Genomic DNA, 56,537 nt, shown 5'->3' with positions numbered 1-56,537 from the left:
GTACTTCCGTGTGTCCTTCTTCTGGGGCGAATGCCAGTCTGCCGGGGGCGTAGTGCCGGACGACCTGGTGGTACAGATCAACCCCACGCGCGTTGCCATGATCGGCACCGATGCCAAGCCCTGCCGCTGTGTCAGCCTTCAGGGCGAGATCGGTAAAGAGGTGGCGTGTACGATTTACGCCAACCGTTCCAGCCCGTGCCGCGAGTTTGATGCGTCGTGGGAGGGTGGGGTGCATAACCCGAGCTGTGATGATGCGCGGGCGGCGTATGGTTTGCCGCCGCTGACCCCGCCAGAGGCCAACGAGCCGCATTGGCCGGATGATGGGGCTGAGGTGGCCTGAGCGTTTTTCGTTAGCCTGTATTTCAGGCCAGTCATTCCTGTGAAGGACGCGCGCGCCCCTTGGTGCATGGCGTGCTATCGCGTTGTACAAACAAGGCGGTCGCTCGCGGCTGTCACAGGCATAACTGGCCCGAAACGAATGGCACGCGTTGATGCAGGCTGCACTGGCCCGAAACCAATGTAGGAGCGAGCTTGCTCGCGATGCGCCGCGCGGGCGGCGCTCGATTTGCGCACCACCACAAAAACCAAGGCATGCACACGGTGGCCCTGTCGCAATCTGCAATTGCAGGGGTTGAGTAATGGCCTGATGTACCTGTCGGGTGGGCCGGTAGCGGCTGGCAGGTGCATGCCTTGAGTTGTTCGTCGCCTATGAGATCGAGCGCCGCCCGCGCGGCGCATCGCGAGCAAGCTCGCTCCTACATTTGTTTCGGGCCAATTATTCCTGTGGGATTTGCGCGCGACCCCTTGGCGCATGGCGTGATATTGCGTTTTTCAAACAAGGCGGTCGCGCGCGGCTGTCACAGGCATAACTGGCCCGAAACGAATGGCGCGCGTGGGTGCAGGCTGCACTGGCCCGAAACGAATGGCGCGCGTGGGTGCAGGCTGCACTGGCCCGAAACGAATGGCGCGCGTGGGTGCAGGCTACACTGGCCCAAACCAATGTAGGAGCGAGCTTGCTCGCGATGCGCCGCGCGGGCGGCGCTCGATTTGCGTACCACCACAAAAACCAAATCATGCGCACCATGCACACGATGGCCTTGTCGCAATCCCCGGTCATGTCTGCCCACTCACACTCTGTAACCGTAAACCTCATTGGGCCCGCCAGACATCGCTATCCTGCCCTGGACATGTCTTTCAAGGATGACCACATGCCCAAACCCCATGGCTGTCTACTACGTCGCGGAAGGTGTTCGGAGCCTGGCCGGCTGTACATGCTGACTTCGGTTACCTATCACCGCCGTCCATTGTTCCTGAACTTCCAATTTGCGCGCTTGGTAATTCAATTTCTTCGTAGAGCAGATCAGGAGCACCATTGCCGGTCATTGGCCTGGGTCGTGATGCCCGACCATGTACATTGGCTGCTTGAATTGAAAGACTTGACACTCGGGACATTGATGCAGCGTTTCAAATCCCGAACCAGCCATGCTTTGCGCAGAGCTGGAGCAAGGATGGTGCCGGTCTGGCAGGCGGGTTATCACGACCGGGCTCTGCGTCATGATGATGATGTGGTGAAGGTCGCCAGATACATCATTGCCAATCCGCTAAGGGCAGGATTGGTCTCCAGGATTGGGGATTATCCACACTGGGATGCGGTCTGGCTCTGAGGGCATGCCTTAAGGGACAGGTATGACTGGCCCGAAACAAATGTAGGAGCGAGCTTCGCTCGCGATGCGCCGCGTGGGCGGCGCTCGATCTACGCGCCCCTGAAGATCCCAAGGCAAGTCTCCTCAAATACACTCCATAACCCAAGACCTGCCCCACCCCACCCACATGACGTTAAACTGTCATCTCCCCAGCAATGGACAGGAGATCCGGCGTGACCCCTCCCCGCAGTTTCCCCAGTGACCTCTGCCTCGACAGCCCACGGCTGCAACTGCGCCCCATGCGCCATGCCGATGCCGCGCAGTGGCTGGCGATCATGGCCGACCCCGAGGTCATGCGCTATTGGCACCATGCACCCTGGCAAGACCTGGCCGAGGCCGAAAGCGCCCTGGCCGCCGACCGCGAAGCCTATGCCAATGGCGACCAGCTCAAGCTTGGCATGTACCGCCGCGACAACGGCGAACTGATCGGTATGGTCCAGCTGTTCAACATCGACGACATTTCCCGCCGTGGCGAGATCGGCTACTGCCTGGCTAGCGCCGTGCAGGGCAGGGGCTACATGGACGAGGCTCTGACCTGCTTCATCGACTACCTCGCCCACACCCTGCACATGCGCCGCCTGGAAGGCGAAATCGACCCGCGCAACCAGGGCTCGGCACGCACCCTGGAGCGGCAAGGTTTTGTGCTGGAAGGCACCTTGCGGGCGCGCTGGTGCGTGGCGGGTGAGCTGTCCGACTCGGGTATTTACGGCCTGCTGCTTGAGCCGCCAGTAGCCTGATCTCATAACACCCGAGCGTGAATTTGGAAGCGGGGCAGGGCCTGGGTTAAGGTCGTAGGCTGTCCCGTTTCTCTCAGGAATCCCCTTTGCCCGCTTTCTACCTGAGTATCAGCCTGCTGCTGTATTTGCTCGCCCTGTTCTTCGATGGCGCGCTGATGAGCGGCGAGCGTCATATGCCGGCCCTGCAGATGCTGCTGTACGGGCCATGGGGCATGCCGTTCGGCTTGTACCAATGGTTTGCCAATCCGCTGCTGGCCCTGGCCATCCTGGCTCATCGGCGGTTTCGCCGGCTGGCCTTGCTGGCCGGGCTTGGGGCGGCGTATCTGGCTGCCAGCAGTTTTGGCATCGACCGCTTGCCGGATAACAGCAGCTATGAGTTTCATGACCTTACCGGCTTAGGTGCTGGCTTCTACCTGTGGCTGGTAGCGATGGTGGTGTTTTGCCTGGGGCAAGCCTGGTTTTGCTGGAAGGCGCGAAGGGCTGACGACGTGCCAGGCTGGAACTGGCTTGATGTCGCCTTGATTGCCGCCCTGGGGGTAACGTTGTATGCAGCGACGCAAATGCCCTCGCTGCGCTTCGAGCCAGGCAAGGTGCTGATGCCTCCGGAGCAGCCGCAGACGCTTTGATACCCACAAGGAGGGTTAGCATGATCAAGCATTACCTGGCAGGCCTGGCACTGGCCTGCGTGCTACCGGTAGCAATGGCGGACGATTACACGGCGGCCTACGGGCAGTGCATGGACAAGGCCTCCAGCACCGTGGCCATGAGCGCGTGCATCGGGGCCGAAACACAAGTGCAGGACCAGCGCTTGAACCGGGTGTACAAGCAGCTGATGGGCAAGCTGGATGCCGGGCACCAGAAGAGCCTGCGGGAGGTGCAGCGCAAGTGGCTGGCCTACCGTGATGGCAATTGCCAGTTCCATGTACAGGCCAGTGGCGGGACCCTGGCGCAGCTGGAAGGTGGCAGCTGCATCATGGACATGACCCGCGACCGCGCTGCGGAACTGGAGCGGGTGCTTAGCCCTGGGCAGTAGCGCCTGTTCAGGCATGATTGGCCCACATTTGCAGGCGCGGGTTCAGCCGCGAACACCGGCTTTGCCGGTGTCATGCTCCGCGTGGCCTTCTTCGCGGGTGAACCCGCTCCTACAGGGTACTGGTTCTATTTGCGCGGTTGGCGCAGCGCCCGGGCCTTGAGGTACTCGCGTACTTCCACGGCATCCCCGGCAAACTCGATGCGCTCGGCCTTGGCTGCGCGCTGGTAGGCATACATCGGGTCGTAGTACTCGTTCAGCAAACCTTCGATCCAGCCCCGGTGCAGGTCTACTGCGCCGCTGCGCTGCTGCTCTTGCAAGGCTTCGCGCAGCATCTCGGACAAGCGCTGATGGCGCTCTCCACCCAAACGCTTGTAGATATTGGCCATGCTCTGCAGCATGCGCTCGGCAAACAGCCGGGGACCGTCTTCTTCGCCATGCACGGCCTTGAACTCGGCGCTCAGGTTGACCACGTAGTCGCGCAGGATGCGCTCCACGCGGTTGGTGAAGCTGTCTTCAAGCCACACCAGCGGGTAATGCTGCATGCCTTGGTACAACTCCAGCGGCACCGTGCAGCTGCCGACAATGCGGCCTTCATCTTCCAGAACGAACTGCCCGATACCGCGGGCGCGCTTTTTCAGCACGTCGATTGCCAGCTGGTTTTCAAAGTCGATCTGCGCCGGTTGCGCCGTGGCGCGCTTGCCGAAACTGGAGCCGCGATGGTTGGCGTGGCCTTCAAGGTCCAGCACGTTGTCCAGCTGGTGCAGCACATCGGTCTTGCCGGTACCGGTCAGTCCACCGACCAGTACGAAATCGCATTGCTCCACCGCTTGCTGGGTAGTCTCCAGCAGGAAGGTACGCATGGCCTTGTAGCCGCCTTTGACACGCGGGTACTGAATACCCGCCTCATCGCGCAGCCAGCCCTGCACGATCTGCGATCGCAGGCCGCCACGGAAGCAGTACAGGTAACCGTCAGGGTGCGCCTTGGCAAACGCTGCCCAGGCCTCCAGACGGGCTTGCTTGGTGGCGCCACTGACCAGTTGGTGGCCCAGGGCGATGGCGGCAGCCTGGCCCTGCTGTTTGTAGCAGGTGCCGACCTTCTGCCGCTCCTGGTCGTTCATCAGCGGCAGGTTTACCACGCCAGGGAAGGCGCCTTTGGCGAATTCGACGGGGGCGCGCATGTCCATCATCGGCACGTCGTCGAGGAACAGCTGACGGAAGTCGGTGCAGTCGGGGCGCATCAGATCACCTCGACCGCATGGCTCTGTCGCTCGACCAGCTTGCCGATCGGAGACAGTTTCAGGCCCAGTTCGGCAGCCACGGCGAGGAACTCGGTTTCACCCTCCGGGGCAACAGCAACCAGCAAGCCACCGCTGGTCTGCGGATCGCACAGCAGGTGCTTCTGGTCGTCGCTGAGGGCGCCGATCTTGTGCCCGTAGCTGTCGTAGTTGCGCAGGGTTCCACCGGGGATGCAGCCTTCGGCCAGGTAGTGGTCGACGCTAGGCAGGCGTGGCACGGCGGCGTAGTTCAGGTGAGCGGTGAGGCCGCTGCCTTCGGCCAGCTCGACCAGGTGGCCGAGCAGGCCGAAGCCGGTGACGTCGGTCATGGCCTTGACCCCGTCCAGCTTGCCGAAGCGGCTGCCGGGCGTGTTGAGGGTGCACATCCAGTCACGGGCCAGGCCTTGGTCTTGCACGCGCAGCTTGGCCTTCTTTTCGGCGGTGGTGAGGATGCCGATGCCCAGGGGCTTGGTCAGGTACAGCTGGCAGCCCGCGCTGGCAGTGTCGTTGCGTTTGAGGTGGCGTTTATTGACCACGCCGGTGACGGCCAGGCCAAAGATCGGCTCGGGCGCGTCGATCGAGTGGCCGCCGGCCAGCGGGATACCCGCTTCGGCGCACACCGCACGGCCGCCGCGGATGACTTCGCGGGCGACTTCCGGCGGCAGCACGTTGACCGGCCAACCGAGGATGGCGATGGCCATCAGCGGGTCGCCGCCCATGGCATAGATGTCGCTGATGGCGTTGGTGGCGGCAATGCGGCCGAAGTCGTAAGGGTCATCGACGATCGGCATGAAGAAGTCGGTGGTCGAGACCACGCCGCGCTCGTCGTCCAGCGCGTACACTGCTGCATCGTCGCGCGATGCGTTGCCGACCCACAGTTTCGGGTCCAGGGCCTGGGTGCCGCTTTCGGCAAGGATCACGTCCAGCACCTTGGGGGAGATCTTGCAACCACAGCCGGCGCCATGGCTGTACTGGGTCAGGCGAATCGGCTCGCTCATACGCACCTCTGCAGGTCAAATTGTTGCGCGATTGTAGCAAAGCTGGCCTTTAGGCCCTTGCCTCTTATAATTCCCGGTGTCGGCAAATGTGTCGGCACTTCCCCGCTATTGAACCGGAGAACACCCATGCTCAACCGCCCCCTGGCGCTCGCCGCCGGCCTCGTGCTGTCTTGCTGTGCCGCTGTCGTTCAGGCCGCAGAAACCCTGCGGGTCAGCGCCATCCCCGACGAAGCGCCGACCGAACTGCAGCGCAAGTTCAAGCCTTTGGGTGAGTACCTGGCCAAGCAACTGGGCATGGAGGTGAAGTTCGTACCCGTGGCGGACTACCCGGCGGTGGTCGAGTCGCTGGCCGCAGACCGCCTCGATCTGGCCTGGCTGGGGGGCTTCACGTTCGTTCAGGTGCACCTGAAGGACCCGACCGCCACGCCACTGGTACAGCGTGAGCAGGACGCACAGTTCACCTCCAAGTTCATCACCGCCAACCCCGACGTGAAGAGCCTGAGCGATCTGAAGGGCAAGTCGTTTGCCTTCGGTTCCATTTCGTCTACTTCGGGCAGCCTGATGCCGCGTTACTTCATGCTCAAGCAGGACAATATCAAGCCTGAAGAGTACTTCAGCCGCGTGGCCTATTCTGGCGCCCATGATGCCACCGTGGCCTGGGTGCAGGCTGGCAAGGTCGATGGTGGCGTGCTCAACGCCAGCGTGTGGCAAAAGCTGGTGGATGCCGGCAAGGTCGACACCACCAAGGTGAAGGTGTTCGCCACAACCCCAACCTACTTCGACTACAACTGGACCGTGCGCGGCAACATGGACCCGGCGTTGAAACAGAAAATCAAGAAAGCCTTCCTGGACCTCGACCCGAGCAACCCGGAGCATAAGGCGATCCTTGACCTGCAGGCCGCCAGCCGCTTCATCGAGACCAAGCCTGAGAACTACAAGGGCACCGAACAAGCTGCACGCGAGGCCGGCCTGCTCAAGTGACAGCTTCGAATGCGGCAATTCATCTGTACGGTGCCAGCCTGCGCCATGGCCAGGTACGCGCGCTTGATGCGGTGAGCCTGCGTATCGCGCAGGGCGAGCGTGTCGCCATCATCGGGCCGTCGGGGGCGGGCAAGTCCAGCTTGCTGCACCTGATGGCCACGGCCATCCAGCCCAGCAGTGGGCGCCTGGAGTTGCTTGGCGAGCAGCCTTGGGCACTGTCGGCAAGGGCACGCCAGCGACTGCGTGCGCGGGTTGGCCTGGTGCATCAGTCGCCGCCTTTGCCACCGCGTCAGCGGGTGGTGACTGCCGTACTGGCGGGTCGCCTGGGGCAGTGGGGGACGCTGCGCGGCTTGCTCAACCTGCTGTATCCCAGCGATGTGCCGGGGGCGCGCCAGGTGTTGGCCGAACTGGGCCTGGCCGACAAGCTGTTCGTGCAGTGTGGGCAGTTGTCCGGTGGCCAGTTGCAGCGGGTGGGCATTGCTCGGGCGTTGTACCAGCGTCCGCAGGTGCTGCTGACCGACGAACCGGTGTCGGCCATGGACCCGGTGTTGGCCGACCATAGCCTGGCCTTGCTCAATCGCCATGCGCAGGCCACTGGCGTGACGTTGGTGGCGAGCCTGCACGCCGTAGAGTTGGCGCTGGCGCATTTTCCGCGGGTGATTGGCATTCGGGAAGGGCAGGTTGTGTTTGACTGCCCGGCCGAAGCGGTCACCGAGCAACTGCTGGACGCGCTATACGCCAACGAACAACTGGCTCCGCCGCCAACCCAGGGGCCGACCCTGACCGTGCAGATTCCGCGATGCTGAAGGCCGACGCCCGCGACCCCGCGCTGCTGCCACGGTTGCTGCTGGCCCTGTTGGCGGTAGCAGTACTGTGGCCGGCTATCCAGACAAGCGAACTGAACCCCGGGGTGCTGTTGCAGGCGGATAACCGTCAGCAGATTGCCAGCTTCACCAGCGCCTTCTGGCCGCCGGCACATGATGCCGATTTTCTTGCACTGCTGTATGAAGCTACCTTGCAGACCCTGGCCGTGGCGACTGCCGGCATGGCGCTGGCGTTGTTGTTGGCGATCCCGGCTGGCTTGCTGGCCAGCCGTGCCTTGTCCTTGCGTGCTGCTTCACGCGGCGGGCGGGCCGGGCTCTGGTCGCGACTGTTGCGCCTGCCGGTGCGTGGGCTACTGATTTTCCTGCGTAGCGTGCCGGAAATCGTCTGGGCGTTGCTGTTCGTGCGCGCTGTGGGGCTGGGGCCGACGGCGGGCGTACTGGCTATCGCCATCACCTACAGTGGCATGCTCGGCAAGGTTTATGCCGAAATCTTCGAGTCGGTCGACCAGCGCCCGGCGCATGCCTTGTTGCAGGCGGGCAGTGGCCGGCTGGCGGCGTTTTTCTACGGCATCCTGCCCAATGCTGCCTCCGAAGTGGTGTCGTACACCGTGTACCGCTGGGAGTGCGCGGTGCGGGCTTCGGTGGTGATGGGCTTTGTCGGTGCTGGCGGGCTGGGTCAGCAGATCGACCTGTCGATGCGCATGTTTGCGGGTGCGCAAGTGGCGAGCATGCTGTTGACGTTCTTGTTGCTGGTGATCCTGGCCGACCTGCTCAGCCGCCTGCTGCGCTGGAGGCTGGCATGAACCGGGTGATCAACTGGGTGTTGCTGGGCGCCATCGTGGCAGCGGCGGTGGCCTCGTTCGCGTATCTGCAGCTGGACCTGCACGCACTGGTCGGCAATGGCGGGCTGGGGCAGATGGGCGAGTACGCCGGGCGCTTCCTGCAGCCGGATCTGTCTGCGGGGCACCTCAAGGCGGTGTGGCGCGGGGCGCTGGAAACCCTGGCCATGTCTGGCATGGGCACCTTGTTGGCAATGGTATTGGGGATGTTGCTGGCACTGCCGGCGGCGGGGCGCTTCGGTTGGCCGTTGCAAGGGGCCGCGCGTTTGCTGCTCAATGCCTTGCGTGCCATTCCTGAACTGGTGTGGGCAGCGCTGACTGTGCTGGCGGCTGGGCTGGGGCCGAATGCCGGTACCCTGGCTTTGGCGTTGCACACCGCTGGCGTGCTGGGGCGTTTGTTTGCCGAGGCGCTTGAGAACGCCCCGCCCGAGCCGGCGGCGGCGATCCGTTTGCAGGGGGGCAGCCAGGTGGCGGCGTTCTGCTTTGGTACCCTGCCCAACCTGTGGCCGCAGTTGCTGGCCTACAGCTTGTACCGCTGGGAGAACAACATCCGCATGGCCAGCGTGCTCGGCTTCGTCGGGGCGGGCGGGTTGGGGCAGATGCTGTACACCACCTTGAGCCTGTTCCAGGAGGCCCAGGCCAGCACGGTGATCATCGGTATGCTGGTGTTGGTGTTGCTGGTGGATGTGTCGAGTGATGTGTTGCGTCAGCGCTACGTGCGGGCCTGACGGAAAGCCCGGGCTGCAAAGCAGCCCCGACATCTCTCAGGCGTCTACAGCCTCGGCACACTGCGCCTCCCGCTGCATCGACTCCAGGTTGCGCTCGATCGTCTCGCATATGGTATCCATCTGGATCTGATGCTCGCTGAACCTGAACGGGCTCTGCAAGTCCGTGCCGATCCGCTCGATGGCCAGCAACATGAACCCTACCACCGTCGACGCCAGCGGCGTGAACCAGCCCAACGACTCCACAAGCCCCACCGGCACGATCAGGCAGAACAGGGTGATGAACAGCCGTGGGAAATACACATAGGGGTAGGGCAATGGCGTATTGGCAATCCGCTCCATGCCGCCCTGGGCGTTAGACAGGTCTACCAGCGTCGACTCCAGCCGCGCCAGACGAATGCTGTCCAGCCGCCCGGCCTGGTATTCCCGCGCCAGCAAGGCTGCCGAGCCGCCGAGAATGTCATTGGCGAAATTGTTCGAGCGGTTGCGCCGTTCGAACTCCGCCGGGGGGATGAAGGCCATCAGCTCCTCCGGGCAGCTTTCGCCTTTCAAGTGCGCCGCCAGGCAGTTCACATAGGCGATATGCCGGCGCAGCAGGGTGGCCTTGACCGGGTTCAGGCCGTCATCCGGGTCATCGATCAGCGTCAGCGTCTGCCGGGCGAAGCTGCGCGAACTGTTCACCAGCGCGCCCCACAGGGTGCGAGCCTCCCACCAGCGGCTGTAGGCGCTGCTGTTGCGAAAACTCACCAGCACCACCAGCGCTGAGCCCAGCAGGGTCAGCGGGATCAGTGGCAGGGTGAACTTGCTGTTCAAGAACAGCATGAAATCGATGGTGACCAGCACATCCCAGATCAGCAGCCAGAACAGCGACCAGCCGATATAGCCGATGGTCTTCACCACCAGGCGGTACTTGCGGGCGATGACGTCTTTCACGCGAGGGTACCTCGAAACGCGGGGGATGCAGGATGGGACGTCGAGGCTCGTCGAAGGTTCGAGGGTTGAATGTTGCAAGGGATTTTGTAGCTGAAACGAAGGGAAAAATCCGACCGGCCTATCAGGTGTGCCTGTATTCCTGATTCAGCTCGAAAACGACAGAGTGGTTCGCTTCAATCCTTGAATGGGTGTATCCATAAGGATACGATTGGGTGACCACTTGATGTTTCTCGTTGAACAGACGGAAAGCTTTGCCGCTTGGCTACTGCCACCCAAGCCGCCGACATCCAAAGCCAGAAAGCTGCTGAAGGAGATGAAATGAGCGAAAAATTGATCCCGTTTGATATGGCAGCCTTGTTGAGCAGCGATGAGGCAATCAGTGAATACCTTAGCCAAGTGCTATCAGATGGCGATACCGAGGAAATCATTCGAGCACTTGGCCATATCGCTCGTGCACGGGGCATGACACATATTGCTACGGAGAGTGGGCTGGGTAGAGAAAGCCTGTACAAGGCGCTGAGCCCTGGCGCGAAGCCTCGTTTTGACACTGTATTGAGGGTCATTCGTGCTCTGGGGGTGGACCTTCTCGTTCAGCCACATGCAATGACCCGCTGATCCAGTTCGGTTAAGTCAGTATTTGCTTCATCTGCACCAACGCTACCCGCGTGCCATCCCACGCCTGCCGCTCCTCGATGCCGAACGGCATGAAACCCAGTTGTGGATAAAGCAGCAGGCCGGCGGTGTTGTGATTGAAGCATGACACCCAGACCTCCCGGGCGCTGTACTGCTGGCGGGCGAGGTCGATCATGGCCGTTACCAGATAACGCGCTACACCAAGGCCGCGGGCGCCGGGGGCCACCACTACGTTGCCCAGGGCACATAGGCCGCCATTTTCGGCTTTGTAGAAATTGGCGAAGGCCAGGACAGCGCCGTCACCTTCCACTATCGTGGAGCCGCTGCGTTGGGCTATGGCGTCGCTCAGCTGGTTGGGGGTGAGGGGGTAGGTGGCTTTGGGGAACATGTAGAACAGTTCGTCCGGGCTCTGCGGGAAGCTGCAGATAACGGGGATGTCTTCTGGCCGGATGGGGCGGTGGGTCAGGTGCATGGCAGGTCCTTCTCGCGTTGGCTGGCAGGGCCTCTTCGCGGGTGAACCCGCCCCCACAGGTACTGCACAAGGCTCAAATCCTGTGCAGGCCCTGTAGCGGGTTTACCCGCGAAGAGGCCATCAGCCTCACATCATAGGCCGCTTTCCATCCAACACCGCGCCCCGATTCACGGTTTGGCGGCCACCGCCACGTAGCCTTTGACCGCAGCCGGTGCCTTGGGCTTGGCCTTGTGCGCCAGCAGGTACTGATAGCGTCGCCATTCCTTGTCGATTTCGCTGAACGACATGAACACGCTGATACGGTCCTTGCCGACCAGGTCCGGGCGCTTGCCCGCATTGATCTCGTCGGTAGGAATGATGGCCACGTTGATGCCCACCACCTTGCCGTCATCGGCAAACACAGGCCCACCCGACATGCCTTTGGTGATCGGGCCGTCATGCACCGAGTAGAAAACACTGCCAGGCGTACCTTCAAGCCGTACCAGCGACGACAGGGCATGGCCCTTGCCCTGCATCGGCATCATGAAACTGTTGAAGCCCACCGCCGTCACGGCTTCCCCAGGCACGTACTGGCGCCAGTGCGGCACGCTGCTGGCTTTGTGCTTGAAGAACACTACGTCACCGAGGCCCTCGTGGACCACGTTGCGCAGGAAGGGGGTGTGTTTGGCGGTTACAGCGTAATCCTCGTTCCACTGGATGGCGCTGGCCATCAGCAACATCGGCAGAGGGGCACCAGAAGTGACCACGAAAGCCTGACTGTAGACGGGATCTGAAACGTACGACGTTGGCACTCCATTGCACCCACTGAGCAGCATCATTGCCGCCATGCAGGGCGCGATTGTTTTCATGGGACACACATTGCGTGGAGAAAGGGGAGCGCCACTATGGCGAAGTGCCATTACGCTAACAATACTTTCGGAATATATCTGACGAATGACAGCTTAAGTGCTAGCGCAAGGGGCGGCCAATAGAATGCAGGTATGGGGGGAGGCGCGGGAGTCAGGGGGGCGGCGTCAACGACGTGCGTGAATCGCAGGCACAAAAAAACCGACCGTAAGGTCGGTTTTTTCCGGATTTGGTGCCCCGAGGGAGACTCGAACTCCCACTCCTTTCGAAAACGGATTTTGAATCCGCCGCGTCTACCAATTCCGCCATCAGGGCGTGGCGCGCAGTATAAAGAGGTGCCGCTGGTCGGTCAATCGGCTTTCATGGTCAATTTTCACACATTGGGCTAAACTTCCCGGCCCTGCCGAACCGAACATCATCATGCGCGTCGCCGATTTTTCCTTCGAACTCCCTGATTCCCTGATCGCCCGCCACCCGTTGGCCGAGCGCCATGGCAGCCGTCTGCTGGTGCTCGATGGGCCTACCGGCGCGCTGGCGCACCGGCAATTCCCCGACTTGCTCGACTATCTGCGCCCCGGCGACTTGATGGTGTTCAACAACACCCGAGTGATCCCGGCGCGGTTGTTCGGCCAGAAAGCCTCCGGCGGCAAGCTGGAGGTACTGGTCGAACGCGTGCTCGACAGCCACCGGGTGCTGGCCCATGTGCGCGCCAGCAAGGCGCCCAAGGTAGGCGCGGTCATCCTCATCGATGGCGGTGGCGAGGCCGAAATGGTCGCGCGCCATGACACGCTGTTCGAACTTCGCTTCACCGAAGAGGTGCTGCCGTTGCTCGACCGTGTCGGCCACATGCCGCTGCCGCCCTATATCGACCGCCCGGACGAGGGCGCCGACCGTGAGCGCTACCAGACTGTGTACGCCCAGCGCGCCGGCGCGGTTGCCGCGCCTACCGCAGGCCTGCACTTCGACGAGGCGCTGCTGGAAAAGATCGCCGCCAAGGGCGTCGAGCGCGCCTTCGTCACCCTGCATGTGGGCGCCGGCACCTTCCAGCCGGTGCGGGTCGACAAGATCGAAGACCACCACATGCATAAAGAGTGGCTCGAAGTGGGCCAGGATGTGGTCGATGCCATCGAGGCCTGCCGGGCCCGTGGTGGTCGGGTGATCGCGGTTGGCACCACCAGTGTGCGTTCGCTGGAAAGCGCCGCGCGTGATGGCGTGCTCAAGGCCTTCAGTGGCGACACCGACATCTTCATCTACCCGGGCCGGCCGTTCCATGTGGTCGACGCCCTGGTCACCAACTTCCATCTGCCGGAGTCCACGCTGCTGATGCTGGTCTCGGCTTTCGCCGGCTACCCCGAGACCATGGCTGCCTACGCAGCGGCGGTCGAGCACGGGTACCGCTTCTTCAGTTACGGTGATGCCATGTTCATCACCCGCAATCCGGCGCCACGCGGGCCCGAGGATCAAGCATGAGTCGCACCTGTCGAATGTCCTTCGAACTGCTGGCCACCGACGGCAAGGCCCGTCGGGGTCGCATCACCTTCCCACGCGGCACCGTGGAAACTCCGGCATTCATGCCGGTGGGGACCTATGGCACGGTCAAGGGCATGCTGCCACGCGACATCGAGGCCATCGGCGCCGAGATGATCCTCGGCAACACCTTCCACCTGTGGCTGCGTCCGGGCACCGAGGTGATCAAGAAGCACAACGGCCTGCACGATTTCATGCAGTGGAAAGGCCCGATCCTCACCGACTCCGGTGGTTTCCAGGTATTCAGCCTGGGCGCCATGCGCAAGATCAAGGAAGAGGGCGTGACCTTCGCTTCGCCGGTCGATGGTTCCAAGGTGTTCATGGGCCCGGAAGAGTCGATGCAGGTTCAGCGTGACCTGGGCTCGGACGTGGTAATGATCTTCGACGAGTGCACCCCGTACCCGGCCGAGCACGATGTGGCACGCACTTCCATGGAGTTGTCGCTGCGCTGGGCCCAGCGCTCGAAGAACGCCCATGCCGACAACACCGCAGCGCTGTTCGGCATTGTTCAGGGTGGCATGTACCAGGACCTGCGCATGCGCTCGCTGGAAGGCCTGGAAAACATCGGTTTCGACGGCCTGGCCATTGGCGGCCTGTCGGTGGGCGAGCCCAAGCACGAAATGATCAAGGTGCTGGATTACCTGCCGGACCAGATGCCTGCTGACAAACCTCGTTACCTTATGGGGGTAGGCAAACCGGAAGATCTCGTTGAGGGTGTGCGCCGCGGCGTCGACATGTTCGACTGCGTGATGCCGACGCGTAACGCGCGCAACGGTCATCTGTTCGTTGATACAGGGGTGATCAAGATCCGCAATGCGTTCCATCGTCACGATGAATCGCCGCTGGATCCGACCTGTGACTGCTATACCTGCACCAACTTCTCGCGCGCCTATCTCCATCATCTGGACAAATGCGGCGAAATGCTGAGCAGCATGCTGAATACCATCCACAACTTGCGCCATTATCAGCGCTTGATGGCCGGTTTACGCGAGGCTATTCAACAGGGTAAATTGGCCGCCTTTGTCGACGCCTTCTACGCCAAGCGCGGGCTTCCTGTACCGCCCTTGGACTGACTGTCCGCATCCATTATTAGAAAATTACATTAGGAGTGCCCAATGAGCTTCTTCATCCCCGCCGCATACGCGGACGCTGCAGCACCTGCCGCTGGCCCAGCCGGTACCGGCTTCGAGTGGATTTTCCTGGTCGGTTTCCTGGTCATCTTCTACCTGATGATCTGGCGCCCGCAGGCCAAGCGCGCGAAAGAGCAGAAGAACCTGCTGAGCAACCTGCAGAAAGGTGACGAAGTTGTCACCAACGGCGGCATCGCCGGCAAGATCGTCAAGGTTTCCGATGACTTCGTGGTGCTGGAAGTGTCCGACACCGTCGAACTGAAGTTCCAGAAGGGTGCCATTGCTGCGACCCTGCCAAAAGGTACGCTCAAGGCTATCTGAGTTACCGGTTTTATTTTCCAGTCGGGGCGCGCAAAGCGCCCCGCGTCTTGAACGGGCGGCGTGATGCTGAACAAATATCCTCTGTGGAAATATGCACTGATCGTGCTGGTACTGGTGGTCGGTTTCATTTATTCCGCTCCCAACCTCTACCCGGATGACCCGGCGGTACAGATCAGCGGTGCCAGCTCGGCGCTGCAGGTGAATCAGGCCGACCTCGATCGCGTCAGTAAGGCGCTGGTCGATGCCAAGATCGCTGTCAAGGGCGCAAGCCTGGGTGAAAAGGGCAGCGGGCTGATCCGCCTGACCAATCAGGAAGACCAGCTGCCAGCCAAGGATGTCGTGCGCAAGGCACTGGGCGATGATTACGTCGTGGCCCTGAACCTGGCCCAGACTACCCCGCAATGGCTGCGCAACCTGGGCGCAAGCCCGATGAAACTGGGCCTGGACCTGTCTGGTGGTGTGCACTTCCTGCTGGAAGTGGACATGGACAAGGCCATGACTGCCCGCATGAAAGTCTACGAAGGCGAGGTCAAGACCTTGCTGCGCAAAGAGCGCGTCCGCTACCGCAGCCTGCCTCAGCAGGATGGCGGCATCATGCTGGGCTTCGCTGACGATGCCACCCGCGAACAGGCACGTGCCCTGATCCGCAAGAATTTCAATGATTTCGACCTGACCACCACCGAGCGCAACGAGCTTGCGGTGCTGCGTCTGGCGCTGACCCAGGCGAAAGTCGCCGAGATCCGCGAATACTCGATCAAGCAGAACCTCACCACCGTACGCAACCGCGTGAACGAGCTGGGTGTGGCAGAGCCTCTGGTACAGCGCCAGGGCGCCAACCGTATCGTGGTCGAGCTGCCTGGCGTGCAGGACACTGCCGAAGCCAAGCGTATCCTCGGTAAAACGGCCAACCTGGAGTTCCGCTTCGGTGCCGAACCGGGTGCATCCAAGGCCACTACCGAGGTGTTCGAGTTCCGTGAGGGCGGCCGCTCCGCCGCAGTCGAGCGGGGCCTGATCATCACGGGTGACCAGGTTACCGACGCCCAGGCCAGCTTCGACGAGCATGGCCGCCCGCAGGTGAACATTCGCCTGGATGGCCACGGTGGCGAGCTGATGAGCCGTGCTACCCGTAGCAACGTCGGCCGTAGCATGGCGGTGATCTTCATCGAGCAGAAGCCGGTTACCCGCTACGTCAAGCAAACCGTCGGCGGCGTCGAGAAGGACGTTGCCGTGCAAAGCTTCGTCGAAGAGAAAAAAATCATCAGCCTGGCGACCATCCAGTCGCCGCTTGGTAGCCAGTTCCGCATCACCGGCTTGAATGGCCAGGGCGAATCGTCCGAGCTGGCCCTGCTGCTGCGTGCCGGTGGCCTGGCCGCGCCGATGTACTTCGCTGAAGAACGTACCATTGGCCCAAGCCTGGGTGCTGACAACATCACCAAGGGTATCGATGCGTCGCTGTGGGGCATGCTGTTCGTCTCGCTGTTCATCATCGCCATCTACCGCGCCTTCGGTGTGCTGGCCACCATCGCCCTGGCGGGCAACATGGTGCTGCTGCTGGCGTTGATGTCGCTGCTGGGGGCGACCCTGACCCTGCCGGGTATTGCCGGCATCGTGTTGACCATGGGTATGGCGGTGGACGCCAACGTGCTGATCTTCTCGCGTATTCGCGAAGAGATCGCGGCTGGCATGTCGGTGCAGCGCGCCATCCACGAAGGCTTCAATCGCGCCTACTCGGCAATCGTCGACGCCAACCTGACCACCCTGTTGGTCGGCGGCATCCTGTTTGCCATGGGTACCGGCCCGGTCAAAGGCTTTGCGGTCACCATGTCCCTCGGGATTTTCACCTCGATGTTCACCGCCGTCATGGTGACCCGTGCATTGGTCAACCTGACCTGTGGCGGGCGTGACATCAAGAAGCTGTGGGTTTGAGGGAGCTGCGATGAAAACCATCAATTTCATGGGCGTGCGCAATGTCGCGTTCGCCGTCACCGTGCTCCTCACCGTGTTGGCGCTGTTCAGCTGGTGGCAAAAGGGCCTGAACTTCGGGCTGGACTTCACCGGGGGTACGCTGATCGAGCTGACCTACGAGCGCCCGGCCGACGTCAAGGCTGTGCGTGCCGAGTTGGTCGAATCCGGCTTCAACGAGGCCGTGGTGCAGAGCTTCGGTGCTACCACTGACCTGCTTGTGCGCATGCCTGGCGACGATCCCATGCTGGGTAACAAGGTAGCTGAAGCCCTGCAGAAGGCTGGAGGTGACAACCCGGCGAAGGTCAAGCGTGTCGAGTTCGTCGGTCCTCAGGTGGGTGAAGAGCTGCGTGACCAGGGTGGCATAGGCATGTTGCTGGCCTTGGGCGGCATCCTCATCTACCTGGCGTTCCGTTTCCAGTGGAAGTTCGCCGTGGGGGCGATCGTTTCGCTGATCCACGACGTGGTGGTAACGCTGGGTATCCTGTCGTTCTTCCAGATCACCTTCGACCTGACGGTGCTGGCGGCGGTGCTGGCGATCATCGGTTACTCGCTGAACGACACCATCGTTGTGTTCGACCGGGTACGTGAAAACTTCCGCGTCATGCGCAAGGCCTCGTTGATCGAGAACATCAACGTTTCCACCACCCAGACCCTGCTGCGTACCGTCGCCACTTCGGTTTCGACCTTGCTGGCCATTGCCGCGCTGCTGTTCTTCGGGGGTGACAACCTGTTCGGTTTCTCGTTGGCCCTGTTCATTGGTGTCATGGCTGGTACCTACTCGTCGATCTATATCGCCAACGTGGTACTGATCTGGCTGAACCTGAGCAGCGAGGATCTCATTCCGCCGGTCAAGGCCGAAGGTGTGGACGAACGTCCGTAGGTTTTTCCTGCGCCGTTTGGCGATGAAAAGGCGCGAGTGTTGAACTCGCGCCTTTTTTTTTGCTCCAAGGCTGGGAGAAGCGCGGGTTCACACCCGCTGGTACGATCAGGAGGTTCACGTGAATAAATCAATGCTGGTGGGTGCGGTGCTGGGTGCTGTCGGTGTAACTGCCGGAGGTGCTGTGGCGACCTACAGCTTGGTGAACAAAGGCCCCGAAGTCGCCCAGGTGACTGACGTGCAGCCGATCAAGCAGCAGGTGAAAACCCCGCGTGAAGTTTGCAAGGACGTGACTGTGACGCGCCAGGCGCCGGTCAAGGATCAACACCAGATTGCCGGTACCGTGGTCGGTGCGTTGGCAGGTGGTCTGTTGGGTAACCAGATTGGTGGCGGTACCGGCAAGAAGATTGCCACGGTGGCCGGTGCGGTCGGTGGTGGTTATGCGGGTAACAAGGTGCAGGAAGGCATGCAGGAGCGTGATACCTACACAACCACGCAAACCCGCTGCAACACGGTCAACGACATCAGTGAGAAGGTGGTGGGCTACAACGTGACCTATTCCATCGGTGATCAGGTAGGCAAGGTGAAGATGGATCGCGAGCCGGGATCGACCATTCCGCTGGACAAGAATGGCAAGCTGATTCTGAGCGAAGCGGGTCAGTGATTTGCGGTGTCTGTGCCGGCCTCTTCGCGGGTAAACCCGATCCTACAGGGGCAATGCGATCCATGTAGGAGCGGGTTTACCCGCGAAGAGGTCGGTACAGGCCACGCAAAACCACCAGGCACAAAAAAGCACCTCAAGAGGTGCTTTTTGTTTGCCGGCAATCTGCGCTTAGCGCTTCATGCTTTCTGGCAGGTGCGGCTGGATGGCAGTCAGTACCGCCTTGAAGCACTTGATGTTGCCTGCAACGATGTGGCCTTTGTCGAGGAAGTCGTGGCCACCGTTGAAGTCGCTCACCAAGCCACCGGCTTCCTGGATCAGCAGTACGCCCGCTGCCATGTCCCATTCGGATAGGCCCGACTCCCAGAAGGCGTCGAAGCGGCCAGCAGCCACGTAGGCCAGGTCCAGGCTGGCGGAGCCGGCGCGGCGGATGCCGGCGGTCTGGCCGGTCAAGGCGCGGAACATGCCCAGGTAGTTGTCCATGTCCGCCATCTGGCCGTCACGGAACGGGAAGCCGGTGCCCAGCAGGGCGCCTTCCAGGCTTGTGCGCGAGCTGACGCGCAGGCGGCGGCCATTGAGTTGGGCGCCACGGCCACGGCTGGCGGTGAATTCTTCCTGGCGAACCGGGTCGACGATCACGGCGTGCTCAAGGCGGCCGCGGTATTTGCAGGCGATGCTGACGGCGAAGTGCGGGATACCGCGCAGGAAGTTGGTGGTGCCGTCCAGCGGATCGATGATCCACAGGTAATCTTTGCCTTCTTCGCCGCTACCCGCGTGCAGGCCGGTTTCCTCGCCCTGGATGGAGTGGTTCGGGTAGGCCTTGCGCAGTGCGTTGACGATGCTCTGCTCGGCGGCGCGATCGACTTCGGAAACGTAGTCCTTGGCCTCTTTCTCATCGACCTTGATGCTATCCAGGCGTTCGATGGAGCGGAAAATCAGTTCACTGGCGCTGCGAGCGGCGCGCAGGGCGATATTCAGCATAGGCTGCATGGGCGGGTCACCTGGAGATGTTAAAGAAGAAAGCCGATCATTCTAGCAGAAAACTTTGGCGGCAGAAGTGTCACATTTGCTTTCATGGCGTTACGTCTGTCGGTTCTGTAAGATCGAAGGCCCTGATTCCTGCATCTGTGAGCACAACACCTTGCTGCAAAATATTCGTGTTGTTCTGGTCAATACCAGCCACCCCGGCAACATCGGCGGCGCTGCACGTGCCATGAAAAACATGGGCTTGTCGCGTCTGGTGCTGGTGCAGCCGAAAGAATTCCCCGCCGTGGATGCCAGTGCCCGTGCTTCGGGCGCCGACGATGTGCTGGATAACGCCCAGGTGGTCGACAGTCTCGAACAGGCGCTGGTCGGCTGTAACCTGGTGATGGGCACCAGCGCCCGCGAGCGCAGCATTCCCTGGCCGTTGATCGGCCCGCGTGAATGCGGTGCCAAGGCGGTGGAGCATGCCAATGGCGGCGAGGAAATCGCCCTGGTGTTCGGGCGCGAGCACGCCGGCCTGACCAACGAAGAACTGCAGCGATGTCATTTCCACGTGCACATTCCCTCCAACCCCGACTTCAGCTCGCTGAACCTGGCGGCTGCCGTGCAGGTGCTCTCCTACGAGGTGCGCATGGCCTGGCTGGCTGCCGGTGAAGCACCGGGCAAAGTCGAGAAGGTTGACGCCGCTGAGCTGGCGACCATGGATGAAATGGAGCAGTTCTACGACCACCTGGAGAAAACCCTGGTGGGCATCGGCTTCCTCGACCCCGAAAAGCCCAAGCACCTGATGCCGCGCCTGCGCCGGCTGTATGGGCGGGTGGCGGTCGAGCGTTCGGAAATGAGCATTTTGCGCGGCATCCTCACCGAGACCCAGAAGGTGGTCCGGGGCGAGCCGCATAAACGGAAGGACTGACAGATGTTCGAACGCCTGCGTGAAGATATTCAAAGCGTATTCCACCGTGACCCGGCTGCACGCAATGCCTTCGAGGTGCTCACCTGCTACCCCGGCATGCATGCCATCTGGCTGCACCGCCTGGGCAATGCGCTGTGGAGGCGTGATTTCAAATGGCTGGCCCGGCTGGTGTCGAACTTCGGTCGCTGGCTGACCGGTATCGAAATCCACCCTGGCGCCACCATTGGCCGGCGCTTTTTCATCGACCACGGTATGGGTATCGTCATTGGCGAAACCGCCGAGATCGGCGATGACGTCACCCTGTACCAGGGGGTGACGCTCGGTGGCACCAGCTGGAACAAGGGCAAGCGCCACCCCACCTTGGAAAACGGCGTGGTGGTAGGGGCGGGTGCCAAGGTGCTGGGGCCTTTCACCGTCGGCGCCGGGGCCAAGATCGGTTCCAATGCGGTGGTCACCAAGGCGGTGCCGGCCGGGGCTACGGCGGTAGGCATTCCGGGGCGGATCATCGTCAAGAGCGAGGACACCGAAGTCGAAGCCAAGCGTAAGGCAATGGCCGAGAAGATCGGCTTCGACGCCTATGGTGTCAGTGGCGACATGCCCGACCCGGTGGCGCGGGCCATCGGCCAGATGCTCGATCACCTGCAGGCCGTCGACGAACGGTTGGAGGGTATGTGTGGCGCGCTGACCAAGATGGGCAGTGACTATTGTGCCAAGGAACTGCCGGCCTTGCCGGAGGACGACTTCAGCGAGGCTGCCCAAGTGGCCCAGCGCGACACTCAGCCGCATTGATCGCGCCGCACTGAAGTCATGGTGGCATGCGGGGCGTGTGCTCACGCCCCTCGTCTGCTACAATCGCGCCCGCCTCCCTGATGCAATCCCGACTAAAGCAGTAGGTCTAATAGTTGACTTAAATGCTCGGGAATCGCATACTCGCACACATCCTGAAACTCCCGTGGTACCCAATAGCCATGCGACTGACTACCAAAGGCCGATACGCCGTGACCGCCATGCTCGACCTGGCGTTGCACGCGAAGCATGGGCCGGTGTCTTTGGCCGATATTTCCGAGCGCCAGGGCATTTCCCTCTCTTATCTGGAGCAGCTGTTCGCCAAGCTGCGCCGCAGCAGCCTGGTTTCCAGTGTGCGCGGTCCAGGCGGTGGCTACCAGCTGTCGCGGGGCATGGAAACCATCCAGGTGGCCCAGGTTATCGACGCGGTCAACGAATCGGTCGACGCCACCCGCTGCCAGGGGCTCGGTGACTGCCATGCCGGTGATACCTGCCTGACCCACCACCTGTGGTGCGACCTCAGCCAGCAGATCCATGAATTCCTCAGCGGCATAAGCCTGGCCGACCTCGTCAAGCGCCGTGATGTGCAGGAAGTCGCCCAGCGCCAGGACCTGCGCCGTGTCGCAGGACGAACCGCCCAGCTGGACAAGATTGAGACGTCTGCCGTCGATTGACCCCCTGGGACGACGAGCGACGCCACCGCCTGATAGGAGAGACAAATGAAGTTGCCGATCTACCTTGATTATTCTGCGACCACTCCGGTCGACCCACGCGTGGCCCAGAAGATGGCCGACTGCCTGCTGGTCGACGGGAACTTCGGTAACCCGGCCTCGCGCTCCCACGTCTTTGGCTGGAAGGCCGAGGAAGCGGTGGAGAACGGTCGTCGTCAGGTTGCCGAGCTGATCAACGCCGATCCGCGCGAAATCGTCTGGACCAGCGGTGCCACCGAGTCCGACAACCTCGCGCTCAAAGGTGTCGCGCACTTCTATCAGACCAAGGGCAAGCACATCATTACCTCCAAGATCGAGCACAAGGCGGTCCTGGATACCGCTCGCCAGCTGGAACGCGAAGGTTTTGAAGTCACTTACCTGGAGCCAGGCGAAGACGGCATCGTCACCCCGGCCATGGTAGAAGCGGTGCTGCGCGACGACACCATCCTGGTCTCGCTGATGCATGTGAACAACGAAGTCGGCTCGATCAACGACATCGCCGCCATCGGTGAACTGACCCGTTCGCGCGGTGTACTGTTCCATGTCGACGCGGCCCAGTCGGCCGGCAAGGTCGAAATCGACCTGCAAAAGCTGAAAGTCGACCTGATGTCGTTCTCGGCGCACAAGGTCTATGGCCCGAAAGGCATCGGCGCGCTGTACGTCAGCCGCAAGCCGCGTGTACGTCTTGAAGCCATCATTCACGGCGGCGGTCATGAGCGCGGCATGCGTTCGGGCACCCTGCCGACTCACCAGATCGTCGGCATGGGCGAAGCCTTCGCCATTGCCAAGCAGGAAATGGTTGCAGAAAACGCACGCATCAAGGCCCTGAGCGACCGCTTCTTCAAGCAGGTCTCAAACCTTGAAGAGCTGTACGTCAATGGCAGCCAGACTGCGCGTGTACCGCACAACCTGAACCTGAGCTTCAACTACGTCGAAGGCGAATCGCTGCTGATGTCGCTGAAAGACATCGCCGTATCGTCCGGTTCGGCCTGTACCTCCGCGTCGCTCGAGCCGTCCTACGTACTGCGTGCTCTGGGCCGCAACGACGAGCTGGCGCACAGCTCGATCCGCTTCTCCTTCGGCCGTTTCACCACCGAAGAAGAAGTCGACTACGCCGCGCAGAAAGTCTGCGAGGCCGTCAATAAACTGCGTGAGCTGTCGCCGCTGTGGGATATGTACAAAGACGGCGTTGACATCTCCAAGATCGAGTGGGCCGCCCACTAAGCAGTCGCCGGCAAGAGCGGCTCCCTGATGAGGAAGGAATTGCACCATGGCATACAGTGAAAAGGTCATCGACCACTACGAAAACCCGCGCAACGTCGGCAAGATGAATGCCGAGGACCCGGATGTCGGCACCGGCATGGTCGGCGCCCCGGCCTGCGGTGACGTGATGCGTCTGCAGATCAAGGTCAACGAGCAGGGCGTTATCGAAGACGCCAAGTTCAAGACCTACGGCTGCGGTTCGGCCATCGCGTCCAGCTCCCTCGCCACCGAGTGGATGAAGGGCAAGACCCTGGACGAGGCCGAAACCATCAAGAATACCCAACTGGCCGAAGAGCTGGCGTTGCCGCCGGTCAAGATTCACTGCTCGGTACTCGCCGAAGATGCCATCAAGGCAGCCGTACGCGACTACAAGCAGAAGAAAGGCTTGATCTAAGTCGCCTGTTGCAAGGTAAGGAGTTCTGATGGCTATCAGCATGACAGAAGCCGCCGCCAACCACATTCGCCGCTCCCTCGACGGGCGCGGCAAAGGTGAGGGCATTCGCCTGGGCGTGCGCACCACCGGTTGCTCGGGTCTGGCCTACGTGCTGGAATTCGTCGACGAACTGGCGGACGAAGACCAGGTGTTCGAAAACCATGGCGTCAAGGTGATCATCGATCCCAAGAGCCTGGTCTACCTCGATGGCACCGAACTGGATTTCGTCAAGGAAGGGTTGAACGAAGGCTTCAAGTTCAACAACCCCAACGTGCGCGGTGAGTGTGGCTGCGGCGAAAGCTTCAACGTTTGAGGCTGGCTGTGGGTACTCCTTGTCATTACGCATTGTTTGACCTCCAGCCAAGCTTCCGTCTGGATCTCGACAAGCTGGCCACTCGCTATCGCGAGCTGGCCCGCGAAGTCCATCCTGATCGCTTTGCCGACGCCTCCGAGCGTGAGCAGCGTATTGCGCTGGAAAAATCCGCGGCCCTCAACGACGCTTACCAGACGCTGCGCAGTGCGCCGCGTCGCGCGCGCTACCTGCTGGCCATCAGCGGCCACGAAGTGCCCCAGGAGGTCACGGTCCACGACCCTGACTTCCTGCTGCAGCAGATGCAGTGGCGTGAAGAGCTCGAAGAACTGCAGGATGAAGCCGACCTTGACGGTGTCGGCGTGTTCAAGAAGCGCCTGAAGGCCGCCCAGGACACGCTGAATGAGGACTTTGCCGGCTGCTGGGATGCCCCGGGCGAGCGCGACAAGGCTGAACGCCTGATGCGCCGCATGCAGTTCCTCGACAAGCTCGCCCAAGAAGTGCGCCAACTGGAAGAGCGCCTCGACGATTAACCCCGGTGCTGCCCGTGATGGCACCTAAGGTATTCAGATAAGCATGGCCCTACTGCAGATTGCCGAACCCGGTCAAAGCCCTCAGCCGCACCAGCGCCGCCTGGCGGTTGGAATCGACCTGGGTACCACCAACTCAATGGTCGCTGCACTGCGCAGCGGCCGTAGCGAGCCCCTGCCCGACGCGCAGGGTAACGTCATTCTGCCGTCCGCGGTGCGCTACCTCGAAGGGCGCAACGAAGTGGGGCAGGCCGCGCGTGATGCTGCCTCCAGCGACCCGTTGAACACCGTGCTGTCGGTCAAGCGCCTGATGGGGCGCGGCCTGGCCGACGTCAAGCAGCTGGGCGAGCAACTGCCATACCGCTTTGTGGGTGGTGAATCGCACATGCCGTTCATCGACACCGTGCAGGGGCCGAAAAGCCCTGTGGAAGTGTCTGCCGACATCCTGAAGGTGTTGCGCGAACGGGCCGAAGCCACCTTGGGTGGCGAGCTGGTAGGCGCGGTGATCACCGTGCCTGCCTATTTCGATGACGCCCAACGTCAGGCTACCAAAGACGCAGCGCGTCTGGCCGGCCTGAACGTGCTGCGCCTGCTCAACGAACCGACTGCGGCCGCCGTAGCCTACGGCCTGGACCAGAACGCCGAAGGCGTGGTGGCCATCTATGATCTGGGCGGCGGTACTTTCGATATTTCCATCCTGCGCCTGACCGCTGGCGTATTCGAAGTGCTGGCCACCGGCGGTGATACCGCCTTGGGTGGTGACGACTTCGACCATGCTATTGCCGGCTGGATCATCGAGCAGGCTGGCCTGTCGTCCGATCTGGACCCGGCTACCCAGCGCGCGCTGCTGCAAACCGCCTGCGCCGCCAAGGAAGCCCTGACCGACGCTGACGTGGTCAGTGTCAGCCACGGTGCCTGGCACGGCGAGCTGACCCGTAATGCCTTCGAAGCCATGATCGAGCCACTGGTTGCCCGCAGCCTGAAGGCCTGCCGCCGCGCCGTGCGCGACAGTGGCGTTGAACTGGAAGAAGTCAGCGCCGTGGTCATGGTCGGTGGTTCGACCCGCGTGCCGCGTGTGCGTGAGGCCGTGGGCGCGCTGTTCGGGCGCACCCCGCTGACCTCGATCGACCCAGACCAGGTGGTGGCGATTGGTGCCGCCATCCAGGCCGACACCCTGGCCGGCAACCGCCGCGAAGGTGGCGAGCTGCTGCTGCTCGATGTCATCCCGCTGTCGCTTGGTCTTGAGACCATGGGCGGGCTGATGGAGAAGGTGATCCCGCGTAACACCACCATTCCGGTGGCCCGCGCTCAGGAGTTCACCACGTACAAAGATGGCCAGTCGGCCATGATGATCCACGTACTGCAGGGCGAGCGCGAGCTGATCAGTGACTGCCGTTCGCTGGCCCGCTTCGAGCTGCGCGGCATCCCGGCCATGGTTGCCGGTGCTGCAAAAATCCGCGTCACCTTCCAGGTGGATGCCGATGGCCTGCTCAGCGTCGCTGCCCGCGAGCTGGGTTCGGGCGTGGAAGCCAGCATTCAGGTCAAGCCGTCCTACGGCCTGACCGACGGCGAAATCGCCCGCATGCTCAAGGACTCCTTCGAACACGCCGGTTCCGACAAGCATGCCCGCCAGCTGCGAGAGCATCAGGTAGATGGCGAGCGGCTGCTCGAGGCGGTACAGGGCGCCCTGGACGCCGACGGCGATCGCCTGCTCAGCAGTGACGAGCGCGACGCCATCGAATTCCAGATGCAAGAACTACGTGATTTGCTGGCCGGCACCGATGGCGCAGCCATCGAGCAACAGACCAAGCGTCTGTCGCAGGTGACCGATGCATTTGCCGCCCGTCGCCTTGATTCGACGGTCAAAGCCGCACTGGCCGGGCGCAACCTGAATGAGATCGAGGAGTAATCGATGCCGCTGGTGACATTCCTGCCGCATGAGAAGTTCTGCCCCGAGGGGCTGACCGTGGAGGTCAAGCCCGGGACCAACATCCTGGAGCTGGCCCACGACCATCACATCGAGATGGAAAGCGCCTGCGGCGGCGTCAAGGCCTGTACCACTTGCCACTGCATCGTGCGCAAGGGCTTCGATTCGCTCGAAGAGGCTGACGAGCTGGAAGAGGACATGCTGGACAAAGCCTGGGGCCTGGAAGCGCAATCGCGCCTGGGTTGCCAGGTTTTCGTCGCTGACGAAGACCTGACCATCGAGATCCCCAAGTATTCGCTCAACCATGCTGCCGAAGCACCGCACTGAGGGCCTGTACATGAGTCTGAAATGGGTTGATGTACTTGAGATCGCAATCCAGCTTGCAGAAAGCAAGCCTGAGGTCGATCCTCGTTATGTGAATTTCGTGGACCTGCACCGCTGGGTGCTGGCATTGCCAGAGTTCAGCGACGATCCGTCACGCGGCGGTGAGAAAGTGCTCGAGGCAATCCAGGCCGCCTGGATCGACGAAGCCGACTAAGCGTCACTTGCAGGTTAGGCAATCCCCCGGAACCCGCGTATAATTCGCGGGTTTAATTTTTCGTAACACTCATATTCTGGAGTTTTCCATGGCTGTTCAACGTACTTTCTCCATCATCAAGCCTGACGCTGTTGCCAAAAACGTCATCGGCAAGATCACCACTCGCTTCGAAGAAGCCGGCCTGAAAATCGTTGCCTCGAAAATGAAGCAACTGTCCAAAGCCGAAGCCGAAGGCTTCTACGCTGAGCACAGCGAGCGCGGCTTCTTCGGTGACCTGGTTGCCTTCATGACTTCCGGTCCGGTCGTTGTCCAGGTTCTGGAAGGCGAGAACGCCATTGCCAAGAACCGTGAGCTGATGGGTGCTACCAACCCTAAAGAAGCTGCTGCCGGCACCATCCGCGCTGACTTCGCCGAGTCGATCGACGCCAACGCCGTTCACGGTTCGGACTCCGAAGCTGCTGCTGCTCGCGAAATCGCTTACTTCTTCGCTGCTACCGAGGTAACCACTCGCTAAGCGAAAGCTTACGGGTGAGGGTGAATCCATGACGACATCTACTGGCAAAATCAACCTGTTGGGTCTGACCCAGCCGGAAATGGAACAATTCTTCGACTCTATTGGGGAGAAGCGCTTCCGTGCCGGCCAGGTGATGAAATGGATTCACCATTTTGGCGTGTCCGACTTTGCGGCCATGACCAACGTAGGCAAGGTCTTGCGCGAAAAGCTCGAGGCCGTTGCCGAAATTCGCCCACCGGAAGTGGTCAGTGAAGACATTTCCGCCGACGGCACCCGTAAATGGGTGATCCGCGTTGCCTCCGGCAGCTGCGTCGAGACCGTCTATATTCCAACCGACGACCGCGGCACCCTGTGCGTATCGTCGCAAGCCGGCTGTGCCTTGGACTGCAGCTTCTGCTCCACCGGCAAGCAAGGCTTCAACAGCAACCTCACTGCCGCCGAAGTGATCGGCCAGGTGTGGCTTGCCAACAAATCCTTCGGGACCGTTCCTGCCAAAGTCGACCGCGCGATTACCAACGTGGTCATGATGGGCATGGGCGAGCCCTTGCTGAACTTCGACAACGTCATTGCCGCCATGAAAATCATGATGGATGACCTTGGCTATGGCATTTCCAAGCGCCGTGTCACCTTGTCCACCTCGGGCGTGGTGCCGATGATCGACGAGCTGGCCAAGCACATCGACGTGTCGCTGGCCCTGTCGCTGCATGCGCCGAACGACGAACTGCGCAACAAGCTGGTACCGATCAACAAGAAGTACCCGCTGAAAGTGCTGCTGGAATCGTGCATGGGCTACATGTCCACCCTGGGTGGCAAGCGCGTGCTCACCGTCGAGTACACCCTGCTCAAGGACGTCAACGACCAGCCCGAGCATGCTGCGCAGATGATCGAACTGTTGCGCGATGTACCCTGCAAGATCAACCTGATCCCGTTCAACCCGTTCCCGCATTCGGGCTACGAGCGACCGAGCAACAACGCCATTCGTCGCTTCCAGGACCTGCTGCACCACGGTGGCTTCAACGTCACCACCCGTACCACGCGCGGCGACGACATCGACGCTGCCTGTGGCCAGCTGGTCGGCCAGGTCAATGACCGTACTCGCCGCAGTGAGCGCTACATCGCAGTTCGCCAGCTTTCTGCGGACGTCGAACTGCCAGACAGCGCCGCCAGCCACTGACAGGTACCTTGCCCATGAGCCTGCGTGCCGCGCTGTCGATCCTTGCGCTTTCGCTGCTGGCCGGCTGCGTGTCGGGCGGCGCGAGCGACCCCTTGGCCAGCCGCCAGGGCAGGGTGGAGGCAGGGCGGGCTTATGTGCAGCTTGGCTTGGGTTATTTGCAACAAGGTTTGACCGAACAGGCCAAGGCGCCGTTGGGAAAGGCCCTGGCGCTGGATGACCAGGATGTCGACGCGCACGCCGCCCTGGCGGTAGTGTTTCAAGCCCAAGGCGAGCCGGCGTTGGCCGAAGCACATTTTCGCAAGGCCTTGCTGATAAGCCGCGGCGACACGCGAATTCGCAACAATTACGGCAGTTTCCTTTATGCTCAGGGGCGATTTGCCGAGGCCAAGCAGATGTTTCGCCTGGCCAGTGCCGATACCCTGTATCCTGAGCGCTCACGCGTGTACGAGAATCTGGGCCTGACCGCCCTGAAGCTCGAACGCCGCGATCAGGCGCACGCGTATCTGTTGAAAGCGTTACAACTCAACCAGCGGCAACCAAAAGCGTTGCTGGAAATGGCTGAGTTGTCCTACGAAAACAGGCATTATGTGCCGGCCCGGGACTACTACGATCGTTTCAGCCAGTTGAGCGACCACGACGCCCGTAGCCTGCTGCTGGGCAGCCGCCTTGCCAGGGTGTTCGACGAGCAGGGCACACTGGCCGAATTGGGCCAGCAATTACAACGACTTTATCCCGGTACGCCGGAATATCAGCAATACCTGTCGGAGCAACGATGAACGCCGCGCATCCCGAAGTAGCAGTAGCGCCTGGCCAGAACCCCGGTGAGCTTTTGCGCCTGGCCCGTGAGAAACGGGGCTGGTCTCAAGCCGAGGTGGCCCGTAAGCTCAACCTCACTGTCAGTTCGTTGAACCACGTGGAAACCGGCGCCTTCGACAAGCTGCCCGGGCATACTTTCGCTCGTGGCTACATTCGCGCCTACGCCAAGCTGATGGACCTCGACCAGGCCGCCCTGGTAGATGCCTTCGACCGCTACACCGGTACCCACGCCAAAGGCAGCGACGTGCATTCGCTGGGCCGTATCGAAGAGCCTGTGCGGTTGTCGCACAATATCCTGCGCGGCGTCAGCCTGCTGTTGCTGGTGGCTGTGGTCGGTGGTGGCTTTTTCTGGTGGCAGGACCAGGGCAGCCTGCGGGGCAAGGAGCTGGCGAAGATTGCCCTGGAGCACGTCGAGGTCGAAAGCGCCGACGGCACCACACAGATTCACCCGCTCGATGAGCCTGAAGACCAGGCCGTTTCCGCTGGACAGCAACCTGAAAGCGCGCCGCTGGCGCTGGAGCAGGGCGCTGCCGAGCAGCCTGCTGCCGCTGAACAGGCGCCGGTAAGCTCTGAGGCAACCATTGCCACAGCGCCTGTGCAACCCGCACCTGCTGCTTCGCCTGCACCGGTTACTCCTCCGGTACAGGCCACTGCTGCGCCGGCACCAGCACCTGCACCTGCACCGGCCGTGGCGGCCGTCGAGCCTGCCGCGGTGCCAGCAGGCAGCGCCAAGGTCGCCATCCAGTTCACCGCCGATTGCTGGACCCAGGTCAGCGACGGCAACGGCAAGGTGCTGTTCAGCGCCATCAAGCGCAAGGGGGACAACCTCGAGCTGACCGGCAAGCCGCCATTCGCGGTACGCCTGGGCTTTGCCCGGGGCGCCCAGGTCAGCTACAACGGCCAGGCCGTCGATGTTGCCCCGTTCACCAGTGGCGAGACTGCTCGCCTGAAGTTGGGACAGTAAGTCATGCACGGCGAATCTCCGATCAAACGTCGCGAATCCCGCAAAATCTGGGTTGGCAATGTGCCGGTGGGTGCTGATGCGCCCATCGCGGTGCAGAGCATGACCAACACCGACACCAACGATGTCGCTGCTACCGTGGCGCAAATCCAGCGTCTGGTCGACGCCGGCGTGGACATCGTGCGGGTCTCGGTGCCGGACATGGACGCGGCCGAAGCGTTTGGCAAGATCAAGCAACGGGTCAGCGTGCCGCTGGTCGCCGACATCCATTTCGACTACAAGATCGCCCTGCGTGTTGCCGAACTGGGCGTTGATTGCCTGCGGATCAACCCGGGCAACATCGGCCGTGAAGACCGCGTGCGCGCCGTGGTGGATGCCGCCCGCGACCGCGGCATTCCGATTCGTATCGGGGTCAACGCCGGTTCGCTGGAAAAAGACCTGCAGAAGAAGTACGGCGAACCGACCCCGGCCGCACTGGTCGAGTCGGCCCTGCGCCACGTCGAGCATCTCGACCGCCTGGATTTCCAGGACTTCAAGGTCAGCGTCAAGGCCTCGGACGTGTTCATGGCTGTCGAAGCCTACCGTCTGCTGGCCAAGCAGATCGTGCAACCGCTGCACCTGGGCATCACTGAAGCCGGTGGCCTGCGTTCGGGCACCGTGAAGTCCGCCGTCGGCCTCGGTATGCTGCTGGCCGAAGGTATTGGCGATACGATCCGCATCTCGCTGGCGGCCGACCCGGTCGAAGAAGTGAAAGTCGGCTACGACATCCTCAAGTCGCTGCATCTGCGCTCGCGTGGCATCAACTTCATCGCCTGCCCGAGCTGCTCGCGGCAGAATTTCGATGTGGTCAAGACCATGAACGAGCTGGAAGGGCGTCTGGAAGACCTGCTGGTACCGCTGGATGTGGCGGTGATCGGTTGCGTGGTCAACGGCCCGGGTGAAGCCAAGGAAGCCCATGTAGGCCTGACCGGCGGTACGCCGAACCTGATCTACATCGACGGCAAGCCGGCGCAGAAGCTGACCAATGACAACCTGGTCGATGAGCTTGAAAAACTCATCCGCCAGAAAGCGGCCGAAAAGGCCGAGGCCGACGCGGCGTTGATCGCTCGTGGCTGACACACAGAATTCGTAAGGACTTTTCGTGAGCAAATCGCTGCAAGCCATCCGTGGCATGAACGACATCCTGCCAGAACAGTCGCCGCTGTGGCGCTACTTCGAAGGCACAGTGGCCGGGCTGCTGGACACCTATGGGTACAGCCAGATCCGCACGCCGATCGTCGAGTTCACCGAGCTGTTCAAACGCTCGATCGGTGAAGTGACCGACATCGTCGAAAAAGAGATGTACACCTTCGAGGACCGCAACGGCGATTCGCTGACCCTGCGCCCTGAAGGCACTGCGGCTTGCGTGCGAGCGGTGCTTGAGCACGGCATCACCGGCAACGGTCAGGTGCAGAAGCTGTGGTACATCGGCCAGATGTTCCGCCACGAGCGTCCACAGAAGGGCCGCTACCGCCAGTTCCACCAGATTGGCGTGGAAGTGTTCAACCTGGACGGCCCGGACATCGATGCCGAGCTGATCATGCTGACCTGGCGCCTGTGGGGCCTGCTGGGCATCCAGGACGCGGTCAAGCTGGAGCTCAACAGCCTGGGCACCAGTGAAGCCCGCGCACGCTACCGTGACGCGCTGGTCGAGTTCCTCTCGGCGCGCCTGGAGCAACTGGACGAAGACAGCCAGCGCCGCCTGAAGAGCAACCCGCTGCGCATCCTCGACAGCAAGGACCAGAACACCCAGGCGGTGCTGGTCGGAGCGCCGAAGCTGGAAGACTACCTGGACGAAGAATCGCGCGTGCACTTCGAGGGCCTCAAGGCCCGCCTGGACGCTGCCGGTATTCCGTTCGTGATCAACACCAAGCTGGTACGCGGCCTGGACTACTACAGCAAGACCGTGTTCGAGTGGGTAACCGACAAGCTCGGTGCCCAGGGCACGGTGTGCGCGGGTGGCCGTTACGACGGCCTGGTCGAACAGATGGGTGGCAAGCCGACCACTGGCGTTGGTTTCGCCATGGGCATCGAGCGCCTGATCCTGCTGTTGGAAACCCTGGGCAAGGTGCCGGAGTCCATCAGCCGCCAGATCGACGTTTACCTGTGCGCCTTTGGCGAACAGGCGGAGCTGGCCGGCCTGCGCCTGTCCGAAGGCTTGCGCGACCGCTTGCCGGGCCTGCGCCTGGCAGTCAACGCCGGTGGTGGCAGCTTCAAGAGCCAGTTCAAGAAAGCCGACAAGAGCGGTGCACTGTTCGCCCTGATCCTCGGCGACGACGAGCTGGCCAAGCAAGAAATCGGCTTGAAGCCCCTGCGTGGCCAGGGTGAACAACAGAACATTGCCTGGGATGCTCTTGCAGAGCACCTGGAAACCGCGATCGCGCAAGCGTAACGCGGTTCAACAAGCGAATAGGCGAAAAGGAGTATTGGGGTGTCGAGTACCGATGATGATGACCTGGCAGGCGTCAAGGACTGGTGGAACCGCAACGGCAAGCCGCTGCTGACCGGTGCATTGCTGGCTGGCGTGGTGGTGTTGGGCTGGAATACCTGGCACAAGTACCAGACCAACCAGTCGCAAGGTGCCTCGCAGTTGTATCAGGCGCTGATTGAAACCAGCCTGACACCGACCGGCCAGCCGGACGCCACCAAGGTCGCGGAACTGGCCGGCAAGCTCAAGAGCGAGTTTGGCGGCACCGCTTACGCCCAGTACGGCAGCCTGTTCGTGGCCAAGGTCGCGGTCGACAGCGGCAAGCTCGATGACGCCGCAGCCGAGCTGAAAAGCGTGCTGGACAAACCGGCCGACGTTACCTTGGGCGAGATTTCGCGTCAGCGTCTGGCGCGCGTACTGGCAGCCCAGAACAAGGCCGAGGATGCCCTCAAGCTGCTCGACGGCGACGCCGACAAAGCCTTCCTGGCCAGCCGTGAAGAGTTGAAGGGTGACCTGCTGGTGCAGCTGGGTCGCGCCGACGACGCACACAGCGCTTACGAAAAAGCCAAGGCTGCGCTGTCCGATGACGCGGCGGTCGGTGGCCTGCAATTGAAGCTGGATGACCTGGCTAAAGGGGACGCGTAAGTGATCGGTTGGAAACATGCAGCAGTGCTGACCCTGGCCGTACTGGCCGCAGGTTGCAGCAGCAACAGCAAGAAGGAACTGCCCCCGGCCGAGCTGACCAAGTTCACCGAGGAAGTGGTGCTGAAGAAGCAGTGGAGCCGTTCGATCGGTGACGGCCAGGGTGAAACCTACAACACCTTGGTACCGGCCATCGAGAACGACCGTATCTACGCTTCCGACGTCAACGGCGAAGTCTTCGCCCTCGACCGCATCACCGGTGACGTGGTGTGGAAGAAGGACCTGGAGCTGCAGGTTTCCGGTGCAGTTGGCGTAGGCTATGGCCTGGTCATGCTCGGTACCCTCAAGGGTGAAGTCATTGCCCTGGACTCCAGCACCGGTGAGGAGCGTTGGCGCTCGCGCGTGACCAGCGAAGTGCTGGCCCCACCTGCCAACAACGGTGACGTGGTGGTGGTGCAGACCCAGGACGATCGCCTGATCGGCCTGGATGCCGCCACTGGCGACCGCCGTTGGATCTACGAAAACTCGCCGGCCGTGCTGACGCTGCGTGGCACCGGTGCGCCGATCGCCACCAACCGCCTGGCGGTTGCCGGCCTGTCTACCGGCAAGGTAGTGGCGGTGGACATCAACAACGGTGTGCCGGTGTGGGAGAGCCGCGTGGCCATCCCGAAGGGCCGTTCCGAGCTGGACCGTGTGGTTGATATCGACGGCGGCTTGTTGCTGTCTGGTGGTACCCTGTACGTCAGCACCTACCAGGGCCGTGTAGCGGGCCTGGACCTGGAAAGCGGCCGCGAGCTGTGGCAGCGCGATGCTTCCAGCTATGTGGGTGTCGCCCAGGGCTTCGGTAACGTCTACGTCAGCGAAGCCTCGGGTACCGTGGAAAGTGTGGATGAGCGCTCTTCCAGTGCCCTGTGGAGCAACGACAGCATGGCTCGCCGCCAGTTGACCGCCCCTGAAGTGTTCAGCAGCTACGTGGCTGTGGGTGACTTTGAAGGTTACCTGCACCTGCTGAGCCAGGTGGATGGCCGCTTCGTAGGCCGTGAGCGTATCGACAGCGATGGCCTGCGCGCCCGCCCACTTGTGGTCGGCGACACCATCTATGTCTTCGGCAACAGCGGCAAGCTCGAGGCACTGACCATCCGCTGAAGCTATGCTTGAAGCCTTGGCGGGCTTCAAGCCGCGGCGTAGGACACGCCGCCCAAACTCCGGCCGCTGCCTTGCAGCGGCCTTTGCATTTTCAAGAATTCGAGAGTGGAGAGCCGATGGTTCCCGTAATTGCCCTGGTGGGCCGCCCGAACGTCGGCAAATCCACCATGTTCAACCGCCTGACCAAGACCCGCGATGCCATCGTCGGTGACCTGTCGGGCCTGACCCGTGACCGCCAGTATGGTGATGCCAGCTGGCAGGGTCGTTCCTTCATCCTGATCGACACCGGTGGTATCACCGGTGACGAAGTGGGCATGGACGAAAAAATGGCCGAGCAGTCGCTCATGGCCATTGAAGAAGCCGACTATGTGCTGTTCCTGGTTGATGCCCGTGCGGGTATGACTGCGGCAGACCAGATGATCGCCGAGCACCTGCGCAAGCGGAACAAGGCGGCGATCCTGGTTGCCAACAAGATCGACAACATCGACCCCGACGTTGCCCGCGCCGAATTCTCGCCAATGGGCATGGGTAACGCCATTCCGGTGGCTGGCTCCCAGGGCCGTGGTATCAACGCCTTGATGGAGGCCGTGCTCGGTCACCTGCCGCGTGATGCCGAAGAAGAAGCCCTCGAGCAGGACGTCGCTGAAGGTGAGGAAGCCGTGCGCATTCCTGGCCCAAGCGAGAAGGATGGCATCAAGATCGCCATCATCGGCCGCCCGAACGTTGGCAAGTCGACGCTGGTCAACCGCATGCTCGGCGAAGAGCGTGTGGTGGTCTACGATGAGCCGGGCACCACCCGTGACAGTATCTACATCCCGTTCGAGCGCGATGGCGAGAAGTACACCTTCATCGACACCGCCGGTGTGCGCAAGCGTGGCAAGATCCACGAGGAAGTCGAGAAGTTCTCGGTGGTGAAGACGCTGCAGGCGATCAAGGATGCCAACGTCGTCATTTTCGTCATGGATGCACGCGAAGGTGTGGTCGACCATGACCTGAACCTGCTGGGCTTCGCCCTTGAAGCCGGTCGCGCCATCGTCATTGCCCTGAACAAGTGGGATGGCATGGAGCCGGGTGAGCGCGCCTACGTGAAGACCGAGCTGGAGCGCCGGCTGTTCTTCGTCGACTTTGCCGACATCCACTTCATTTCCGCGCTGCATGGTACGGGCGTGGGCAACTTGTACAAGTCGGTACAGGCAGCGTTCCAGTCCGCGGTCACCCGCTGGCCGACCAGCCGCCTGACGCAGATCCTCGAGGATGCCGTGAGCGAGCACCAGCCGCCGATGGTCAACGGTCGCCGCATCAAGCTGCGCTATGCCCACCTCGGTGGTGCCAACCCGCCACTGATCGTGATCCACGGCAACCAGACCGACAGCATTCCCAAGTCGTACTCGCGTTACCTGGAAAACACCTATCGCCGGGTGCTCAAACTGGTCGGTACGCCGATTCGTATCGAGTACAAGGGCGGCGAGAACCCGTACGAGGGTAAGAAGAACACCCTTACCGATCGCCAGGTCAACAAGAAACGCCGCCTGATGTCGCACCACAAGAAGGCCGAGAAGAAGCGTCGCGACAAACGCTAAGCAGCGCCATGTGGGGGCGGGCAAGACCGCCCCCACAGACGCCCTTTGATCCAGAGCAATCCCCCTATTGTTTCAACCTTTTTCCTGACCGCTCGATCCGCTATGCTCGGACTCCACCCCGTGCCGGATATACCCCAGGAAAGAGGGCTCCATGATCCGCAGCAAACTGCCGAATGTCGGCACGACCATCTTCACCACCATGTCCCAGCTCGCCGTGCAGACTGGCGCACTCAACCTGTCCCAGGGCTTTCCTGACTTCAATGGCCCGCAGGCCCTGCTCGATGCAGTGGGCCGGCACGTGGCTGCCGGGCATAACCAGTATTCGCCCATGACCGGCCTGCCGGCCCTGCGCCAGCAGGTGGCGGCCAAGGTCGAGCGGCTGTATGGGGCCAGGGTGGATGCCGATCAGGAAGTGACTATCACCCCCGGCGCCACCGAGGCTATTTTCTGTGCCATCCAGGCGGTGGTGCATGCCGGTGATGAAGTGATCGTCTTCGACCCCTGCTACGACAGTTACGAGCCGTCCGTGGAGCTGGCCGGGGGCCGCTGTGTACACGTGCAGTTGAGCGACGGCGACTTCCGTATCGACTGGCAGAAATTCAGCGATGCCTTGAGCCCGCGCACGCGCATGGTCATCCTCAACTCGCCACACAACCCCAGCGGCGCGCTGATCACCCGCGAAGACCTCGACCAGTTGGCCGCACTTATTGCCGACCGCGATATCTACCTGGTCAGCGATGAAGTGTACGAGCACCTGGTCTACGACGGCGTACGCCACGCCAGTGTGCTGGCCCATGAGCAGTTGTACTCACGTGCCTTCGTGGTCAGTTCCTTCGGCAAGACGTACCACGTTACCGGCTGGAAGACCGGTTACGTGATCGCGCCGCCTGCCTTGAGCGCCGAGCTGCGCAAAGTGCACCAGTACGTCAACTTCTGTGGCGTGACGCCGCTGCAGTGTGCCTTGGCCGACTTCATGGCCGGGCACCCCGAGCATATTGATGAGTTGCCGGCCTTTTACCAGGCCAAGCGCGACCTGTTCTGCGGTTTGCTGGACGGCTCGCGTTTCAACTTTACCCGCACGACGGGCACTTATTTCCAGCTGGTGGACTATTCGCAAATCCGCCCGGACCTGAACGATGTCGACATGTCGCTGTGGCTGACGCGTGAGCACGGCGTTGCGACCATCCCGGTATCGGTGTTCTACCAGCAACCCATCCCCGAGCAACGCCTGGTACGCCTGTGCTTTGCCAAACGAGAGGAGACGCTGCGTCAGGCAGCGGAACGACTATGCGCGATCTGAGTACACTGCCGAACCTGAAAGTCGCCCTGGTGCAAACCACCTTGGCCTGGCACGACCGCGAGGCCAACTACGCGCACTTCGAGGTGCTGCTGGAGCAGGTGGGCGAGGTCGACCTGGTGATCCTGCCGGAAATGTTTACCACCGGTTTTTCGATGCAATCGGAAAGCCTGTGCGAACCGGAGAACGGTCCGACCTACAAATGGCTGAAGGCACAGGCCAGGAAGCACAATGCGGTGATTACCGGCAGTGTGATCATCCAGGCCGCCGATGGCAGCCACCGCAACCGCCTGTTGTGGGCGCGGCCGGACGGCGAGATTCTGCACTACGACAAGCGCCACCTGTTCCGCATGGCCGGTGAGCACAAACATTACACCCCAGGCGAGCGGCAGGTGCAGTTCGAGCTCAAGGGCTGGCGGATTCGCCCGCTGATCTGCTACGACCTGCGCTTCCCGGTTTGGAGCCGTGACGCCCAGGACACTGACCTGCTGCTGTACACCGCCAACTGGCCGGCCGCGCGTCGCCAGCACTGGAACCGCCTGCTACCGGCGCGGGGGATCGAGAACCTGTGCTATGTGGCGGCGGTGAACCGGGTGGGCACGGACGGTAAAGGCTTTGCTTACTCTGGTGACAGCCAGGTGCTGGATTTCCAGGGCGAGAGCCTGCTCAGTGCCGGGGAGGCGGACGGGGTGTTCACTGCAGTACTGAGCGCGGCGGAACTGGCGGCGTACCGGGCCAAGTTCCCGGCCAATCTGGATGCCGATACCTTCGAGCTGCACTGACAGCAGGCCCGGCTTCTTCGCGGGCTTGCCCGCGAAAGGGCCGGCCCTGCCAGCCAATTTCCACCGGCCGTTCACCGTTGCCGCCGCCACCGTATTCGCGGGTAAACCCGCTCCTACACACCGATCAATACACATCTCGCCGATATCGCCCATCCTCGATCAACTGCTGTACAGCAGCTTCACCCAGCATGCCGTTGAGAGCCGCATCCACCCCCGCTGCCATGCCTTGGAGGCTGCCGCAGACATACACGCAAGCCCCGTCGGCCACCCAGCGCTTGAAGTCCTCGGCCTGCTCCAGCATCACGTCCTGCACATACACCTTCCCGGCCTGATCGCGCGAGAACGCCAGGTCCAACCGTGCCAGGTCGCCGTTGTCCAGCCAAGCTTGCAGCTCATCGCCACACAGCAAGTCATGCGCCCGATTACGCTCACCGAACAGCAGCCAGTTGCGCTGCTCACCGGCATTGACCCGGGCGCGCAACAGGCTGCGAAGGCCCGCCAGGCCAGTGCCGTTGCCGATCAGGATCATCGGCGCAGCAGCCTCAGGCAGATGGAAGCCACTGTTACGCCGCAGGCGCAGGCTCAGGGTGCCATTCATTGGCAGGTATTCAGTCAGCCAGCCAGAGCCCAAGCCAAGGCTGCCGTCGGGGTGGCGTTCCTGGCGCACGATCAGCTCCAGCACACCATCGCTGGCGATCGAGGCGATGGAGTATTCGCGGCTGCCGATTGGCGCCAGTGCATCGACCAGCGCTTGTGGCTGCAAGCCGATCAGGTGGTCGCGGCGCGTCGGCAGTTGGCGGCCAGCGAGTGCCTGGGCAAGGGTTTCGCTCAGGCCATTCACCTGCACCTGGCTGCTGGCGTCCAGTGCCATGCCCTTGAGGAACGCGTCGATCCGTGGCTGCCCATTCAGCGGCAGTATTTCTACCAGATCGCCGGCTTCCCAGCTCGCAGGTTCTGCAGCCTGCAGGCCAAGCAGGTACACCGGTTGGCCTTGGCTGCCGGGGTTGAGCAGTTCGCGGCGCACCAGTGACCAGTTGGCAAAGGTTGGCGGCTGCCAGGCGGCCACTGGCTGGACACCGGTCAGTTGCGCCAGCTCCTGCTGCCATTGCTGCAGGGCGGCCTGGTCGGCGTTGTCCACTTCCACCGGGCTGAATGCACTGCTGGCACCGCGCTCTCCCAGCCATGCCTGAAGGCGACGAGCGAAACCGCAGAAGTGCGGGTACTGACGATCACCGAGGGCGAGCAGGGCATAGTTGAGGTTGTTGAGTGCCCAAGGCTGGCCGAGTACCTTGCGCTCGAAGGCGCGAGCGCTGTCGGGCGCTTCGCCGTCGCCGAAGGTACTCACCACGAAGAGCGCGCGATGGGCCTGGCGCAGGTCGTTTTCACCCAGCTCGGCAAGGGCGCGCACCTGAACGGGCAGGCCAGCTGCCTGCAGCTGCTCGGCGCTCTGCCAGGCCAACTGTTCGGCAAAGCCACTCTGGCTGGCAAAGCCGATCAGCCAGCCGTCGCCATTACCGCTGTTGGCGACGTTGCCACGGGCTGCGCGCACTTGACGTTTCTTGCGGCGGCGGTCGAGGTACAGCAGCCAGCCGGTGACGAAGAACAACGGCATGGTGAGACTGGCGATGGTGACGATGATGCGCCCCGGCAAGCCGAAGTATTCGCCGACGTGCAAGGCGTAAACACTCTGCAGTAGCTGCGCCTTGAAGGACTTGTCGGTGTAGCGGTCGTGCTTTTTAACCTGGCCAGTGGCCGGGTCCAGCACCAGGTTATTGAAGGCACGCGGGTGCGCAGCGTTGTCGAGCAGGTAGAACAGGTTGGCCGGCTGACCACCAGCGGGCGGCAGGCGCAGGTTGTAGGTGGACAGGCCTGGGCCCGCGGCGTCCTTGAGGTTGGCCCAGATGGCGTCGTAGTCCACCACCAGCGGCGGCGCATTCCTGTCGACTTTTTGCGGCCCGTGCCGGCCACGGCCTTCACCCCGTTTTTGCTGCTGGCCCGCAGCCGGCGCGTCGGCCAGCAGCTTGTTCAGGCCTTCGCGGTACCACTCATAGGACCAGAACAGCCCGGTCAGGGCGAACAGAAGATAGAACAGCAGGCACCAGGTGCCGGCAACGGCGTGCAGGTCCCAGTTGAAGGCGCGGCCTTTCTTGGCCCAGTCGAAGGTCAGCCAGGTGCGCCAGTCCAGCGCTTTGCGCGGCCAGCGCAGGTACAGGCCGGACAGGCAGAAGAACACCAGCATCAGGGTGCAGGCCCCGGTGATTTGCCGGCCAGTATCGCCCATGGCGAGGAAACGGTGCAGCTTGAGCATGAGGTTGAAGAAGCCTTGCCCGGCCGCTTCACCTTTGAGTTCGCCTGTGTACGGGTCGGCATAGCGCAGCTCGCCACGGCGTTCGCCCGGTGCGGGCATGAAGAAGACCCGTGCAGCGTTGCCTTCGCGGACATCGACCCACAGCATCGACACCTTGTCCTGTTGCTGGGCTTCGACCCGCTTAACCAGCTCGGCCGGCGGCAGCACGCCTTCGGCGCGTACTTCCACCTTGAGTACATCGGCATTGAATGCGCGCAGCAGCTCTTCCTGGAACGAGTACAGCGCCCCGGTAATGCCCATCAAGGCCAGCACCAGGCCAGCGGTGATGCCAAAGAACCAGTGCAATTGGAACAGCGTCTTCTTCACCACGTTTCTCACCTTGAGTTGCTACCGCGACCAGCGCGGCGTGCATTATGCCTTGATACGCAAAAGCCCCGCTCAATGAACGGGGCGGGGGTGGGCTTCTTTTGGTGGAAGCTTGTACCGGCCTCTTCGCGGGCTTGCCCGCTCCCACAGGTACACCACAGGGTTTGAAGGTTGTGGTGGACTTGTGGGAGCGGGCAAGCCCGCGAAGAGGCCGCCACAGGAGCAGCCCTTCTAGCGGATCAACCCAATCCCGACATCAGAAATGCACGCTGGTGGTCAACAGTGCAGTCCGCCCGGCCGCCTGGTTGGCGAAGTGGGTGGAGAAGGCCTTGTCGTAGTACACCTCGTTGGTCAGGTTCTGCACGTTCAGTTGCAGGTCGACGTTCTTGGTCAGCTTGTAGGCGGCCATGGCGTCGTAGCGTACGTAGCTGTCGACCATGGTGGTGTTGGCCACGCTGCCGTACACGTCATCCACGTAGAACGCACCACCGCCCACGGTCAGCTTTGGCGTGATCGAGTAGGTGGTCCACAGGCTGGCGCTGTTGTTCGGCGTGTTCGGCAGCTGATTGCCGTCGTTGGCCTTGCCCAGCGGGCCGCCGTCGATCTGGCGAGCCTGCATGTAGGTGTAGCCGGCAAACACCTGCCACTTGTCGGTGAGCTTGCCGCTGGCGGACAGCTCGATACCCTGCACGCGGGTTTCGCCGACGTTCTCGTAGGTAGTGGTGTCCACCTGGACGCGGGCGTTTTCCTTCTCGGTGCGGAACAGCGCAGCGGTCAGCGACAGGCGCTGGTCGAGCAGGTCCCATTTGGTGCCGATTTCGTAGTTGGTGGTTTCTTCCGGCTCCATGTCGCTGGCCAGCAGGTTGCCGTTACGGTCCGGGGTGCCACCCAGCGGGTTGCCTTCGGTACCTTCGCCGAGCATGGCGCCTGGTGGCGTTGCGGAGGTGGCATAGGAGACGTAGATGCTGCCGTTTTCGGCCGGCTTCCACACCAGGCCCAGTTGGCCGGTGACGAACTCGCTGACATCTTTGCCTTTGGCGGTGGTGGTGCCAGCGGCGTTGTAGGTCTTGTAGTCGGTGTCAAAGTGGTCGTAGCGCAGGCCCATGTTGACCAGCCACTCCGGGGTAAGCTCCAGGGTGTCGAACACGTAGATTGCACGGGTCTTGCTGTTGGTGGTGGTGCCGGCATAGTTGCGCGAGATGGCACCGTTCCACGGATCATCCGGGTTCGGGTTGCTCAGCGAAGTGCAGTTATAGCCACTGGTGGCGCCGATCATGCCTGGGGTGCAGTTGCTGTTGGCAGACCCGCCTGGCACGGTGTCGGTGTCGACGGTGTAGCTTGAGCGCTCGCTCTCTTCACGGCTCAGTTCGATACCGGTCGAGAAGCTGTTTTTCATGCCGCCAACGTAAAACTCGCCGAACAGATCGGTCTGGTTGGTGGTAGTGGCGGTGTTGCCGACACGGGTGTTGGCGCGGCGCCAGACACTGCCGTTGTTGACGTTGCCCTTGCTGTCGTCGGGCTGGGTCAGGATGTAGTCCTGCATGCTGTTGCCGTGACGCAGGGTGTTCTTGATGGTCAGCGAGTCGGTCAGGTCGTGCTCGACGGCGAAGGTTGCGATATCCACTCGGGTCTTGCGGAAGTCGCGGCCGGTCAGGCCGTAGAAGTTGTCACTGTCGCCGCCATCATTCGGCTTGCTCGGGTGTGCCGAGGTGCGCCCGGCGCTGCCGTTGGTCGGGATGGTGTAAGGGATGCCCGAATCCGGCAGGTCGTCGCTTTCCAGGTGGTAGTAGTCAAGGTTGACGCGGGTCGGCGTGCCCAGGCCAAAGGCCAGCGACGGGGCGATACCCCAGCGGTCGTAGTTGACCTTGTCGCGGCCGGCGACGTTGCTTTCGTGGGTCATCAGGTTCAGGCGGCCGGCAATGGTATCGCTGAACTGGTAGTTGCCATCGAAGGTGTAGCGCTGGGTCTGGTCGCTGCCCCAGGTCCAGGCACCGTCCAGCGAGTTGCCCAGATGCGCGCGCTTGCTTACCAGGTTGATGGTACCGCCGGCCGCGCCGCGGCCACCGATGGCCGAGTTCGGCCCCTTGGCCACTTCAACAGATTCGATGGCGAAGATTTCGCGGGTTTGGGCGCCAGTGTCACGCACGCCGTCCAGGTAAGTATCGCCCTGGGCGTCGAAGCCGCGGATGAACGGGCGGTCACCTTGCGGGTTGCCGCCTTCGCCAGCGCCGAAAGTAATGCCGGGCACGGTGCGCAGGGCATCCTGCAGGGTCAGGGCGTTGGTGTCCTTGATCACTTGCTGCGGGATAACGGTTACCGAGCGCGGGGTGTCTACCAGCGGCGCGGTGTACTTCTGCGAGGCGGCCTTCTCCACCTTGTAATCGGTGCTGGCTTGTTCAGCCTTGCCGTTGACGCTGGTGGCATCGAGAGTGATGGCGCTGTTGGCGGCCGGATCGGCGGCATATACCGACGAGGCACTCAGGGCGACACCGATGGCAGACACGATCAGGCGTGGCGAACTCACAGCAGATGGTACGTACTGGCGCATTGCAAAGAACCTTCCCCAAGGTATTGAGGCGGTGGATCTTAATGTAAGCAATTTTGACTAACAATTGAGAGTCGTTACCATTCGTGAAGAATTTACAATCTTTACAATTTGTCTTTACGGTTTCATGCCGCTGAAACGTCTTAAGCGGCGAATGGGGCTTGTGTAGCGTAAAAGGGAATCAATATCATTGCGCCTTTACATTTCCTAACGGTGCTGTTGCCATGCTGCTTCACATTCCAGGCCTGTTCGACGCTGATGAACTGGCCCGTATCCGCGAGGCGCTGGAGCGGGCCGACTGGGCCGATGGCAAGGTTACGGCGGGTTATCAGTCGGCCAAGGCCAAGCACAACCTGCAGCTGCCGGAAGGCCATGCACTGGCCAAGGAAATCGGCACTGCGCTGATCGACCGCCTGTGGAAGACCCCGCGCTTCATGTCGGCAGCCTTGCCGCACAAGGTGTTCCCGCCGCTGATCAACTGCTACCGCGATGGCGGCAACTTTGGTTTCCACATCGACAATGCCCTGCGCCAGCCCAAGGGCAGCCCGGAGCGGGTGCGTACCGACCTGTCTTCCACGCTGTTCCTCAGCGACCCGGAAAGCTACGACGGCGGTGAGCTGGTGATCCAGGACACCTATGGCGTGCAGCAGATCAAGCTGGCCGCCGGTGACATGGTGCTGTACCCCGGCACAAGCCTGCACAAGGTCAACCCGGTGACCCGTGGCCAACGTTATGCCGCATTCTTCTGGACCCAGAGCCTGGTGCGCGATGACAGCCAGCGGGCGCTGCTGTTCGAGATGGACAACGCAATCCAGCAACTGACTGCCGATGTGCCGGACCATCCTTCGCTTTTGCAGCTGACGGGCACCTACCATAATTTGCTGCGCCGCTGGGCTGAGGTCTGAGCCGTGTCCTACCTGCTGCGACGTGAGGAAGTGGTGGATGTGGCCGGCTTGCAGGCCATGCTCGAGGAAACCCCCGGCAAGGCCGCCCAGGCGATTCTGGCGGCAGCGGGGCAGGGCGTGGTCGAGGCGCAGTTGCTGCTGGGGCAGATCCTGCTGGATGGGCGTGGCATCCAGCAGGATGCCACGGTTGCCCGGCGTTGGTTCGGTATCGCTGCACAAGGTGGCAGTGCCATGGCGCACAACATGCTCGGGCGTTGCCTGGAGCATGGCTGGGGTGGCGAGGTGAATTTGGTGCAGGCGGCCGTTCACTACGCCCGTGCGGCCGATTCTGGTTTGGACTGGGGCCTATATAACCTGGGCAACCTTCTGGCGACCGGGCGTGGGGTGCCGGCCAATCAGGTGCAGGCACTGATGTGCTACGAGAAGGCTGCGCAGCTGGGGCATGCCAAGTCGATGAACCTGTATGGGCGTTACCTGGAGCAGGGCATTGCCACGGCGCCCAGCCCGGCGCGGGCGGTGCGCTGGTATCGGCGTTCGGCCGAGGCGGGGGATTTTCGTGGGATGTTCAGCCTGGCGCTGGTGCTGGTCGAGCGTGGGCAGTTGGCCGAGGCAGGGCAGTGGCTGGAGCAGGCCCGGGTTGCGGGGAACATGAATTTCCTGCGTGCTGCGTTGGTAACCCTGCAGGACGCGGGGCCGGTGTTGATGGCCTTTGCGGCGCGGTATGCCGAGGAAATCGATCGGCGCGAAGAGGCCGGTACAGGAGAGCACACATGAAAACGGGGCCTTTCGGCCCCGTCGTGCATTACAGGTAGTAAGCCTTCAGCGGTGGGAAACCGTTGAATTCCACTGCGCTGTAGCTGGTGGTGTAGGCGCCGGTCGACAGCCAGTACAGGCGGTCACCGATGGCCAGGTTCAGCGGCAGCCCGTACTTGTAGTTCTCGTACATGATGTCGGCGCTGTCGCAGGTCGGGCCGGCGATGACCACTTCCTCGGCTTCGCCTTTCTTCTCGGTCCAGATCGGGAACTTGATGGCTTCGTCCATGGTTTCGATCAGGCCGGAGAACTTGCCCACGTCGGTGTAGATCCAGCGCTCGACGGCGGTACGCGACTTGCGTGCGACCAGCACCACTTCGCTGACCAGGATGCCGGCGTTGGCGATCAGCGAACGGCCGGGCTCGAGGATGATCTCCGGCAGTTCGTCACCGAAGTCTTCCTTGAGGAAGCGGATGATTTCTTCGGCGTAGGTTTCCAGGCTGTTGGTACGGGTGATGTAGTTGGCCGGGAAGCCACCACCCATGTTGATCAGCTTCAGTTCGATGCCGTCTTCTTCTTTCAGACGTTCGAAGATTACCTTGACCTTGGCGATGGCGGCGTCCCACACGCTGATGTCGCGTTGCTGCGAGCCCACGTGGAAGGAGATGCCGTATGGCACCAGGCCCAGGTCGCGGGCGAGGATCAGCAGGTCCATGGCCATGTCGGTCTGGCAGCCGAACTTGCGGGACAGTGGCCAGTCGGCAGTGGTGGAGCCTTCAGTCAGAATACGCACATACACTTTCGAGCCCGGTGCGGCCTTGGCGATGTTGCGCAGGTCGGCTTCCGAGTCGGTGGCGTACAGGCGCACGCCCTTCTCATAGAAGTAGCGGATGTCCTTGGACTTCTTGATGGTGTTGCCGTAGCTGATGCGGTCGGCGCTGACACCGCGGCCCATCACTTTGTCCAGCTCGTAGATCGAGGCGATGTCGAAGCTCGAACCTTTCTCTTTGAGCAGGTCGATGATTTCAACGGCCGGGTTGGCCTTGACCGCGTAGTAGACCTTGGCGAATTCGAAACCGGCGCGCAGGTCGTCGTACGCCTGGCTGATCATCTGGGTGTCGATGAGTACGAACGGGGTTTCCTGCTTGTCAGCGAACGCCTTCATTTTCTGGAAGGTTTCACGCGCGAAATAGTCTTCGACCTGGATCGACATGCTCAGGGACTCCATGGGCAAACTGAAAGATTAAGTGGCTGCAAACTGAACGTCCTCCGTATCCCCACTTTGGTTCGCCTACTCAGTACTTGAGCCGGATGGATCGTTTCCAGCATGGACGTTCGGCGCGCACTTTAGGGCGTGAAGAATGCAGAATCAACAGGCAATCCGGGCGTGATCGACGTGGATCGACGACCAGCCATTTGAATAACCGACTCGTGTGACCGGCTGATGTTCCCTGCGATCTTTCAAGCGTAAAAAATTGTGGAATGGAGCGTGTTGGGCCCTTCGCGGGCAAGCCCGCTTCTACAGGGGATACCCGTTCATTGTGGGAGCGGGCTTGCCCGCGAAAGGGCCGGAGGTGTTCATATTTATGGCCACATTTTCCTGGTACCCCCGTACAGGAAATCGCCCATAAATTTTTTGTTACCGACTGGCGGATTTGCTGCTTTTGATGAGAAACATTACTATTCGCACCCTTATCTGCCTCCCTGATGACCCCCGACCGTGTCCGGACACAAAGGCTTCCTCGACCACTACCATGAGCTGATCGGCACCTGGACGCGCAAGCTGCGCAGTCGTCAGCAGGCCGAGGACCTCACCCACGATGCCTTTGTCCGGGTACTGGAAACCCCGCGCGAGCAGGTTGAGCAGCCACGCGCCTACCTGCATCAGGCTGCGCGCAATATCGCTGTGGATGGCTTCCGTCGCGAAGACCGGCGCCAGGCCCTGGAGCGGGAAGCCTTCGAAGAAGGCGCAACCGGCAGTGGCGACCCGGAAGCCTACGTGCATGCCCTGGAGCTGGCCGACAGCGTTGAGCGGGCCCTGGCCGAGCTGCCTCTCAACTGCCGGCAGGTGTTCATCTGGCAGAAGCTCGAAGGCCTGACCCAGGCCGAGATTGCCGAGCGCATGGGGTTGAGCAAGAACATGGTCGAAAAGTATATGATCCGCACGCTTCGGCACCTGCGTGAGCACCTGGATGTGTCGGCATGAAGAGTCAGGAGGCCTTTTCGATGAAACAGCACGGTACCGATGCCGTCCGCGAGCAGGCGGCCGCATGGTTCGCCCGCGTGCAGGACGCACCTCGGGATGCCGGGCTGCACAAGCAGTTGCATGCCTGGCTGGCGAGCGACGAGCACCACCGGGAAGAATATGAGCATCTCTGCCGCGTGTGGCAGGCCGCCGACTTCATTCCACGCCAGCACCTGGAGGCGCTGTGCCGGCCAGACCCGGTGCAGCAACTGCCACGACGGCGTTTCATGCGCCAGGCGTTGGCCGCCAGTGTCGCGGTAGTGGCGCTGGGCCTGGGCTGGAGCGGCTGGCACCACCTGCAACTGAACCATCAGGGCAGCCTGCAGACGGCCTTCAATGAGCGCCGTCAGGTCGAACTGCCGGATGGCTCGCATCTGGAGCTCAATGGCAACACGCAGTTGCAGGTCGAGTTCAGCGCCGGCCAGCGGCACGTGCGCCTGAACGCTGGTGAAGTGATGTTCAGCGTCGCCCATGACAGTAACCGGCCGTTTGTGGTCGACACTGCCCAGGGCAGTGTGATCGTCACAGGTACCCGCTTTGACGTCCGCCTGGACCCAGCCAGCACCCGTGTGGCGGTGGAACAGGGGTCGGTGCGGGTGCAGGGCAAGGGCGACTCGCCGGCGCAACTGACGGCCGGGCAGGGGTCGCATATAGATGCACAGGGCCTGGTCGCCGCACCCTATGCGGTCAACACCGGCGCCATTACCGCATGGCGACAGGGCAAGCTGGTGTTCGACAACGCAACCCTCGCCGAAGTAGTGGCCGAAACCTCGCGCTACCGTCGCCAGCCATTGCGGGTCGCCCCTGGGAAAGTCGCGCGGCTGCGCCTGTCCGGCACCTTCAGTACCAACGATACAGACGCTCTGCTGCGGGCCTTGCCGAGCATCCTCCCGGTGGCCATCAAAGCCCATGAAGACGGCTCCAGCGAAATAATCGCCAAATAGATTCAGGTTTTTTTTCACTCGTTCGTCTTCCTCGCCAGCTGCAACTGCCAAGCATTTCCATTTGCACGCGGTTGGCGTTTATTCCGCATTCCAGGATGTTTCGACGACGTGAACAACAACAAACCCTTCCCACGCTTTCGCGCCCTGGCGCTGGCCCTGGCGGTCAGCACCGTGGCCGTTGACAGCCAGGCCGCAGAGGCCGGCAATACCCTCCAGATCCAGGCCCAGCCGTTGGATTCGGCGCTGAACCAGCTCGGCCAGCAGACCAGCCTGCAGCTGTTTTTCAGTCCCGAGCTGGTCGCCGGCAAACAGGCCCCGGCGGTATCGGGCAACCTCGCGCCGGTGCAGGCGCTGCAACAGCTGTTGCAAGGCAGCGGGCTCACCTTCGAGATGACCGGGGACACCGTTGTGGTGAAGCCTCTGCCGACTACCCTTGACCTGGGCAGCGGCAGCCTGGAGCTGGCACCCACCGACATCAAGGTGGTCGGTGACTGGCTGGGTGATGCCCAGCAGAGCGTGGTACAGAACCACCCTGGGGCACGCACTGTGGTACGCCGCGAGGCAATGGTGGACAAGGGCGCAATGAACGTGCGCGACGTGCTGCGCGGCATCCCCGGCGTGCAAGTGCAGGACTCCAACGGGACCGGTGGCAGCGACCTGTCGCTGAACGTGGGCGTACGCGGCCTCACTTCGCGCCTGTCGCCGCGCTCCACGGTACTGATCGATGGCATCCCGGCCGCCTTCGCGCCGTATGGCCAGCCACAGCTGTCGATGGCACCGATTTCTTCTGGCAACCTCGACAGCATCGACGTCGTGCGCGGTGCCGGCTCGGTGCGCTATGGCCCGCAGAACGTGGGCGGCGTGATCAACTTTGTAACCCGGGCGATTCCGGAAAAGGCCTCGGCAGAGCTGTCCACCACCCTGGAGACCTCTCAGCACGGTGGCTGGAAACACACCGAGTCAGCCTTCGTCGGTGGCACGGCCGACAATGGCATGGGCGTGGCGCTGTTGTACACCGGGGTAAATGGCAACGGTTACCGTGAAAGCAACAACGGCAACGACATCGACGACGTTATCCTCAAGACGCATTGGGCGCCAACCGATGTCGATGAGTTCTGGCTCAACTTCCATTATTACGATGGCCGTGCCGACATGCCGGGTGGCTTGACCCAGGCCCAATACGACAGCAACCCGTACCAGTCGCTGCGCGATTACGACTACTTCGCGGGCCGGCGCAAGGATGTGTCGTTCAAATGGCAGCGGCAGCTCGACGATGCCACCCAGTTCGAAGTGCTGACCTACTACACCGACAGCTTCCGCGGCAGCACAATAGCCTCGCGGGACATGAAGACGTTGTCGTCGTACCCGCGCAACTACCACACCTTCGCCATTGAACCCCGTGTGTCGCGCATCTTCTTTGCCGGCCCAACCACCCAGGAAGTCAGTGTCGGTTACCGTTACCTGAAGGAAGCGATGCGCGAACAGTCGACTCGCCTGGCGCTGATCGACAACGTGCCGACGGTGACCCCGACTTCCGACGGCCACGTGTTCCAGGACCGCAGCGGTGGCACCGAGGCCAGCGCCTACTACATCGACGACAAGATCGACGTGGGCAACTGGACCATCACCCCTGGCGTGCGCTTCGAGCACATCAATACCGACTGGCGCGACCGCCCGGTGCTGGACGCCAACAACCGCCCGGTAGCCGAGAAAAAGCGCAGCATCACCAGCAACGAGCCTTTGCCGGCGCTGAGCGTGATGTACCACGTTTCCGATGCCTGGAAGGTATTCGCCAACTACGAGACGTCGTTCGGTAGCCTGCAGTACTTCCAGCTGGGCCAGGGCGGTTCTGGCAACAGTACGGCCAATGGCCTGGAGCCGGAAAAAGCCAAGACCTACGAAATCGGTACCCGTTATGACAATGGCGGCTTTGCCGGTGAGCTGACGGCGTTCTACATCGACTTCGATGATGAGCTGCAGTACATCAGCAACGACGTGGGCTGGACCAACCTCGGTGCGACCAAGCACCAGGGTATCGAGGCTTCGGTGCGTTATGACCTGGCCGGGCTGGACCCGCGCCTGGACGGGCTGTCGGTGAGCGGTGGCTACACCTATACCCGCGCGACCTATGAAGGGGATATCCCAGGGTTCAAGGGCCGAGACCTGCCGTTCTATTCACGCCAGGTGGCCACTGCCGGGGTGCGTTACGCAGTTAACCGCTGGACCTGGAACCTGGACGCCTATGCCCAATCGAAGCAGCGTGCGCCGGGAACCGGGATCAATGCCGATGGCAGTTTCAATGGCGACTACATCACCGAGCCGAGTGCTGACGGGCAGTATGGCGATATTCCAGGCTACGTGACCTGGCATGCCCGTGGCGGTTATGAGTTCGGGCCGGACATGTCCAACCTGAAGCTGGCGGCGGGGGTGAAGAACCTGTTCGACAAGCAGTACTTCACCCGCTCCAGTGACAACAATGCCGGCCTTTACGTGGGTGAGCCGCGGACCTTCTACGTGCAGGCCAGTGTTGGGTTTTGATCCGAGATTGTCGGGGCCGCTTTGCGGCCCTTCGCTCGCTCTTGTAGGAGCGGGTTTACCCGCGAAGGGGCGCAAAGCGCCCCCGACGATTACGAAACCACCACCTCGGCCGGCGAAACGATACTGCTCTTCGCCCCCCGCGATCTCCCCGAGCTCAGGTACGCGGCAATCGACTCCTGCGTCACCTCGCCCAGGAACACCTGCTCGGCATCCAGCACCGGCAACCACGCGCGGTTGAACTCGTACATGCGCGACAACAGGATGCGCAAATGCTCATCGTGCGACGCGGTGGCATTGAACGGCCGCAGGAAATCGCCACACGTCCCTTGCTGGCGGTGCATGTCGCGCCGGCGCACATAGCCCAGCGCCTTGTTCTGCGCATCGGTCACCACCACGTAGCGGCGGTCGTGCTCATCGAGCAGCTCCAGCGCGTCGCCCACCGGTGTTTCCGGGCTCACCGACGGCGCGTTGTCCGCTGCATCCTCGGCACGCACCAGCAACAGGCGTTTGAGGGTGCTGTCCTGGCCCACAAAGTTGCTGACGAAATCATCCGCCGGGTGCGCCAACAGGGTATCCGGGTGATCCAGCTGCAACAGCTTGCCGGCACGGAAAATGGCAATCTTGTCGCCCAGTTTGATCGCTTCGTCGATGTCGTGGCTGACCATGATTACCGTCTTGTTCAGCGCCCGCTGCATTTCGAAGAACTCGTTCTGGATCATCTCGCGGTTGATCGGGTCGACCGCGCCGAACGGCTCGTCCATCAACAGCACGGGTGCATCTGCTGCCAGGGCGCGAATCACGCCGATACGCTGTTGCTGGCCGCCAGACAGCTCGCGTGGGTAGCGTTGCAGGTACTGCTTGGGTTCGAGCTTGATCATGTGCATCAGCTCGCGAGCCCGCTCGTGGCATTTCTGTTTGTCCCAGCCAAGCAGGCGCGGGACCACGGTAATGTTCTCCTCGATGGTCATGTTGGGGAACAGACCGATCTGCTGAATCACATAGCCGATGTGCCGGCGCAGGGTAACTTCGTCCAGCCCGGTGGTGTCTTCGCCATTGATGAACACCTGGCCCGAGGTGGGCGTGATCAGGCGGTTGATCATTTTCAGCGTGGTGCTCTTGCCGCAGCCCGACGGGCCGAGGAACACGCAGATTTCCCCTTCATTGACGGTGAGGCTTACCGAGTCGACGGCTTTGACGTCCTTGCCGTTGACGTTGAAGGTTTTGCTGAGGTTCTTCAGTTCGATCATGAGCGCAGTCCTTCTGGAGTCAGGGCACGTTGCAGGGTTTGCAGCAGCAGGTCGGCGATGATCGCCAGCAGGCTGACCAGTACGGCGCCGACCAGCAGCATCGACATGTCGCTGCGGCTGATGGAAGTAAGAATCAGCACGCCGAGGCCGCCGGCGCCGATGGTGGCGGCAATGGTCATGACGCCGATGTTCATCACCACGGCGGTGCGCACGCCGGCGAGGATTACCGGTACGGCGATGGGCAGCTCGACCATGCGCAGGCGCTGGCCGAAGGTCATGCCAATGCCACGCGCGGCTTCACGGATACCGGGCTCGACATTGGTCAGGGCCAGGTAGGTGTTGCGCAGGATGGGCAGCAGCGAATAAAGAAACACGGCAGTGATCGCCGGCAAGGGGCCCAGCCCTTGGCCGAACTTGGAGTAGAACGGCAGCAGAAGGCCGAACAACGCAATCGATGGGATGGTCAGCAGCACTGTGGCGCTGGCCTGCAGCGGGCCGGCCACTGCCGGGAAGCGGGTCATCAGGATGCCCAGCGGCACGCCAACGAGGATCGCCAGGCCGACGGCGATGCCGACCAGCATGATGTGCTGCCAGGTCAGTTGCAGCACCTGGGCCCAGTCGAGGTGGGCGAACGTGTCGAGCAGGCTCATGGCTGTACCTCCTTGAGGGGATGCTCTCGCAGGAATGCGGCGGCCACTGCGGTCGGGTTCTGGTGGTCTACGTCAACCTTGGCATTGAGCTGGCGCATGGTCTCGTCATCGAGCTGCTCGGCCAGTGGCTTGAGCAGGGCGACCAGTTGCGGGTTGGCGTCGAGCACGGCCTTGCGCACCACCGGGGCGGCGGTGTAGTCGGGGAAGTAGTGCTTGTCGTCTTCGAGCAGCTTGAGGTTGAACGCGCTCAGGCGACCGTCGGTGGTGTAGACCAGGCCTGCGAACACCTGGTTGTTGTGCATGGCCGTGTAGACCAGGCCCGCGTCCATCTGGCGGATGTTGGCGCGGCCGACCTGCAGGTCGTACATTTCCTTGAGCCCGACCAGGCCGTCGGGGCGGTTGGCGAACTCGGTGTCCAGAGCCACCAGGTGATTACGCTTGCGCTCGTCGCGCAGCACCTGGTTGAGGTCGCTGATCGAGTTGATCTGCGGGTAGGCCTCGGCGACCTGCTTCGGCAAGCCGAGGGCATAGGTGTTGCTGAATTTCGACGGGGTCAGCCAGATCAGGTCTTTTTTGGCATCCAGCTCCTTGACCTTGGCGTAAGTGGCCTCGGCGCTGGGCATACGCTCATCGATGTGGTTGTAGGACACCAGCGACACCCCGGTGTATTCCCACATCAGGTCGAGCTGGCCGGTTTCCTGGGCCTGACGTGCGAGGCTGCTGCCAAGCCCGCCGATGACACGCACATCGAAGCCATTGGCGCGCAGGTACTGCGCGGTGATTTCGGCGAGCACGGTCTGTTCGGTGAACACCCGCGCGCCGATGCGGATCAGCGGTTTTTCCGCTGCCTGGGCAAATCCTGCGAACAGCAGGGCCGCGCCCAGCAGCAAGGCGATTCTCTTCTTCATGCGTTTCCTATCCTTATTGGGCCAGGCCACGTTCCAGCCAGCGCCTGCTGGAGAAACTCACCGCCGCGTCCAGTACCAGTGCCAGTAGCGCGGTGCAGGCGGCCCCCAGCAGCAGCTGCGGCTGGTTGTTCAGGGCGATGCCGGGGAAGATCAGGCTGCCCAGGCTGTTGGCACCGATCAGGAACGCCAGCGGTGCGGTGCCCACGTTCAGCGCCAGGGCCACACGTACGCCGCCGACGATGATCGGCACGGCGTTGGGCAGTTCCACTTGCCAGAGTTGCTGGCGCGGGGTCATGCCAATGCCGGTAGCGGCTTCCTTGAGCGATGCGGGGACGTTTTTCAGGCCTTCGTAGGTGTTGCGCACGATGGGCAGGAGGGACGCGAGGAACAGTGCGAAGATCGCAGGCCCGGCGCCGATGCCCAGGATACTCAGGGCGATGGCCAGAACGGCCAGAGGGGGGATGGTGTTGCCAACGTTGAAGAACTGCATGAAGCGCTCGGCTTTGTCGACCCGGTGCGGTCGACTTAACGCAATGCCGGCGGGGATGCCCACGGCCAGCGCCGCCGCCATCGAAGCCAGCACCAATACCAGGTGCGCTTGCAGGTAGAACCCAAGATCGTCGCGATAACGCGCGATCGTGTCGATGCCGATCCAGTGGACCAGCAGGGCCAGGATGACGAGCACGGCGGCCCATCCCAACAGCCCCTTTCCGTAGCGTTTAGCCACAGGTGGACTCCTTGTGTAGTCGGCGAGCACACTTCTTGGTTGCCGGCCAGTCCTGGCGGCGGGTGGTGTGTTCGCGAGTAGCAGCGTGATGCAAACCGAGGGCTGCGATCAGGCCATGAGCCGAACCCCGTCGGGCCCGAAAATGCTGATGAAACCAGTCCCCAACCGAAGCGGGTTGCAGGGGAGTGGACGTCTCCGTGGGCGTAAAGGTTCCCATCTGAGGCGGCATTTGGCCAGTGTTAATCGCTGGGTTGCGGGTTTTTGGGCGAGAAAAACAGCGACTTGATGTGCTGCAGGCGTTGAAATAACTGCGTTTTGGTTATTTGTCGTGATAAAGCGATTGCCTGTTGGGTTTGTTTTGTTTGTGCCGGCCTCTTCGCGGGTAAACTCGCTCCTACGAAGACTGCACCGCATCCGAACCCTGTGTCGTACCTGTAGGCGCGGGTTTACCCGCGAAGGGGCCGGCACAGGCGCCATTCATTCGGCAGATTTTGGTCCAGGCCCAACTTCAGGTATGATACTGCCCCTTTCAAATCCCCCAGTCAGGCGATTTCCCATGACCAACCAGGCCGCCGAAGTCGCGAAGCGCCGCACTTTCGCAATCATTTCCCACCCCGACGCCGGTAAGACCACCATCACCGAGAAGCTGCTGCTGATGGGCAAGGCCATTGCCGTCGCCGGTACCGTGAAGTCGCGCAAGTCCGACCGCCACGCCACCTCCGACTGGATGGAAATGGAGAAGCAGCGCGGCATCTCCATCACCACCTCGGTGATGCAGTTCCCGTACCGCGAGCACATGATCAACCTGCTCGACACCCCCGGCCACGAAGACTTCTCGGAAGACACCTACCGCACCCTGACCGCGGTGGACTCGGCGCTGATGGTGCTCGACGGCGGTAAAGGTGTAGAGCCGCGTACCATCGCCCTGATGGACGTGTGCCGCCTGCGCGACACGCCCATCGTCAGCTTCATCAACAAACTCGACCGAGACATCCGCGACCCGATCGAACTGCTCGACGAGATCGAAGCCGTTTTGAAGATCAAGGCCGCGCCAATCACCTGGCCGATCGGTTGCTACCGCGACTTCAAGGGCGTGTACCACCTGACCGGTGACTACATCGTGGTGTACACCCCGGGCCACGGCCACGAGCGCACCGAAGCCAAGATCATCCAGAAGCTGGACTCGGACGAAGCCCGCGCGCACCTGGGCGACCAGTACGATTCGTTCGTCGAGCAACTGGAGCTGGTGCAGGGCGCTTGCCACGAGTTCAACCAGGAAGAGTTCATCAACGGTCAGCTGACCCCTGTGTTCTTCGGTACTGCACTGGGCAACTTCGGTGTCGACCACGTGCTCGACGCCGTGGTCGACTGGGCGCCGCGTCCGCTTGGCCGTGTGGCCCACGAGCGCACCGTGGAGCCTGTGGAAGTGAAGTTCACAGGCTTCGTGTTCAAGATCCAGGCGAACATGGACCCGAAACACCGTGACCGTATCGCCTTCATGCGCATCTGCTCGGGCAAGTACGAGAAAGGCATGAAAATGCGCCACGTGCGCCTGAACAAAGACCTGCGTATCGGCGATGCGCTGACGTTCTTCTCCTCCGAGCGTGAGCAGCTGGAAGAAGCCTTTGCCGGTGACATCATCGGCCTGCACAACCACGGCACCATCCAGATCGGCGACACCTTCACCGAAGGCGAAGCGCTGGGCTTCACCGGTATCCCGCACTTCGCGCCGGAGCTGTTCCGCCGCGTACGCCTGAAAGACCCGCTGAAATCCAAGCAACTGCGTCAAGGCCTGCAGCAGCTGGCCGAAGAAGGTGCTACTCAGGTGTTCTTCCCTGAGCGCAGCAACGACATCATCCTGGGTGCGGTCGGTGTGCTGCAGTTTGACGTGGTCGCCAGCCGCTTGAAGGAAGAGTACAAGGTGGAGTGTGCCTACGAGCCTATCACCGTCTGGTCGGCGCGCTGGATCAGTTGCGATGACAAGAAGAAGCTCGAGGAATTCCAGACCAAGGCCATGGAAAACTTGGCCATCGACGGCGGCGGTCACCTGACCTACCTGGCGCCGACCCGGGTCAACCTGGCGCTGATGGAAGAGCGCTGGCCGGACATCAAGTTCCGCGCTACCCGCGAGCACCATTAAGGCCTGAAA

General features: G+C 62.0%; 56 protein-coding genes and 1 tRNA gene (1 of these 57 running past the window's edge). 43 read left to right on the top strand and 14 right to left on the bottom strand.

Annotated features, from left to right (window positions below; translation table 11 throughout):
• The 5 genes from ACF8O8_RS27830 to ACF8O8_RS27810 form a co-directional block, all read left to right on the top strand.
• Positions 1-340 carry the 3' portion of a YkgJ family cysteine cluster protein gene (locus tag ACF8O8_RS27830; RefSeq protein WP_003248590.1) on the top strand. Its footprint begins 44 nt before the window's first position, so only the last 340 of its 384 coding nucleotides appear in the window; the start codon falls outside the window, past its left edge; it ends in the stop codon at positions 338-340.
• 868 nt (positions 341-1,208) lie between these two features.
• Positions 1,209-1,664, top strand: a complete 456-nt coding sequence (locus tag ACF8O8_RS27825) for a transposase (RefSeq protein ID WP_392510956.1) — start codon at positions 1,209-1,211, stop codon at positions 1,662-1,664.
• Between the two features lie 212 nt (positions 1,665-1,876).
• Positions 1,877-2,440, top strand: coding sequence for a GNAT family N-acetyltransferase (locus ACF8O8_RS27820; RefSeq protein WP_003248588.1), 564 nt, complete (start codon positions 1,877-1,879; stop codon positions 2,438-2,440).
• An 86-nt stretch (positions 2,441-2,526) separates the two neighbouring features.
• Positions 2,527-3,066, top strand: coding sequence for a hypothetical protein (locus ACF8O8_RS27815; protein WP_392510948.1), 540 nt, complete (start codon positions 2,527-2,529; stop codon positions 3,064-3,066).
• 20 nt (positions 3,067-3,086) lie between these two features.
• On the top strand, positions 3,087-3,473 hold the full coding sequence (locus ACF8O8_RS27810; RefSeq protein WP_392510946.1) for a lysozyme inhibitor LprI family protein: 387 nt from the start codon (positions 3,087-3,089) through the stop codon (positions 3,471-3,473).
• Positions 3,474-3,598: 125 nt separating this feature from the next.
• Here the strand turns inward: ACF8O8_RS27810 and mnmH are convergent, their stop codons facing one another.
• Positions 3,599-4,711 carry a tRNA 2-selenouridine(34) synthase MnmH gene (gene mnmH / locus ACF8O8_RS27805; protein ID WP_010952052.1) on the bottom strand — a complete coding sequence of 371 codons (1,113 nt, stop codon included), beginning with the start codon at positions 4,709-4,711 and terminating at the stop codon, positions 3,599-3,601.
• Positions 4,711-5,745, bottom strand: a complete 1,035-nt coding sequence (gene selD / locus ACF8O8_RS27800; RefSeq protein WP_003248580.1) for a selenide, water dikinase SelD — start codon at positions 5,743-5,745, stop codon at positions 4,711-4,713. The genes mnmH and selD overlap by 1 nt, the downstream gene beginning before the upstream one ends.
• A 126-nt stretch (positions 5,746-5,871) precedes the next feature.
• Between selD and ACF8O8_RS27795 the strand changes: the two genes are divergently transcribed.
• Genes ACF8O8_RS27795 through phnE form a run of 4 tightly spaced genes read left to right on the top strand, consistent with a single transcriptional unit; the run spans position 5,872 to position 9,117 of the window.
• Complete coding sequence (locus ACF8O8_RS27795) at positions 5,872-6,726, top strand: putative selenate ABC transporter substrate-binding protein (RefSeq protein WP_010952054.1); 855 nt, start codon at positions 5,872-5,874, stop codon at positions 6,724-6,726.
• Entirely contained in the window at positions 6,723-7,532 is an 810-nt protein-coding gene (locus ACF8O8_RS27790) for a phosphonate ABC transporter ATP-binding protein (RefSeq protein ID WP_010952055.1), read from the top strand. The genes ACF8O8_RS27795 and ACF8O8_RS27790 overlap by 4 nt, the downstream gene beginning before the upstream one ends.
• Positions 7,526-8,353: an ABC transporter permease gene (locus ACF8O8_RS27785; RefSeq protein WP_004576350.1), complete on the top strand. Its 828-nt coding sequence runs from the start codon at positions 7,526-7,528 to the stop codon at positions 8,351-8,353. The genes ACF8O8_RS27790 and ACF8O8_RS27785 overlap by 7 nt, the downstream gene beginning before the upstream one ends.
• On the top strand, positions 8,350-9,117 hold the full coding sequence (gene phnE / locus ACF8O8_RS27780; protein WP_010952056.1) for a phosphonate ABC transporter, permease protein PhnE: 768 nt from the start codon (positions 8,350-8,352) through the stop codon (positions 9,115-9,117). Before ACF8O8_RS27785 ends, phnE begins: the two co-directional genes overlap by 4 nt.
• 36 nt (positions 9,118-9,153) lie before the next feature.
• Here phnE and ACF8O8_RS27775 read toward each other — a convergent pair whose 3' ends face one another.
• Positions 9,154-10,047 (bottom strand): bestrophin family protein, encoded by an 894-nt coding sequence (locus ACF8O8_RS27775; protein WP_049586418.1) that lies wholly within the window; start codon positions 10,045-10,047, stop codon positions 9,154-9,156.
• Between the two features lie 318 nt (positions 10,048-10,365).
• On the opposite strand from ACF8O8_RS27775, the gene ACF8O8_RS27770 reads away from it, so the two are divergent.
• Positions 10,366-10,662 (top strand): addiction module antidote protein, encoded by a 297-nt coding sequence (locus ACF8O8_RS27770; RefSeq protein ID WP_003248566.1) that lies wholly within the window; start codon positions 10,366-10,368, stop codon positions 10,660-10,662.
• A 10-nt stretch (positions 10,663-10,672) separates the two neighbouring features.
• Here ACF8O8_RS27770 and ACF8O8_RS27765 read toward each other — a convergent pair whose 3' ends face one another.
• The 3 genes from ACF8O8_RS27765 to ACF8O8_RS27755 all read right to left on the bottom strand — a co-directional run bounded on the left by ACF8O8_RS27765 (position 10,673) and on the right by ACF8O8_RS27755 (position 12,313).
• Positions 10,673-11,152 (bottom strand): GNAT family N-acetyltransferase, encoded by a 480-nt coding sequence (locus tag ACF8O8_RS27765; RefSeq protein WP_010952058.1) that lies wholly within the window; start codon positions 11,150-11,152, stop codon positions 10,673-10,675.
• Positions 11,153-11,319: 167 nt separating this feature from the next.
• Positions 11,320-11,967, bottom strand: coding sequence for a trypsin-like peptidase domain-containing protein (locus ACF8O8_RS27760; RefSeq protein ID WP_049586421.1), 648 nt, complete (start codon positions 11,965-11,967; stop codon positions 11,320-11,322).
• Between the two features lie 261 nt (positions 11,968-12,228).
• Positions 12,229-12,313: transfer RNA gene (locus tag ACF8O8_RS27755), tRNA-Leu, on the bottom strand.
• Positions 12,314-12,418: 105 nt separating this feature from the next.
• Between ACF8O8_RS27755 and queA the strand changes: the two genes are divergently transcribed.
• From queA to ACF8O8_RS27725, 6 genes are all read left to right on the top strand, one after another.
• Positions 12,419-13,468, top strand: a complete 1,050-nt coding sequence (gene queA, locus ACF8O8_RS27750; protein WP_021781763.1) for a tRNA preQ1(34) S-adenosylmethionine ribosyltransferase-isomerase QueA — start codon at positions 12,419-12,421, stop codon at positions 13,466-13,468.
• A gap of 14 nt (positions 13,469-13,482) precedes the next feature.
• Positions 13,483-14,598, top strand: a complete 1,116-nt coding sequence (tgt, locus tag ACF8O8_RS27745) for a tRNA guanosine(34) transglycosylase Tgt (RefSeq protein WP_003248558.1) — start codon at positions 13,483-13,485, stop codon at positions 14,596-14,598.
• A gap of 42 nt (positions 14,599-14,640) precedes the next feature.
• Complete coding sequence (yajC, locus tag ACF8O8_RS27740) at positions 14,641-14,976, top strand: preprotein translocase subunit YajC (RefSeq protein ID WP_003248556.1); 336 nt, start codon at positions 14,641-14,643, stop codon at positions 14,974-14,976.
• Between the two features lie 63 nt (positions 14,977-15,039).
• Positions 15,040-16,902 (top strand): protein translocase subunit SecD, encoded by a 1,863-nt coding sequence (gene secD, locus ACF8O8_RS27735; RefSeq protein WP_392510943.1) that lies wholly within the window; start codon positions 15,040-15,042, stop codon positions 16,900-16,902.
• A gap of 10 nt (positions 16,903-16,912) precedes the next feature.
• Positions 16,913-17,821 carry a protein translocase subunit SecF gene (gene secF / locus ACF8O8_RS27730; RefSeq protein ID WP_010952062.1) on the top strand — a complete coding sequence of 303 codons (909 nt, stop codon included), beginning with the start codon at positions 16,913-16,915 and terminating at the stop codon, positions 17,819-17,821.
• Between the two features lie 118 nt (positions 17,822-17,939).
• Entirely contained in the window at positions 17,940-18,482 is a 543-nt protein-coding gene (locus tag ACF8O8_RS27725; RefSeq protein WP_010952063.1) for a glycine zipper 2TM domain-containing protein, read from the top strand.
• A 168-nt stretch (positions 18,483-18,650) separates the two neighbouring features.
• Here ACF8O8_RS27725 and suhB read toward each other — a convergent pair whose 3' ends face one another.
• Positions 18,651-19,469, bottom strand: a complete 819-nt coding sequence (suhB, locus tag ACF8O8_RS27720; protein ID WP_003248548.1) for an inositol-phosphate phosphatase — start codon at positions 19,467-19,469, stop codon at positions 18,651-18,653.
• Between the two features lie 151 nt (positions 19,470-19,620).
• On the opposite strand from suhB, the gene trmJ reads away from it, so the two are divergent.
• The 21 genes from trmJ (at position 19,621) to ACF8O8_RS27615 (ending at position 38,252) form a co-directional block, all read left to right on the top strand.
• Positions 19,621-20,376, top strand: a complete 756-nt coding sequence (trmJ, locus tag ACF8O8_RS27715) for a tRNA (cytosine(32)/uridine(32)-2'-O)-methyltransferase TrmJ (protein WP_392510941.1) — start codon at positions 19,621-19,623, stop codon at positions 20,374-20,376.
• 3 nt (positions 20,377-20,379) lie between these two features.
• Entirely contained in the window at positions 20,380-21,165 is a 786-nt protein-coding gene (gene cysE / locus ACF8O8_RS27710; protein ID WP_010952064.1) for a serine O-acetyltransferase, read from the top strand.
• A gap of 179 nt (positions 21,166-21,344) precedes the next feature.
• Positions 21,345-21,836 (top strand): Fe-S cluster assembly transcriptional regulator IscR, encoded by a 492-nt coding sequence (gene iscR / locus ACF8O8_RS27705; RefSeq protein ID WP_003248542.1) that lies wholly within the window; start codon positions 21,345-21,347, stop codon positions 21,834-21,836.
• 45 nt (positions 21,837-21,881) lie between these two features.
• A complete protein-coding gene (locus ACF8O8_RS27700) occupies positions 21,882-23,096 on the top strand; it encodes an IscS subfamily cysteine desulfurase (protein WP_003248541.1) in 1,215 nt (404 codons plus the stop codon).
• Positions 23,097-23,142: 46 nt separating this feature from the next.
• On the top strand, positions 23,143-23,529 hold the full coding sequence (gene iscU, locus ACF8O8_RS27695) for a Fe-S cluster assembly scaffold IscU (RefSeq protein ID WP_003248539.1): 387 nt from the start codon (positions 23,143-23,145) through the stop codon (positions 23,527-23,529).
• 28 nt (positions 23,530-23,557) lie between these two features.
• Positions 23,558-23,881, top strand: coding sequence for an iron-sulfur cluster assembly protein IscA (iscA, locus tag ACF8O8_RS27690; protein WP_003248536.1), 324 nt, complete (start codon positions 23,558-23,560; stop codon positions 23,879-23,881).
• 8 nt (positions 23,882-23,889) lie between these two features.
• The gene (gene hscB / locus ACF8O8_RS27685; protein ID WP_010952065.1) at positions 23,890-24,411 is read left to right on the top strand and encodes a co-chaperone HscB; all 522 of its coding nucleotides are present in this window, start codon (positions 23,890-23,892) and stop codon (positions 24,409-24,411) included.
• A 43-nt stretch (positions 24,412-24,454) separates the two neighbouring features.
• A complete protein-coding gene (gene hscA / locus ACF8O8_RS27680) occupies positions 24,455-26,317 on the top strand; it encodes a Fe-S protein assembly chaperone HscA (protein ID WP_010952066.1) in 1,863 nt (620 codons plus the stop codon).
• 3 nt (positions 26,318-26,320) lie between these two features.
• Positions 26,321-26,662: an ISC system 2Fe-2S type ferredoxin gene (gene fdx, locus ACF8O8_RS27675; RefSeq protein ID WP_003248531.1), complete on the top strand. Its 342-nt coding sequence runs from the start codon at positions 26,321-26,323 to the stop codon at positions 26,660-26,662.
• A 10-nt stretch (positions 26,663-26,672) separates the two neighbouring features.
• Positions 26,673-26,873, top strand: a complete 201-nt coding sequence (gene iscX / locus ACF8O8_RS27670) for a Fe-S cluster assembly protein IscX (RefSeq protein ID WP_003248529.1) — start codon at positions 26,673-26,675, stop codon at positions 26,871-26,873.
• 88 nt (positions 26,874-26,961) lie between these two features.
• Positions 26,962-27,387, top strand: coding sequence for a nucleoside-diphosphate kinase (gene ndk, locus ACF8O8_RS27665; protein WP_003248526.1), 426 nt, complete (start codon positions 26,962-26,964; stop codon positions 27,385-27,387).
• 28 nt (positions 27,388-27,415) lie between these two features.
• A complete protein-coding gene (gene rlmN / locus ACF8O8_RS27660) occupies positions 27,416-28,561 on the top strand; it encodes a 23S rRNA (adenine(2503)-C(2))-methyltransferase RlmN (RefSeq protein ID WP_010952067.1) in 1,146 nt (381 codons plus the stop codon).
• Positions 28,562-28,575: 14 nt separating this feature from the next.
• Entirely contained in the window at positions 28,576-29,337 is a 762-nt protein-coding gene (pilW, locus tag ACF8O8_RS27655) for a type IV pilus biogenesis/stability protein PilW (protein WP_049586424.1), read from the top strand.
• Entirely contained in the window at positions 29,334-30,341 is a 1,008-nt protein-coding gene (locus tag ACF8O8_RS27650; protein ID WP_392510940.1) for a RodZ domain-containing protein, read from the top strand. The genes pilW and ACF8O8_RS27650 overlap by 4 nt, the downstream gene beginning before the upstream one ends.
• Before the next feature lie 3 nt (positions 30,342-30,344).
• On the top strand, positions 30,345-31,454 hold the full coding sequence (gene ispG / locus ACF8O8_RS27645; protein ID WP_392510939.1) for a flavodoxin-dependent (E)-4-hydroxy-3-methylbut-2-enyl-diphosphate synthase: 1,110 nt from the start codon (positions 30,345-30,347) through the stop codon (positions 31,452-31,454).
• Positions 31,455-31,479: 25 nt separating this feature from the next.
• Positions 31,480-32,769, top strand: a complete 1,290-nt coding sequence (hisS, locus tag ACF8O8_RS27640; protein WP_003248516.1) for a histidine--tRNA ligase — start codon at positions 31,480-31,482, stop codon at positions 32,767-32,769.
• Between the two features lie 39 nt (positions 32,770-32,808).
• Entirely contained in the window at positions 32,809-33,450 is a 642-nt protein-coding gene (locus tag ACF8O8_RS27635; RefSeq protein WP_003248514.1) for a tetratricopeptide repeat protein, read from the top strand.
• Positions 33,451-34,593, top strand: coding sequence for an outer membrane protein assembly factor BamB (gene bamB, locus ACF8O8_RS27630; RefSeq protein WP_004576298.1), 1,143 nt, complete (start codon positions 33,451-33,453; stop codon positions 34,591-34,593).
• A 116-nt stretch (positions 34,594-34,709) separates the two neighbouring features.
• Positions 34,710-36,173, top strand: coding sequence for a ribosome biogenesis GTPase Der (der, locus tag ACF8O8_RS27625; protein WP_010952071.1), 1,464 nt, complete (start codon positions 34,710-34,712; stop codon positions 36,171-36,173).
• Between the two features lie 151 nt (positions 36,174-36,324).
• The gene (locus ACF8O8_RS27620) at positions 36,325-37,473 is read left to right on the top strand and encodes a pyridoxal phosphate-dependent aminotransferase (RefSeq protein WP_003248511.1); all 1,149 of its coding nucleotides are present in this window, start codon (positions 36,325-36,327) and stop codon (positions 37,471-37,473) included.
• Complete coding sequence (locus ACF8O8_RS27615; protein ID WP_010952072.1) at positions 37,461-38,252, top strand: amidohydrolase; 792 nt, start codon at positions 37,461-37,463, stop codon at positions 38,250-38,252. The genes ACF8O8_RS27620 and ACF8O8_RS27615 overlap by 13 nt, the downstream gene beginning before the upstream one ends.
• A 124-nt stretch (positions 38,253-38,376) precedes the next feature.
• On the opposite strand, the gene ACF8O8_RS27610 is transcribed toward ACF8O8_RS27615, so the two are convergent.
• Positions 38,377-40,929, bottom strand: a complete 2,553-nt coding sequence (locus tag ACF8O8_RS27610; protein ID WP_392510937.1) for a PepSY domain-containing protein — start codon at positions 40,927-40,929, stop codon at positions 38,377-38,379.
• A 253-nt stretch (positions 40,930-41,182) separates the two neighbouring features.
• Complete coding sequence (locus ACF8O8_RS27605) at positions 41,183-43,474, bottom strand: TonB-dependent receptor (RefSeq protein WP_392510935.1); 2,292 nt, start codon at positions 43,472-43,474, stop codon at positions 41,183-41,185.
• Positions 43,475-43,695: 221 nt separating this feature from the next.
• Here ACF8O8_RS27605 and ACF8O8_RS27600 point away from each other — a divergent pair, with 221 nt between their 5' ends.
• The gene (locus ACF8O8_RS27600; RefSeq protein WP_003248502.1) at positions 43,696-44,376 is read left to right on the top strand and encodes a Fe2+-dependent dioxygenase; all 681 of its coding nucleotides are present in this window, start codon (positions 43,696-43,698) and stop codon (positions 44,374-44,376) included.
• 3 nt (positions 44,377-44,379) lie between these two features.
• The gene (locus tag ACF8O8_RS27595; protein WP_010952075.1) at positions 44,380-45,150 is read left to right on the top strand and encodes a tetratricopeptide repeat protein; all 771 of its coding nucleotides are present in this window, start codon (positions 44,380-44,382) and stop codon (positions 45,148-45,150) included.
• Positions 45,151-45,178: 28 nt separating this feature from the next.
• Here ACF8O8_RS27595 and ACF8O8_RS27590 read toward each other — a convergent pair whose 3' ends face one another.
• On the bottom strand, positions 45,179-46,342 hold the full coding sequence (locus ACF8O8_RS27590) for a type III PLP-dependent enzyme (protein WP_003248498.1): 1,164 nt from the start codon (positions 46,340-46,342) through the stop codon (positions 45,179-45,181).
• 507 nt (positions 46,343-46,849) lie between these two features.
• Between ACF8O8_RS27590 and ACF8O8_RS27585 the strand changes: the two genes are divergently transcribed.
• The 3 genes from ACF8O8_RS27585 (at position 46,850) to ACF8O8_RS27575 (ending at position 50,856) form a co-directional block, all read left to right on the top strand.
• Complete coding sequence (locus ACF8O8_RS27585) at positions 46,850-47,335, top strand: RNA polymerase sigma factor (RefSeq protein ID WP_003248496.1); 486 nt, start codon at positions 46,850-46,852, stop codon at positions 47,333-47,335.
• Between the two features lie 20 nt (positions 47,336-47,355).
• Positions 47,356-48,318, top strand: a complete 963-nt coding sequence (locus ACF8O8_RS27580) for a FecR family protein (protein ID WP_049586482.1) — start codon at positions 47,356-47,358, stop codon at positions 48,316-48,318.
• 108 nt (positions 48,319-48,426) lie between these two features.
• Positions 48,427-50,856 (top strand): TonB-dependent siderophore receptor, encoded by a 2,430-nt coding sequence (locus tag ACF8O8_RS27575; protein ID WP_392510934.1) that lies wholly within the window; start codon positions 48,427-48,429, stop codon positions 50,854-50,856.
• An 89-nt stretch (positions 50,857-50,945) separates the two neighbouring features.
• Here the strand turns inward: ACF8O8_RS27575 and ACF8O8_RS27570 are convergent, their stop codons facing one another.
• The 4 genes from ACF8O8_RS27570 to ACF8O8_RS27555 are packed head-to-tail and all read right to left on the bottom strand — an operon-like array spanning position 50,946 to position 54,388.
• The gene (locus ACF8O8_RS27570) at positions 50,946-52,103 is read right to left on the bottom strand and encodes an ABC transporter ATP-binding protein (protein WP_350298274.1); all 1,158 of its coding nucleotides are present in this window, start codon (positions 52,101-52,103) and stop codon (positions 50,946-50,948) included.
• The gene (locus ACF8O8_RS27565; protein ID WP_010952080.1) at positions 52,100-52,753 is read right to left on the bottom strand and encodes an ABC transporter permease; all 654 of its coding nucleotides are present in this window, start codon (positions 52,751-52,753) and stop codon (positions 52,100-52,102) included. The genes ACF8O8_RS27570 and ACF8O8_RS27565 overlap by 4 nt, the downstream gene beginning before the upstream one ends.
• A complete protein-coding gene (locus tag ACF8O8_RS27560) occupies positions 52,750-53,661 on the bottom strand; it encodes a glycine betaine ABC transporter substrate-binding protein (RefSeq protein ID WP_049586430.1) in 912 nt (303 codons plus the stop codon). The genes ACF8O8_RS27565 and ACF8O8_RS27560 overlap by 4 nt, the downstream gene beginning before the upstream one ends.
• A 13-nt stretch (positions 53,662-53,674) precedes the next feature.
• Positions 53,675-54,388, bottom strand: coding sequence for an ABC transporter permease (locus tag ACF8O8_RS27555; protein ID WP_003248483.1), 714 nt, complete (start codon positions 54,386-54,388; stop codon positions 53,675-53,677).
• A gap of 556 nt (positions 54,389-54,944) precedes the next feature.
• Between ACF8O8_RS27555 and ACF8O8_RS27550 the strand changes: the two genes are divergently transcribed.
• On the top strand, positions 54,945-56,528 hold the full coding sequence (locus tag ACF8O8_RS27550; protein ID WP_392510933.1) for a peptide chain release factor 3: 1,584 nt from the start codon (positions 54,945-54,947) through the stop codon (positions 56,526-56,528).
• The last annotated feature ends 9 nt before the right edge of the window (positions 56,529-56,537 follow it).

The sequence above is a fragment of the Pseudomonas sp. TYF_14 genome, assembly GCF_043105275.1.
Lineage (GTDB): Bacteria > Pseudomonadota > Gammaproteobacteria > Pseudomonadales > Pseudomonadaceae > Aquipseudomonas > Aquipseudomonas alloputida.
The sequence above is the reverse complement of the archived record's forward strand: the minus strand, read 5'-3'. Positions and strand labels throughout refer to the sequence as shown.

Bases quoted from the DNA above. Each gene is read 5' to 3' on its own strand.
- ACF8O8_RS27825 (WP_392510956.1), top strand. From the start codon at position 1,209: ATGCCCAAACCCCATGGCTGTCTACTACGTCGCGGAAGGTGTTCGGAG.
- ACF8O8_RS27810 (WP_392510946.1), top strand. From the start codon at position 3,087: ATGATCAAGCATTACCTGGCAGGCCTGGCACTGGCCTGCGTGCTACCG.
- mnmH (WP_010952052.1), bottom strand. From the start codon at position 4,711: ATGCGCCCCGACTGCACCGACTTCCGTCAGCTGTTCCTCGACGACGTG.
- selD (WP_003248580.1), bottom strand. From the start codon at position 5,745: ATGAGCGAGCCGATTCGCCTGACCCAGTACAGCCATGGCGCCGGCTGT.
- ACF8O8_RS27795 (WP_010952054.1), top strand. From the start codon at position 5,872: ATGCTCAACCGCCCCCTGGCGCTCGCCGCCGGCCTCGTGCTGTCTTGC.
- ACF8O8_RS27785 (WP_004576350.1), top strand. From the start codon at position 7,526: ATGCTGAAGGCCGACGCCCGCGACCCCGCGCTGCTGCCACGGTTGCTG.
- phnE (WP_010952056.1), top strand. From the start codon at position 8,350: ATGAACCGGGTGATCAACTGGGTGTTGCTGGGCGCCATCGTGGCAGCG.
- ACF8O8_RS27770 (WP_003248566.1), top strand. From the start codon at position 10,366: ATGAGCGAAAAATTGATCCCGTTTGATATGGCAGCCTTGTTGAGCAGC.
- ACF8O8_RS27765 (WP_010952058.1), bottom strand. From the start codon at position 11,152: ATGCACCTGACCCACCGCCCCATCCGGCCAGAAGACATCCCCGTTATC.
- ACF8O8_RS27760 (WP_049586421.1), bottom strand. From the start codon at position 11,967: ATGCTGCTCAGTGGGTGCAATGGAGTGCCAACGTCGTACGTTTCAGAT.
- queA (WP_021781763.1), top strand. From the start codon at position 12,419: ATGCGCGTCGCCGATTTTTCCTTCGAACTCCCTGATTCCCTGATCGCC.
- tgt (WP_003248558.1), top strand. From the start codon at position 13,483: ATGTCCTTCGAACTGCTGGCCACCGACGGCAAGGCCCGTCGGGGTCGC.
- yajC (WP_003248556.1), top strand. From the start codon at position 14,641: ATGAGCTTCTTCATCCCCGCCGCATACGCGGACGCTGCAGCACCTGCC.
- secD (WP_392510943.1), top strand. From the start codon at position 15,040: ATGCTGAACAAATATCCTCTGTGGAAATATGCACTGATCGTGCTGGTA.
- secF (WP_010952062.1), top strand. From the start codon at position 16,913: ATGAAAACCATCAATTTCATGGGCGTGCGCAATGTCGCGTTCGCCGTC.
- suhB (WP_003248548.1), bottom strand. From the start codon at position 19,469: ATGCAGCCTATGCTGAATATCGCCCTGCGCGCCGCTCGCAGCGCCAGT.
- cysE (WP_010952064.1), top strand. From the start codon at position 20,380: ATGTTCGAACGCCTGCGTGAAGATATTCAAAGCGTATTCCACCGTGAC.
- iscR (WP_003248542.1), top strand. From the start codon at position 21,345: ATGCGACTGACTACCAAAGGCCGATACGCCGTGACCGCCATGCTCGAC.
- ACF8O8_RS27700 (WP_003248541.1), top strand. From the start codon at position 21,882: ATGAAGTTGCCGATCTACCTTGATTATTCTGCGACCACTCCGGTCGAC.
- iscU (WP_003248539.1), top strand. From the start codon at position 23,143: ATGGCATACAGTGAAAAGGTCATCGACCACTACGAAAACCCGCGCAAC.
- iscA (WP_003248536.1), top strand. From the start codon at position 23,558: ATGGCTATCAGCATGACAGAAGCCGCCGCCAACCACATTCGCCGCTCC.
- hscA (WP_010952066.1), top strand. From the start codon at position 24,455: ATGGCCCTACTGCAGATTGCCGAACCCGGTCAAAGCCCTCAGCCGCAC.
- fdx (WP_003248531.1), top strand. From the start codon at position 26,321: ATGCCGCTGGTGACATTCCTGCCGCATGAGAAGTTCTGCCCCGAGGGG.
- iscX (WP_003248529.1), top strand. From the start codon at position 26,673: ATGAGTCTGAAATGGGTTGATGTACTTGAGATCGCAATCCAGCTTGCA.
- ndk (WP_003248526.1), top strand. From the start codon at position 26,962: ATGGCTGTTCAACGTACTTTCTCCATCATCAAGCCTGACGCTGTTGCC.
- rlmN (WP_010952067.1), top strand. From the start codon at position 27,416: ATGACGACATCTACTGGCAAAATCAACCTGTTGGGTCTGACCCAGCCG.
- pilW (WP_049586424.1), top strand. From the start codon at position 28,576: ATGAGCCTGCGTGCCGCGCTGTCGATCCTTGCGCTTTCGCTGCTGGCC.
- ACF8O8_RS27650 (WP_392510940.1), top strand. From the start codon at position 29,334: ATGAACGCCGCGCATCCCGAAGTAGCAGTAGCGCCTGGCCAGAACCCC.
- ispG (WP_392510939.1), top strand. From the start codon at position 30,345: ATGCACGGCGAATCTCCGATCAAACGTCGCGAATCCCGCAAAATCTGG.
- der (WP_010952071.1), top strand. From the start codon at position 34,710: ATGGTTCCCGTAATTGCCCTGGTGGGCCGCCCGAACGTCGGCAAATCC.
- ACF8O8_RS27620 (WP_003248511.1), top strand. From the start codon at position 36,325: ATGATCCGCAGCAAACTGCCGAATGTCGGCACGACCATCTTCACCACC.
- ACF8O8_RS27615 (WP_010952072.1), top strand. From the start codon at position 37,461: ATGCGCGATCTGAGTACACTGCCGAACCTGAAAGTCGCCCTGGTGCAA.
- ACF8O8_RS27605 (WP_392510935.1), bottom strand. From the start codon at position 43,474: ATGCGCCAGTACGTACCATCTGCTGTGAGTTCGCCACGCCTGATCGTG.
- ACF8O8_RS27600 (WP_003248502.1), top strand. From the start codon at position 43,696: ATGCTGCTTCACATTCCAGGCCTGTTCGACGCTGATGAACTGGCCCGT.
- ACF8O8_RS27590 (WP_003248498.1), bottom strand. From the start codon at position 46,342: ATGTCGATCCAGGTCGAAGACTATTTCGCGCGTGAAACCTTCCAGAAA.
- ACF8O8_RS27580 (WP_049586482.1), top strand. From the start codon at position 47,356: ATGAAACAGCACGGTACCGATGCCGTCCGCGAGCAGGCGGCCGCATGG.
- ACF8O8_RS27570 (WP_350298274.1), bottom strand. From the start codon at position 52,103: ATGATCGAACTGAAGAACCTCAGCAAAACCTTCAACGTCAACGGCAAG.
- ACF8O8_RS27565 (WP_010952080.1), bottom strand. From the start codon at position 52,753: ATGAGCCTGCTCGACACGTTCGCCCACCTCGACTGGGCCCAGGTGCTG.
- ACF8O8_RS27560 (WP_049586430.1), bottom strand. From the start codon at position 53,661: ATGAAGAAGAGAATCGCCTTGCTGCTGGGCGCGGCCCTGCTGTTCGCA.
- ACF8O8_RS27550 (WP_392510933.1), top strand. From the start codon at position 54,945: ATGACCAACCAGGCCGCCGAAGTCGCGAAGCGCCGCACTTTCGCAATC.